Below are 56,481 nucleotides of genomic sequence, written 5' to 3' on the forward strand. Positions count from 1 at the left end.
GTGCCCGCGGAAAACGTGCTCGGCGCCGAGGGCAAGGGCGTGCGGGTGCTGATGTCGGGGCTGGATTACGAGCGCGTGGTGCTCTCGGGGATCGGGACGGGCATCCTGATGGCCTGTCTGGACGAGGTCGTGCCCTATGCGCAGACGCGCGAGCAATTCGGCCAGCCGATCGGGACTTTCCAGCTGATGCAGGCGAAGATCGCCGACATGTATGTCGCCGCGAACACCGCCCGCGCCTATACCTACGAGGTGGCGAAAGCCTGCGACCGCGGCGAGGTCACCCGGCAAGATGCCGCCGCGACGGTGCTTTATGCCTCCGAACAGGCGATGGTGCAGGCGCATCAGGCGGTGCAAGCGCTGGGCGGGGCCGGTTTCCTCAATGACTCGACCGTGTCGCGGCTTTTCCGCGACGCCAAGCTGATGGAAATCGGCGCTGGCACCAGCGAAATTCGGCGTATGCTGATCGGACGTGAACTGATGGAGAAATCATGATGCGTTCCGAACCGATTGTCTTTGCCCTTGCTTTTGCCCTTTCCGTTCCGCTTGGTCTCGCGCCCCATGGCGTGCGCGCGCAAGATCTGCCGACCGCTGCCACGGCAGACATTCCCGAGACGGTGAAAGAGTGTTTTGTCGATTACGACCCCCGCGCCGAGGGGCCAAGCTGCCTTGGTCAGGCCGCGCAGGGCTGCACCGCCGCCGCCACGGACTCGACGCGTGACATCATTGCTTGCATCGACGCCGAGACCGCCGCCTGGGACGGGCTTCTGAACGCCGAATATAAGGCCCGCCGGGCCGAGATGACCGCGCCGGGCCTGGCCGAGCGGTTGCAGACCGCCCAACGCGCCTGGATCGCCTATCGCGACGCCGAATGCGGGCTCGAGGTGGCGCGCTGGGGCGATGCCACGCTGTCGGGCGTGGTGGGGGCGAATTGCCGGATGGAGATGACTGCCACCCGCGCGTCGGAACTGCGTGACAAGAAGGCTGATCCATGAAGCTGACCTCTTCTGTGCTGTCCGGTTCGGACAGCTTTCGCGCCAATCGCGCCGCGCATCTGGCGCTTTTGGACACCGTGCGCGAGGCCGCCGCCCAGGCGGCCGCGGGCGGCGGGCCTGAGGCGACGAAGCGCCACACCGCGCGCGGCAAGATGGCGCCGCGGGAACGGGTGGCGGCGCTTCTGGACCCGGGCAGCCCGTTTCTGGAAATCGGCGCCACCGCGGCGCATGGGATGTATCACGGCGCGGCACCCTGCGCCGGGGTGATCGCGGGCATCGGTCGGGTGAGCGGGCAGGAGGTCATGGTGGTGGCGAACGACGCCACCGTGAAGGGCGGCACCTATTACCCGATGACGGTGAAGAAACACCTGCGCGCGCAGGAGATTGCGGAAGACTGCGCGCTGCCCTGCGTCTATCTGGTGGACTCGGGCGGCGCCAACCTGCCCAATCAGGACGAGGTTTTCCCCGACCGCGACCATTTCGGCCGCATCTTCTACAATCAGGCGCGGATGTCGGCCAAGGGCATTCCCCAGATCGCCGTCGTCATGGGCTCCTGCACGGCGGGGGGCGCCTATGTGCCCGCGATGTCGGATGTGACGATCATCGTCAAGGATCAGGGCACGATCTTTCTCGCCGGTCCGCCCCTGGTGAAAGCCGCCACCGGCGAGGTTGTCTCGGCCGAGGATCTGGGCGGCGGCGAGGTGCACACGCGGCTTTCCGGCGTGGCGGATTATCTGGCCGAGGATGACGCCCATGCGCTGGCGCTGGCGCGCCGTGCCGTGAGCCACCTCAACCGCGCCAAACCCGCGACGGTGCAATGGCAGGCGCCCGAAGACCCGGCCCATGACCCCGAAGAGATCCTCGGCGTCGTTCCCGCGGATCTGCGCACGCCCTATGACATCCGCGAGGTGATCGCGCGCGTGGTTGACGGCTCGCGCTTTGACGAATTCAAACCCCGCTTCGGCGAGACGATCGTGACCGGGTTTGCGCATGTGAAGGGCTGCCCGGTGGGGATCATCGCCAACAACGGGGTGATCTTTTCGGAAGCCGCGCAAAAGGCCGCGCATTTCGTCGAACTGTGCTCGATGCGAAACATCCCCTTGGTGTTCTTGCAAAATGTCACCGGCTTCATGGTCGGGCGCAAATATGAAAACGAGGGCATCGCCCGGCATGGGGCCAAGATGGTGACCGCCGTCGCCACGACGAACGTGCCGAAGATCACGATGCTGGTGGGCGGTTCCTTTGGCGCGGGCAATTACGGCATGGCGGGCCGGGCCTATTCGCCCCGGTTCCTCTGGAGCTGGCCGAATTCGCGCATCTCGGTGATGGGCGGCGAGCAGGCGGCGGGGGTCCTTGCCACGGTCAGGCGCGAGGGGATCGAGCGCAAGGGCGGGCATTGGTCGGCCGAGGAAGAGGCCGAATTCAAACGCCCGACGCTCGAGATGTTCGAGCGCCAGAGCCAGCCGCTTTACGCCTCGGCGCGGCTTTGGGATGACGGCATCGTCGATCCGCGCAAGACCCGCGAGGTGCTGGCGCTCTCGCTCTCCGCCAGCCTTTGCGCGCCGATCGAACTCCCCCGCTTCGGGATCTTCCGCATGTAACTTTCAATGCCTCCGGCGGAGGTATTTGCAGCAAGATGAAACCCCATACCTTTCATCTTGCGAAAAATACCTCGGGGGGCCCGGGGGGCAGCGCCCCCCGAACGCTCGAGACATGGGGCAGCGCCCCCCGCCGCAGACCAAGGAGACCGCCATGTTCGCCAAGATCCTGATCGCCAACAGGGCCGAGATCGCCTGCCGGGTGATCGACACCGCCCGCCGTCTGGGCGTCGCCACGGTCGCGGTCTATTCCGATGCCGATGCGGGGGCGCGCCATGTCGCGATGGCCGACGAGGCCGTGCCTATCGGCGGGCCGCGCCCGGCCGAGAGCTACCTGCGCGGCGCGGCGATCATCGACGCGGCGCTGAAAACCGGGGCCGAGGCGATCCATCCGGGCTACGGGTTCCTCTCGGAAAACCCCGATTTCGTCGATGCCGTTCAGGCGGCGGGGCTCGTTTTCATCGGCCCCTCGGGCGATGCGATCCGGGCGATGGGGCTCAAGGATGCTGCCAAGGCGCTGATGGCAGAGGCGGGCGTGCCCGTCGTGCCGGGCTATCATGGTGACAATCAGGACCCGGAGCATCTGGCGGGCGCGGCCGAGGCGCTGGGTTATCCCGTTCTGATCAAGGCGGTGGCGGGCGGCGGCGGCAAGGGGATGCGCCGCGTTGACCGCGCCGCGGATTTCGCCGCAGCCCTTCTCAGCGCGCAGGGCGAGGCGCAGACCGCCTTTGGCAACCCCGCCGTGCTGATCGAGAAATATGTCGAAAAGCCCCGCCATATCGAGGTGCAGGTCTTTGGCGACGGCACCCGCGCCGTGCATCTTTATGAGCGCGATTGTTCGCTGCAACGCCGCCATCAGAAGGTGATCGAGGAGGCCCCGGCGCCGGGCATGACGTCTGAGATGCGCGCCGCCATGGGCCAGGCCGCCGTCCGCGCCGCCGAGGCGATCGGCTACAGGGGCGCGGGCACGGTCGAATTCATCATCGATGCCTCGGACGGGCTGCGCCCGGATCGGTTCTGGTTCATGGAGATGAACACCCGCCTGCAGGTCGAGCATCCGGTCACCGAGGTGATCACCGGCGTCGATCTGGTGGAATGGCAGCTGCGCGTCGCCTCTGGCGAGCCCTTGCCCGCGCGGCAGGAAGACCTGACCATACGGGGCCATGCGTTTGAGGCCCGGCTTTACGCCGAGGATGTGCCCGCAGGCTTCCTGCCCGCGACGGGAACCTTGAAACATTTGCACTTCCCCCCCGGGGTGCGCGTCGAAACCGGGGTGCGGCCGGGCGATACGATCAGCCCCTGGTATGACCCGATGATCGCCAAGGTGATCACCCACGGCCCGACCCGCGCCGCCGCCTTGAATGCGCTGGCCCGGGCGCTGGAGGCCACGCAGGTGGCGGGCACGGTGACGAATCTCGGCTTCCTCGCCCGGCTTGCCCGCCATCCGGGCTTTGGCGCGGGCGATGTCGACACCGGGCTGATCGCCCGCGATCTTCAGACCCTGACCGACCCGTTGCCGGTGCCGCCCGCCGCGCGCGCGCTCGCGGTAATCGCCGCCGCCGGGCTGCATCAGACCCCCGGCAGCGGCTTCACCCTTTGGGCACCCTTGCGCCGCCCGGTGCCGTTCGAGGAGCCCGCGCATTTGCAAGTCACCGGCCCGAACCGGATCCGCGTCGAGATCGGCGGGCAGGCGCAGGACTGCGTGCTGCACCCCGATGGCTGGTGGGTCGATGGCGCCAAGACCGGGGCGCAGATCCATGTCGCGGAAGACGAGATCACCGTCTTCCTGCAGGGCGCGCATCGCTTCGCCCGGCCCGATCCGCTCGCCCGCGAAAGTGGCGCTGCCGCCTCGGGCCTCACGCTTGCGCCGATGCCCGGTCTGGTGAAAGCTGTCTTCGTCGCGCCCGGTGCGCAGGTGGTGGCGGGCGACCGGCTCGCCGTGCTCGAGGCGATGAAGATGGAACATACGCTTTGTGCCGCGCGGGCGGGCCTTGTGGCCGAGGTGCTGGCGGGCGCGGGCGATCAGGTGGAGGCCGGGGCGGCGCTGATCCGTCTGGCCGAGGAGGAAGCGGCATGACGATTCTGCATCACATCCCGGGCTCGCGCTCGCATCGGGTGCTGTGGTTTCTGGAGGAACTGGACGAAGAGGCCGAGATCCGGGTCTGGTCGCTGACCGATGGCAGCCTGCGCGGCCCGGAATTCCGCGCCCTGTCCCCGGCCGGGCGCATCCCGGCGCTGGAGATCGACGGCCGGGTGATCTTCGAATCCGGCGCCATCACGCAATATCTGACCGAGACCCGCGGGCGGCTTGCGCCGATGCCCGGCGACCCCGAGCGGGGGGCGTTCCTGGAATGGGTGCATTTCGCCGAAACCCAGGGCAACATCCTGCAAGCGCTCAACATTCATCACATCTTCCTGCGCCCCGAAAGCGCCCGCTCGCTGCCCTTGATGCGGCTCGATACGAAGCGGCTCGAAATCACCCTGCATGCGCTGGAAGCCCGGCTGAGCGGGCGGGACTGGATTTTGGGGCAATTCTCGGCTGCCGATTGCATGTTCGGCTTCAACATGGATGCGATGTTCCGCTTCGTCGCGCGCGAAAAATTCCCCGCCATCGTCGGCTGGATCGCCCGGGCGCAGGCGCGGCCCGCCCATGTCCGCGCCGTTGAACGCGGCGGGGCGACGATCTATGCCCGCGACTTCTACGAGTTGCCCGATGGCTGAGCGGGTCGAGATCGTCGAAATGGCGCCGCGTGACGGGCTGCAGAACGAGGCCCGTTTCATCGCCACCCCCGCCAAGATCGCGCTGGTCGATGCGCTCTCGCAGGTGGGCTTTCCGCGGATCGAGGTGGCGTCCTTCGTCAGCCCGAAATGGGTGCCGCAGATGGCCGATGGCGCCGCCGTGCTGGCGGGGATCGCGCGGCGTCCGGGCACGCGCTATGCGGCGCTGACGCCCAATCTGCAGGGCTTTCAGGCGGCGCTCGCGGCGGGGGTGGACGAGGTGGCGATCTTCGCCTCGGCCTCGGAGGGGTTTTCGCGCGCCAATCTGAATTGCACCATCGCCGAAAGTCTGGCCCGCTTCGCCCCGGTGCTGCAGGCGGCGCAGGCCGGGCTGGTGCCGGTGCGGGGCTATGTCTCGATGGTCACCGATTGTCCGTTTGAGGGGCCGATACCGCCCGACAGGGTGGCGCGGGTGGTGGCGGCGCTGCGCGATCTGGGCTGCTACGAGGTCAGTCTGGGCGACACGATCGGGCAGGGGCGGCCGGAGACGGTCACGGCGATGCTGCGCGCGGTCTTGAACGAGATGCCGCCCGCGCGGCTGGCCGGGCATTTCCACGACACCGCGGGGCGGGCGCTGGAGAATGTCGAGGCGAGCCTTGCGCTGGGTCTGCGGGTTTTCGATGCCGCGGCGGGGGGCTTGGGCGGCTGTCCCTATGCGCCCGGCGCGGCGGGGAATGTGGCAACGGAAAAGCTGGCGGCGCGGCTTTTCGCGCTCGGGTTCGAGACCGGGCTTGATCCGGCGGCGCTGACCCGGGCGGCGGCCTTGGCGCGCAAGCTGAAGGGGGAACAGGATGTTTGAGACGATCCGGATCGAGACCGATGCGCGCGGCGTGGCGTGGCTGTGGCTGGCGCGCGCGGCCAAGCACAATGCGCTGGATGCGCGGATGATTGCGGAAGTGAGCCGCGCCATCGGGCAGCTGGGCGCCGATCCCGCGGTGCGGGTCGTCGTGCTGGCGGCCGAGGGGGCGAGCTTTTGCGCGGGCGGCGATCTGCGCTGGATGCAGGCCAATATCACCGCCACGCCCGAAGACCGCGCCGCCAGTGCCCGCAGCCTGGCCGCGATGCTGGCCGCGCTGAACGACTGCCCCAAGCCGGTGATCGGGCGGGTGCAGGGCAATGCCTTTGGCGGCGGCATCGGCATGATCTCGGTCTGCGATGTCGCGCTCGCCGTGCCCGAAGCGCGGTTCGGCCTGACCGAGACGAAGCTTGGCCTGACGCCCGCGACGATTTCGCCCTATGTCATCGCCCGGATGAGCCCGGCCAAGGCGCGGGCGGTCTTCATGTCCTCGCGGCTGTTTTCGGCCACCGAAGCGGTGGGGCTGAACCTGCTCGCGCGCACCGTTCCGGCCGCCGATCTGGACGCCGCGATCGAGGCCGAAGTCACCCCCTATCTCGCCTGCGCGCCCGGCGCCGTGGCCGAGGCGAAGGCGCTGGTGCGCGCCTTGACGCCGGGGCTCGACTCGGAGGCGCAGGAGCGCACGATTGCCGCGCTTGTGGCGCGTTGGGAAAGCGCCGAGGCGCAGGAGGGTCTGGCGGCGTTCTTTGACCGGCGGGCGCCTCACTGGCTTGTGAACTGACAGATTCGCAATATTATTTCGCGCATTGGCCGATTCGGCCCGGTCCTTGCCCCCGCCTTGGGGCGAGACATGTTGCCGCATTGCGGCAACGCCTTGTCGCAGCGGCGAAACGTCTCAAATCCGGTGTGCATCGGTATACAAAATGCGACTCAAACCCAGAATCCGGGCCTCGCGATGTTGACCGGAGGGGGGGAGAGGGCTATTCCTCGCCTTGCCGCCCCCGCGCACGGGAAGGTGAGGTCGGGGGCAAAAGGGGTCAAAAGATGCAAGACGCGCTCACGCATGGAATGTTGCGGGAATATCTTCCCATACTCGTCCTTCTGGCCATGGCGATCGGGCTTGGACTGATCCTGATCGGGGCCGCGGCGATCATCGCCTATCGCAATCCCGACCCGGAAAAGGTCTCGGCCTATGAATGCGGCTTCAACGCCTTTGACGACGCGCGGATGAAATTCGACGTGCGCTTCTATCTGGTGTCGATCCTGTTCATCATCTTCGATCTGGAAGTGGCGTTCCTGTTTCCCTGGGCGGTGGCCTTTGGCGACCTGTCGATGACCGCCTTCTGGTCGATGATGGTGTTCCTTGGCGTGCTGACCGTGGGCTTTGCCTATGAATGGAAGAAGGGGGCGCTGGAATGGGCGTGATGACCGGCTCCAATACCGCCGCCGCCGACATGGACGTGGCCACAGCCGCGCTCAACCGCGACCTGCAGGACAAGGGTTTTCTGCTGACCACCGCCGAGGACATCATCAACTGGGCGCGCAATGGCTCGCTGCACTGGATGACCTTCGGTCTGGCCTGCTGCGCGGTCGAGATGATGCACACCGCGATGCCGCGCTATGACGTGGAACGCTACGGCTTCGCGCCGCGCGCCAGCCCCCGGCAATCCGACGTGATGATCGTTGCGGGCACGCTGACGAACAAGATGGCGCCCGCGCTGCGCAAGGTCTACGACCAGATGCCGGAACCGCGCTACGTGATCTCGATGGGCAGCTGCGCCAATGGCGGCGGCTATTATCACTACAGCTATTCGGTCGTGCGCGGCTGCGACCGCATCGTGCCGGTCGATATCTATGTGCCCGGCTGTCCGCCCTCGGCAGAGGCGCTGATGTATGGTATCTTGCAGTTGCAGCGCAAGATCCGCCGCACCGGCACGCTGGTGCGCTGAGGAGGATGAGCATGAGCGAAAAGCTGCAAGACCTCGCGGCGCATGTCGCGCAGAAGCGTCCGGCCGAGGTGATCTCGGCCGAAGTGGTGCAGGGTGAGCTGACGGTGATCGTCAGGCCCGAGGGGATCGTCGGTTTCGTGCAGTTCCTGCGCGATGATGCCGCCTGCCGCTTCACCACGCTGGTCGATCTGACCGCCGTCGACTGGCCCGAACGCGCCGAGCGCTTCGAGATGGTCTGGCATTTCCTCTCGATGTGGAAGAACCAGCGCATCCGCGTCAAGGCGGCCCTGCCCGAAGACGTGATGTGCCCCTCGATCGTGGACGTCTATCCGGCGGCGAACTGGTTCGAGCGCGAAGTCTTCGACATGTTCGGCATCCTGTTCTCGGGCCATCCGGACCTGCGCCGGCTGCTGACCGATTACGGCTTCCGCGGCCATCCTTTGCGCAAGGATTTCCCGACAACGGGCTATCTCGAGCTGCGCTACGACGAGGTGCAAAAGCGCGTCGTCTACGAGCCGGTGAAGCTGGCGCAGGAATACCGGCAATTCGATTTCCTCAGCCCGTGGGAAGGCGCGCAGAGCGTGCTTCCGGGCGACGAGAAGCGCAGCTGATCCGGCACCGGAACGGCTGAGGCAAGCAGCACAAGGGGAAGAGGCATGGACGGCGACATCCGGCACAACAGCTACGACGACGGCTCGGAAGACATGCTGGCCGGCGAGCAGAGCATCCGCAATTTCAACATCAACTTCGGCCCGCAACACCCTGCGGCGCACGGGGTTTTGCGGATGGTGCTGGAGCTGGACGGGGAGATCGTCGAACGCGCCGATCCGCATATCGGGCTTTTGCACCGCGGCACCGAAAAGCTGATGGAAAGCCGGACCTATCTGCAGAACACGCCCTATTTCGACCGGCTCGACTATGTGGCGCCGATGAACCAGGAACATGCCTGGTGTCTCGCCATCGAGAAGCTGACGGGCACGGCCGTGCCGCGCCGCGCCTCGCTGATCCGGGTGCTGTTTTCGGAAATCGGCCGCATCCTGAACCACCTGCTGAACGTCACCACGCAGGCGATGGACGTCGGCGCGCTGACGCCGCCGCTCTGGGGCTTCGAGGAACGCGAAAAGCTGATGATCTTCTACGAACGGGCCTGTGGCGCGCGTCTGCACGCGAACTACTTCCGTCCGGGCGGGGTGCATCAGGATCTGCCGCCCGATCTGATCGACGATATCGAGATCTGGGCCAAGGCCTTCCCGCAGGTGCTGGACGATATCGAGGGGCTGCTGACCGAAAACCGGATCTTCAAGCAGCGCAATGCCGATATCTGCATCATCACCGAAGCCGAGATCGAAAAATGGGGCTATTCCGGCGTGATGGTCCGCGGCTCGGGCCTTGCCTGGGATTTGCGCCGTGCGCAACCCTATGAATGCTATGACGAATTCGACTTCAAGATCGCCATCGGCAAGAATGGCGACTGCTATGACCGCTACCTTGTCCGCATGGCCGAGATGCGCGAGTCGACGAACATCATCCTGCAGGCCTGCGCGAAACTGCGCGCGCCGGACGGGCAGGGCGACATCCTTTCGCGCGGCAAGCTGGCGCCGCCGAAACGGGCCGAGATGAAGACCTCGATGGAGGCGCTCATCCACCATTTCAAACTGTATACCGAGGGCTTCAAGGTTCCCGCGGGCGAGGTTTACGCCGCGGTCGAAGCGCCGAAGGGCGAATTCGGCGTCTATCTGGTCGCCGATGGCACCAACAAACCCTATCGCGCGAAGATCCGCGCGCCGGGCTATGCGCATCTGCAATCGATCGATGCCGTCGCCAAGGGACACCAACTGGCCGATGTCTCGGCCATCATCGGCACGATGGACGTCGTGTTCGGGGAGATTGACCGCTGATGCTGCGCCGCTTGCACGCCACCCAACCCGAAAGCTTCGCCTTCACCCCCGCCAACCGCGCCTGGGCGGAGGCGCAGATCACCAAATACCCCGAGGGCCGTCAGGCCTCGGCGGTGATCCCGCTGCTGTTTCGCGCGCAGGAACAGGAAGGCTGGCTGACGAAGCCCGCGATCGAATACGTGGCCGACCTGCTCGACATGCCCTATATCCGCGTGCTGGAAGTGGCGTCTTTCTACTTCATGTTCCAGCTGCAGCCCACGGGCTCGGTCGCGCATATCCAGGTCTGCGGCACCACCAGCTGCATGATCATGGGCTCGGAAAACCTGATTTCGGTCTGCAAGCGCAAGATCTCGCATCACCCGCATGCGCTGTCGGCCGATGGCAAGTTCAGCTGGGAAGAGGTCGAATGCCTGGGCGCCTGCGCGAATGCGCCGATGGCGCAGATCGGCAAGGATTACTACGAGGACCTGACCGAGGCGGGGCTGGAGCGGCTGATCGACGATCTGGCCGCGGGCAAGACGCTGGTGCCGGGCTCGGAAATCGGGCGGTTCGGGGCGGAACCCGCGACCGGCCTGACCAGCTGCACGGCGACGCCCGGCGCGCGCGAGGTGCAGAACGGCTCGGTCGCGCGGGCGGTGGCGGTGGGCGATGGCACCCGCCGGATCGACGGGACCGAGGTGCGGCTTTCCGCCCCATGGCAGGTCTCGGGGCAGATGGGCGCGATCGGTCTGATGGCTGCGCGGCCGCGCTCGGCGGTGCAGCAGCAGGCGGCGGCCGAGGCGGCGAAAGCGGCGGCGACGGCGGATCTGGCCGGGGGGACGTCAACCCCGGCTGTGCAGGGCGCCGGGGCGGCGGCGAAAGCCGCTCAAACGGCTGAAACCGCTGCGCAGAAACCGCTTGCGCTGGCCGCGGCACGCGACGGCAAGGCCGATGACCTGCAGAAGATCGAGAGCATCGGACCGGCGCTCGAGGCGCTTCTGCACGATCTGGGCATCTTCCATTTCGACCAGATCGCCGCTTGGGGCGTGGCCGAAATTGCCTGGATGGACGGCAATCTGAAGGGCTTTCCGGGGCGCGCCAGTGGCGACCGCTGGGTGGTTCAGGCGAAGATCATCGTCGAGGAAGGGCTTGACCGTTTCCTCGAACGGGCGAAGACAAACAATTACTGAAGACGGACGACTGATCTGAAGACTTGAACGACAACCTACAGAGGCCGGGACGGCGTGACGTCCGCCCCCCGGCACGGAAAGAGGGAAAGGAAAGGCAAAATGTCGACGAACGACACAGACTGCCAGACGAAAGCCCGCAAGCTGGGTGGTTGGCTCGGAGCCGCGATTTTCTTTGCACTTTGGCTTCTGGGTTCGGTGGGGATCTGGATGGCGGCGATCGCCGGGGTGATCTCTGCGCTGATCCTTGCGCGGCTGATCTGCTGGGCGACCTGCGGTCTGCCCGAACCGAAGGCGCCGATGACGGCCGAAGAGGGCGCCGCGCTGCGCCGGGCGGTTCCGGCCGCGGCGCCTGCGGCGGCGGTGAAGACCGCCGAAGTGCCGAAAGCGCCTGAACCGGTGCAGGCCGCGCCGGTGAAAGCCGCGCCGGTCGCCGCGCCTGCGGTGGCTCCGCTCAAGGCCGCCGAACCGGCGCCCGCGCCGGTCGTTTCGGCGCCGAAACCGGCTGCCAAACCGGCGCCCGCGCCGAAAGGCAAGCAAAAGCCCCGTCGGGGCTGAGGAAAGACCCCGCCCGGCGCCTGGGGAGAGGCGCTGGTGCGGCAAGACAGGATCCCGAGCCCTGCGGGGCTCGGGATTTCCCGGACAGAGGTCCGGAAGCGCCGGGTTGCGGCCCGGACGAGGGAGACCGTGTGTATCGCAGCGCCGATGCCGCGCGGGCCGGGGACCGGCCCCCGCCGAAACCGAGGGAATGGACATGCTCAACGATCACGATCGCATCTTCACCAACATCTACGGGATGCACGACCGCTCGCTGAAGGGCGCGATGGCGCGTGGTCACTGGGATGGCACGGCGGCGATCCTGGGCAATGGCCGGGACTGGATCATCGAGCAGGTCAAGACCTCGGGGCTGCGCGGACGCGGCGGCGCGGGCTTTCCGACCGGGCTGAAATGGTCGTTCATGCCGAAGCAATCCGACGGGCGGCCCTCGTTTCTGGTGATCAACGCCGATGAATCCGAGCCGGGCACCTGCAAGGACCGCGAAATCATGCGCCACGATCCGCATACGCTGATCGAAGGCGCGCTGATCGCCGGTTTCGCCATGGGCGCACGGGCGGCCTATATCTATATCCGCGGCGAATATGTCCGCGAAAAGGAGGCCCTGCAGGCCGCCATCGACGAATGCTACGAAGCCGGGCTGATCGGGCGCAACGCCTGCCGCTCGGACTATGATTTCGACGTCTATCTGCACCACGGCGCGGGCGCCTATATCTGCGGCGAGGAAACCGCGCTGCTGGAAAGCCTTGAGGGCAAGAAGGGGATGCCGCGGATGAAACCGCCGTTCCCGGCGGGCTCGGGGCTTTATGGCTGCCCGACCACGGTGAACAACGTCGAATCCATCGCCGTCGTGCCGACGATCCTGCGCCGCGGCGGCGCCTGGTTCGCGGGCATCGGGCGGCCGAACAACACCGGCGTCAAGCTCTTCGCGATGTCGGGGCACGTCAACACGCCTTGCGTGGTGGAAGAGGCGATGTCGATCAGCATGAAAGAGCTGATCGAGAAACACGGCGGCGGCGTGCGTGGCGGCTGGAAGAACCTGAAAGCGGTGATCCCCGGCGGCGCGTCCTGCCCGGTCATTCCGGCGCATCTGTGCGAAGATGCGATCATGGATTACGACGGCATGCGCGAAAAGCAGTCGTCCTTCGGCACCGCCTGCCTGATCGTGATGGATCAGCAGACCGACATCATCAAGGCGATCGCGCGGCTGTCGCAGTTCTTCAAGCACGAAAGCTGCGGCCAGTGCACGCCCTGCCGCGAGGGCACCTCGTGGATGTGGCGGGTGATGGAGCGTCTGGTGACCGGCGAGGCCGAGGTCGAGGAAATCGACATGCTGTTTTCGGTGACGAAACAGGTCGAGGGCCACACGATCTGTGCCCTTGGCGATGCTGCCGCCTGGCCGATCCAGGGGCTGATCCGGCATTACCGCGAGGAGATCGAGGACCGGATCAAGGCGCGCAAGACCGGCCGCATGGGCGCGATGGCGGCGGAGTGATCTGAGATGGCCACCGGCTCGGGCAGCTTTCACAGGATCACGACGGGGGGGACGGCGACGGTTGCGGCGCTGGCCTGCGCCTGTCTGCCTGCGTTGGCCGAGGCGCCCGATTACAGCCTGCGCGCCTCGGGCTACATCCCCGATCTGTCGCGGCATCTGCGCCTCTCCGAAGGGGTGCGCGGGGCACGGGTGGAGTATTTCGGTCAGGTGATGACCGGCGGCCAGCATTGCGAAAAGAACGCCAAGGGGCTGGAAGAGTGCATTTCCTGGGACGGCTTCGCCTCGGCCTTCGAGGTCGAGTACGAGGGCGTCACCGAGACCGACGAGCGCGCGCTGAAAAAGGGCGTGCTGCTGGTGGTGGATGTGGTCTGCCCCTCGTCGCGGGCGATCTCGCGCGATCCGGCCGAGGTGCGGCGGCTGGCGGCGGGCGTCTATCGGCTGGATCTGGCCTGTCCGCGGGTCAACGAGAGGAAGGGCTACTGATGCGGGCGCTGCTTCTTCCCCTGCTGATGGCGGGCTGCGCCGGTGCGGCGCCGATGCCCGATGGCGGCGCCCGGGCGCCGCGCATGGCCGAGGTCGCGGGCTATACCGGAACCTTCCTGCCCACCGGCGAGCTGGCCGTGCACCGCACCGCCACGCCCTTCCGCATGGACGAGGGCGCCGAGGCGAAACGCGCCGCCAATGCGCTGTGCGGCGGCAAGGTCGCCTCGGGCGATCGTGACAACTTCATCGATGATTTTTGGGTCTTCCCCGGAGGCTGCGCATGACGACCGAGGCCAAGAAATCCGCCTGGAAATTCCGCTTCGAAGGCGAGGATGTCGCCGCCGACATCCGCACGAAATATGGTGCGGGCGGCGATCTGGTCGATATCTACGCCGCGGCGAACGGGCGCGAAGTGCACAAGTGGCACCATTACCTGCCGATCTATGAGCGCTATTTCGAGAAGTTCCGCGGCAAGCCGGTGCGGATGCTGGAAATCGGCACCTGGCGCGGCGGCTCGCTGGCGATGTGGCGCGATTATTTCGGCCCCGAGGCGGTGATCTACGGCATCGACATCAACCCCAAATGCAAGGCCTATGACGGCGAGGCGGCGCAGGTGCGCATCGGCTCGCAGGCCGATCCGAAGTTCCTGGCCGAGGTGATCGCGGAAATGGGCGGCGTCGACATCATTCTGGATGACGGCAGCCATGTGATGAAACATGTCCGCGCCAGCCTGCGCATGCTGTTTCCGCAGCTGGCCGAGGGCGGCGTCTACATGATCGAGGACATGCACACCGCCTATTGGAAGAAGTTCGGCGGCGGCATGGACACCTCGGACAACATCTTCAACTTCGTGCGCAAGCTGATCGACGACATGCACCGCTGGTATCACGGCGGCAAGCCGCGGGTGCCGCTGTTCGGGCCGATGATCTCGGGCATCCATGTGCATGATTCGATCATCGTTCTGGAAAAGGGCCCGGTGCATCCGCCGGTGGCCTCGATCCGTGGCGGACGTGCCGCCGAAACCGCCGAGACGGACGCCAGCGCCAGCTGACCGGCCAAGACCAACGACCCGGGCATCGCCCCGCCACCGACTGCAAGTGGAGAAGAAGCGTGAGCACCCTGCGCAAGATCATCATCGACGGCATCGAGGTCGAGGTCGATCCCAGCCTGACCCTGATCCAGGCCTGCGAACAGGCGGGCATCGAAGTGCCGCGGTTCTGCTATCATGAACGGCTGTCGATCGCGGGCAACTGCCGGATGTGTCTGGTCGAAGTGGTCGGCGGACCGCCCAAGCCCACCGCCAGCTGCGCCATGCAGATCAAGGACTTGCGCCCCGGCCCGAATGGCGAGCCCTCGGTGATCAAGACCAATTCGCCGATGGTGCGCAAGGCGCGCGAAGGCGTGATGGAATTCCTCTTGATCAACCATCCGCTCGATTGCCCGATCTGCGATCAGGGCGGCGAATGCGATCTGCAGGATCAGGCGATGGCCTATGGCGGCTCGGTCTCGCGCTTTCGCGAGGTCAAGCGCACCTCGGACAACCTGAACCTTGGCCCGCTGGTCAAGACCGAGATGACGCGCTGCATTTCCTGCACCCGCTGCGTGCGCTTCACCACCGAAGTCGCGGGCATCACCCAGATGGGCCAGACCGGGCGGGGCTGCGACAGCGAGATCACCAGCTATCTGAATTGCACGCTCGACAGCAACCTGCAGGGCAACATCATCGACCTCTGCCCGGTCGGCGCGCTGACCTCGAAACCCTATGCCTTCACCGCCCGGCCGTGGGAGCTGGTGAAGACCGAAAGCATCGACGTGATGGATGCGCTCGGCTCGAACATCCGCATCGACGCCAAGGGCCGCGAAGTGAAGCGCATCGTGCCGCGCAACCATGACGGCGTGAACGAGGAATGGCTGAGCGACAAGGGCCGCTTCATCTGGGACGGTCTGCGCCGCCAACGCCTTGACACGCCTTACATTCGCGAAGGGGCCAAGCTGCGCAAGGCGAGCTGGTCCGAGGCGCTGGCGGCTGCGGCCGCCGCGATGAAGGGACGCAAGGTTCTGGGTCTCGTCGGCGATCTTTGCTCGACCGAGGCCGCTTTCAGCTTGAAAAATCTGATCGAAGGGCAGGGCGGTTCGGTCGAATGCCGCACCGATGGCGCGCGTCTGCCGATCGGCAACCGCTCGGCCTATGTCGGCAATGTCGCGATCGCGGACATCGACGACGCACAGGAAATCATCCTGATCGGCACCGATCCGCGGACCGAGGCGCCGGTGCTGAACGCCCGCATCCGCAAGGCCTGGGCCAAGGGCGCCGTGGTCCGGCTCATCGGCCCGGCGGTCGATCTGACCTATGAGTATGAGCATGTCGGCACCGACCGCGCGGCCTTGGCCGGGTTGAAGGCGGGCAAGGACGCGATTGTCATCGTCGGTCAGGGCGCGATTTCCGAGGCCGATGGCGATGCGGTCATTGCCAATGCGATGGCGCTCTCGGGCCGGATGCTGATGCTGCACACTGCGGCGTCGCGTGTCGGCGCGATGGATGTGGGGGCGGTCACGAATGGCGGTCTGATCGCCGCGCTCGAGGGCGTGCAGGTGATCTACAACATGGGTGCCGACGAGGTGGAGATTGCGCCGGCCTCCGAAGGCGGGCCGTTCGTCATCTATCAGGGCAGCCACGGCGACCGCGGTGCTTCGCGTGCCGACATCATCCTGCCGGGCGCGGCCTATACCGAAGAACACGGGCTTTTCGTCAACACCGAGGGGCGTCCGCAGCTGGCCTTCCGCGCCACGTTCGCGCCGGGCGAGGCCAAGGAAAACTGGGCGATCCTGCGCGCGCTTTCGGCGGAACTGGGCGCGGTGCAGCCCTGGGACAGCCTGGGCGGGCTGCGCCAGTCGATGCTGGCTGCACATCCGCATCTGGGCGACATCGACGATCTGGCCGAGAACGGCTGGACCCCGCCCGAGCGGCGCGACATGGGCAAGGCGAGCTTCCGTCTGGCGCTTGGCGACTATTACTTCACCAACCCGATCGCGCGCGCTTCGGTGGTGATGGCGGAGTGTTCGGCGCAGGCCAAGGGGCGCAAATCCCCGGCCGTGGCGGCGGAGTGAGCGCATGACCCCGTCCCCGATCCTTCCCGTGGCGCTTCTGACCGGCCTTGCCGCCGGGCTGAGCGGCTGCGCCGAAGCCGGGGGCGGGGCGGTCTCGGGCGCGACGATCACCTATGAGGGGGTCGAGACGCATCTGCTCGATGACGATCTGGTGGGATTTCAGGTGGCGCTGTCGGGCACCACCAGCAAGGCGGCGGTGACGGCTTATGCCGCCTGCGCCGCCGCACAATATGCGCAGATCCGCGGCTTCGGCTTTGCCCGGCATGTGCGCACCAACGTGACACGCTCGGGCGGCAGCCTGCAGGCGGATGCGGTTTACCTCATCTCGCCGGCGCTGCCGCGGGGCTTGCGCACGATCGATGCGGAAGTGACCGTCGCCGATTGCCACGAGCGCGGCATTCCGACGGTTTGAAACGAATGATGCAGGACGGATCCGAGGGACAACATGGCTGACTTCTGGGCAACATCACTTGGACAGACCCTCATCCTGCTGGCGCAGGGTCTGGGCATCATCGCTTTCGTGATGATCGGCCTTTTGCTGCTGGTCTGGGGCGACCGCAAGATCTGGGCGGCGGTGCAGATGCGCCGGGGCCCGAACGTGGTGGGCGCCTTTGGCCTTTTGCAATCGGTGGCGGATGCCGCCAAATATGTCTTCAAGGAAATCGTCGTCCCCGCGGGCGTCGACAAGCCGGTCTATTTCCTTGCGCCCATGCTCAGCCTGGTGCTGGCTCTTCTGGCCTGGGTCGTCGTGCCCTTCAACGAAGGCTGGGTGATGGCCGACATCAACGTCGCCGTCCTTTTCGTCTTCGCGGTCTCCTCGCTCGAGGTTTACGGCGTGATCATGGGTGGCTGGGCCTCGAACTCGAAATACCCCTTCCTCGGCTCGCTGCGCTCGGCGGCGCAGATGATTTCCTATGAAGTGTCGATGGGTCTGATCATCGTCGGCGTGATCATCTCGACCGGCTCGATGAACCTTTCGGCCATCGTCGAGGCGCAGCGCGGTGATTTCGGCCTTCTGAACTGGTACTGGCTGCCGCATCTGCCGATGGTGGCGCTGTTCTTCATCTCGGCGCTCGCCGAAACCAACCGTCCGCCCTTCGACCTGCCGGAGGCGGAATCCGAACTCGTGGCCGGGTTCATGGTCGAATATTCCTCGACGCCCTATCTGCTGTTCATGGCGGGCGAATATATCGCCGTCTGGCTGATGTGCGCGCTGACCTCGGTGCTGTTCTTCGGCGGCTGGCTTTCGCCGATCCCGGGCGTGCCCGATGGCGTGCTCTGGATGGTGGCCAAGATGGCCGCGGTGTTCTTCGTCTTCGCGATGGTGAAGGCCATCGTGCCGCGCTACCGCTATGACCAGCTGATGCGGATCGGCTGGAAGGTGTTCCTGCCGCTCTCGCTCGGCTGGGTCGTCGTCGTGGCTTTCCTTGCGAAATTCGAAGTGCTGGGCGGCTTCTGGGCCCGTTGGGGGATTGGCGCATGAACGTGAAGGATCCGAACCGCGAAACGCTGAGCCTGACCCTTGACGGGCGTGTGGTGAAGCTCGTGCCGGTGATCGTCGAGGGCTACCGGCTGGAAGTGGATGGCAAGAACGTGACTTCGTTCCTGTCGAAGACGCCGCCGATCATGCGGGCGGTGGGGGCGCTGGAAGGGCGCGGAGATTTTGGCGTGGGCGACCTCGAGGTTGCCTCCGACAGCCGGAAATGGACCGTTTCCGGCCCAGTCAAGCAAGACACCGGCAAGACCGATCCGGCGGAGAAGAACTGATGGCTTTCGATTATGTTCGCGCAGCGAAATACTTCGTCCTGTGGGACTTCATCAAAGGCTTCGCGCTGGGGATGAAATATTTCGTGGCGCCCAAGCCCACGCTGAACTACCCGCATGAAAAGGGGCCGCTGTCGCCGCGCTTCCGCGGCGAACATGCGCTGCGCCGCTACCCCTCGGGCGAGGAACGCTGCATCGCCTGCAAGCTCTGCGAGGCGATCTGTCCGGCGCAGGCGATCACCATCGACGCCGAACCGCGCGACGATGGCTCGCGCCGCACCACCCGTTACGACATCGACATGACCAAGTGCATCTATTGCGGCTACTGCCAGGAGGCCTGCCCGGTCGATGCCATCGTCGAGGGGCCGAACTTCGAATACGCCACCGAGACGCGTGAGGAACTGTTCTACACCAAGGAAAAACTGCTGGAGAACGGCGCCCGTTGGGAGGCCGAAATCGCCCGCAACATCGAGATGGATGCACCCTACAGATGAACGCGGATTTTCAGAAGCTTTTCATGGCGATGATGGAGCAGGGCACGGAAATGGCCCGGATGTTCAACCCGGCTCTGGAGAGCTTCAACCCCAAGGCCTTCGAGAAGATGTTTCCGACCATGCCGGCCGACATGCTGGAAATGTGGTTCGGCAAGACCTTCAACCGCGACGGGCTGGATGCGCGCACCCGGCTTCTGGTGACGCTGGCGGGGCAGGTGACCCTGGGCGCGCAGGCCGAGGCGCCGGTCCGGCTGACCATCCGCCATGCGCTTGAAGCCGGGGCAACCGAGCGGGAGATCGCCGAGGTGATCTTTCAGATGAGCATGTTCGGCGGCGTGCCCGCCATGACCAAGGCGCTGGAACTGGCGCGCGAGGTCTTCGACGAGAAATCGGGGGAAAACACATGACGGTGTTCGTATTCGCCTTTTACCTTTTCGCCGTCGTGGCGGTGGTTGCGGGCCTCATGGTGGTTTTGTCCAAGAACCCGGTGCATGCGGTTTTGTGGCTGATCCTGACCTTCCTCTCGGCGGCGGGGCTTTTCGTGCTGATGGGGGCGGAATTCGTCGCCATGCTGCTGATCATCGTCTATGTCGGCGCGGTGGCGGTGCTGTTCCTTTTCGTCGTGATGATGCTCGACATCGACTTTGCGGCGCTGCGCGGGCAGCTGGTGCGCTATGCGCCGGTGGGCGGGCTCATTGCGCTCGTGATGCTGGCGCAGCTCGCCACCGGGCTGATGGTCTGGAACACGGCCGATGCGGCCAATGGCCTGCGTGCCTCGCCCGCGCCCGAGGGGGTGGAGAACACCGCCGCTCTGGGCATGATCCTTTATGACAAATACCTCTACCTCTTCCAGGGCGCGGGGCTCGTGCTGCTCGTCGCGATGATCGGGGCGATCCTGCTGACGCTGCGCCACCGCACCGACATCAAGCGGCAGAACGTGATCGCGCAGATGCACCGCGACCCGGCCAAGGCGCTGGAGATGGTCGACGTGAAACCGGGGCAGGGGCTGTGATGCGAAAGAACAAGAAAACGGGGTCGGGCCCGGAGGGGAAGCGATGACGATCGGATTGGAACATTATCTTGCTGTGGCGGCGATCCTGTTCGTCACCGGCATCTTCGGCATCTTCGTCAACCGCAAGAACGTCATCGTCATCCTGATGTCGATCGAACTGATGCTTCTGGCCGTCAACATCAACATGGTCGCGTTTTCGACGCATCTTGGCGACCTTGTCGGACAGGTCTTCACCATGTTCGTGCTGACCGTCGCCGCCGCCGAGGCCGCGATCGGGCTGGCGATCCTGGTGGTCTTCTTCCGCAACCGCGGCACCATCGCCGTCGAAGACGTCAACGTGATGAAGGGGTAAGGCCATGACCACGATCATCCTGCTTGCGCCGCTTCTTGGCGCGCTGATCGGCGGCTTCGGCTGGCGGCTGATCACGGAAAAGGGGGCGCTTGTCGTCACCACCGGCCTTTTGTTCCTGTCCTGCATCCTGTCCTGGGTGGTCTTCCTGACGCTTCCGGCCGAGACGAGCCACATCCATCTGCTCGACTGGATCCGCTCGGGCACGCTCGATACCTCCTGGGGGATCCGGCTCGACCGGCTGACCGCGATCATGCTGATCGTCGTCACCACGGTCTCGGCGCTCGTGCATCTTTATTCCTGGGGCTACATGGCCCATGACGAGAACTGGACCCATCACGAGAGCTACAAGGCGCGGTTCTTCGCGTACCTCTCGTTCTTCACCTTTGCCATGCTGATGCTCGTCACCTCGGACAACCTGGTGCAGATGTTCTTCGGCTGGGAAGGGGTGGGGGTCGCCTCCTATCTGCTGATCGGTTTTTATTACAAGAAACCCACGGCCAATGCCGCGGCGATCAAGGCCTTCGTGGTCAACCGGGTCGGCGATTTCGGCTTCCTTCTGGGCATTCTGGGGCTCTTTTTCCTGACCGACAGCATCGACATGGATGTGATCTTTGCTTCGGCCCCCGAACTGGCGAAGACCGAGCTGCACTTCCTGGCGTGGGAGTTCAACGCCGCCAACCTGATCGCCGTGCTTCTGTTCATCGGCGCGATGGGGAAATCGGCGCAGCTCTTCCTGCACACCTGGCTGCCCGATGCGATGGAAGGCCCGACGCCGGTTTCGGCGCTGATCCACGCCGCGACGATGGTGACCGCGGGGGTGTTCCTGGTCTGCCGGATGTCGCCCTTGTTTGAATATGCGCCGGAAGCCAAGATGATGGTCGTCTATGTCGGTGCCGCGACCGCGTTCTTTGCCGCGACCGTCGGCCTTGTGCAGAACGACATCAAGCGCGTGATCGCCTATTCGACCTGTTCGCAGCTGGGCTACATGTTCGTCGCTGCCGGTTCGGGCGTCTATTCGGTCGCGATGTTCCACCTGCTGACGCATGCTTTCTTCAAGGCGATGCTGTTCCTCGGCGCGGGTTCGGTGATCCATGCGATGCACCACGAACAGGACATGCGCAATTACGGTGGCCTGCGCAAAAAGATCCCCTTCACCTTCGCGATCATGATGATCGGCACCCTCGCCATCACCGGCGTCGGCATCCCGTTCCTCTCGATCGGCGGCGTGCCGGTGGGCTTTGCGGGTTACCTGTCGAAAGACGCGATCATCGAAAGCGCCTTTGCTTCGGGGAACGGTTTCGCCTTCTACGTGCTGGTGGCGGCGGCGGGGATGACCTCGTTCTATTCCTGGCGGCTGATCTTCCTCACCTTCTACGGCGAGGCGCGGGGCGATCATCACAAGCATGACCATGCCCATGAAAGCCCGACGGTGATGCTCGCGCCGCTCGCGGTGCTGGCGGTGGGCTCGGTGCTGGCCGGGATGGTCTGGTATCACAGCTTCTTCGGCGACAAGGTGGCCAGCTTCTTCAACCTGCCCGCCGCGGCGCATGGCGAAGCCCATGGCACCGAACACGCGACCGAAGCTCATGTCCCCGAAGCCGCGATGACGGCCGAGGCGGCGCATGAAGCCGCGATGGCGGGCACGATGGCGATGGCGGAACCGGCCGCGGATCATGCGGTGGCCAAGGCTCCGCAAGGCGCGATCTTCATGGCCGAGACGAACCATGTGATCCACGATGCCCATGGCGTGCCCGACTGGGTGAAGCTTTCGCCCTTCGTCGCGATGGTCACCGGCTTCTTCTTCGCCTGGCTTTACTACATCGGCGACAAGCCGCTGCCGGGCCGGACGGCACGGGCGCTGCCGGGGCTTTACCGCTTCCTGCTCAACAAGTGGTATTTCGACGAGCTGTTTGACCTGCTCTTCGTGAACCCGGCGAAATCGCTTGGTCGCAAACTGTGGAAGGGCGGCGATGGCGCCGTCATCGACGGGGCGATCAACGGGCTCGCGCTTGGCTGGATCCCGTTCTTCACCCGCGTCGCGGGCCGGATCCAGTCGGGCTATCTCTTCCACTATGCGTTTGCGATGGTGCTGGGCATCGTTGCACTGATGTTCTGGGTCGTGCGGACCGGGGGAATGAACTGATGCAAAACCTCCTCTCCATCATCACCTTCCTGCCGCTGGCCGCGGCGGCGGTGCTTGCCGTGGTCAGCCGCGGGTCAGGCCCGGCGGCCGATCGCAATGCGAAATGGGTGGCCTTGACCGCGACCGTTGTGACCTTCCTTGTCTCGCTCCTGCTGCTGGCGGGCTTCGATCCGGCCAATCCCGGCATGCAGTTCGTCGAGGACCGCGCCTGGATCATGGGCCTGCACTACAAGCTCGGCGTGGACGGCATCTCGATCCTGTTCGTGATGCTGACCACCTTCCTGATGCCGCTCACCATCGCCAGCGCCTGGCATGTGGAAGCGCGGGTCAAGGAATACATGATCGCCTTCCTTGTCCTTGAAACGCTGATGATCGGCGTCTTCGTGGCGCTCGACCTCGTGCTGTTCTACCTCTTCTTCGAGGCGGGTCTGATCCCGATGTTCCTGATCATCGGGATCTGGGGCGGCAAGGAGCGCATCTACGCGACGTTCAAGTTCTTCCTTTATACCTTCCTCGGCTCGGTGCTGATGCTGGTGGCGATGGTGGCGATGTATATGATGTCGGGCACCACCGACATCGTGACGCTGATGAGCTTCGACTTCCCGCATGCGGATCTGCCGTTCCTCGGCTGGTGGAGCCTGACGGGCGGGGTGCAGACGCTGCTGTTCCTGGCCTTCTTCGCGTCCTTCGCGGTGAAGATGCCGATGTGGCCGGTGCATACCTGGTTGCCCGACGCGCACGTGCAGGCGCCCACCGCGGGCTCGGTCGTGCTGGCGGCAGTGCTTCTGAAAATGGGCGGTTACGGCTTCCTGCGCTTCTCGCTGCCGATGTTCCCGGTGGGGGCAGAGACGATGACCACCTTCGTCTTCATCCTGTCCGCGGTCGCCATCGTCTACACCTCGCTCGTCGCTCTGGCGCAGGAGGACATGAAGAAGCTGATCGCTTATTCCTCGGTCGCCCACATGGGCTATGTGACGATGGGGATTTTCGCGGCGAACCAGCAGGGGGTGGACGGCGCGATCTTCCAGATGCTCAGCCACGGCTTCATCTCGGGGGCGCTGTTCCTCTGCGTCGGCGTGATCTATGACCGCATGCACACAAGGGACATCGCCGCCTATGGCGGTCTGGTGAACCGGATGCCCGCTTACGCGCTGATCTTCATGTTCTTCACCATGGCCAATGTCGGCCTGCCGGGCACCTCTGGCTTCGTTGGCGAATTTCTGACGCTGATGGGGATTTTCCAGGTCAACACCTGGGTGGCGCTGTTTGCCACCTCGGGGGTGATCCTCTCGGCGGCCTATGCTTTGTGGCTTTACCGCCGCGTCGTCTTTGGCGAGCTGGTCAAGGAAAGCCTGAGGACGATCACCGACATGACCAGCCGCGAAAAGGCGATCTTCGCGCCGCTTGTCGCGATGACGCTGATCCTGGGCGTCTATCCCAGCCTTGTGACCGATCTGATCGGGCCGTCCGTGGCCCATCTTGTGCAGAATTACCACGCCGACCTCGGCACCGTCGCACATGCGACCGCGGGCAACTGAGGAGAAAGACCCATGACAAAAGCGGAATTCTCTCTCGTCCTGCCCGAGGTGTTGCTGGCCATCTATGCGATGGGCGTGCTGCTCTTCGGCGTCTGGACCGGCAAGGACAGGGTGGCGAAACCCATTCTCTGGGCCTCGGCCGTCACCATGCTGGCGCTGGCGGGGATCATCGGGCTTGGCTCGGGCATGCAAACGGCCTTTGGCGGGCTTTTCATCGCCGATGATTTCGCGCGTTTCGCGAAAGTGGTGATCCTTGTCTCGGCCGCCGCGGTGCTGGCGATGAGTTCGGATTATCTGGGCCGTCGCGGTCTGCTGCGGTTCGAATATCCGATCCTGATCGTGCTCGCCGTCGTCGGCATGATGATGATGGTCTCGGCGGGCGATCTGATGTCGCTTTACATCGGGCTCGAGCTGCAATCTCTGGCGCTTTACGTCGTCGCGGCGCTGCACCGGGACTCGGCGATTTCGTCAGAGGCCGGTCTGAAATACTTCGTGCTGGGTTCGCTGTCGTCCGGTCTGCTGCTCTACGGCGCCTCGCTGGTGTACGGTTTCGCGGGCACCACGACTTTCTCGGGCATCATCACCGTGGTCGAGCAAGGCCACCTGCCGATCGGTCTGCTGTTCGGTCTGGTGTTCCTGCTGGCGGGCCTTGCTTTCAAGGTCTCGGCCGTGCCCTTCCACATGTGGACGCCGGACGTCTATCAGGGCTCGCCCACGCCGGTCACCGCCTTCTTTGCCACCGCGCCGAAACTGGCCGCGATGGCGCTGATCGCGCGGGTCGTGCATGATGCCTTCGGGCAGGTGCCGGGCGAATGGGGGCAGATCCTCGCCGCGCTGGCGCTGGCCTCGATGTATCTGGGCGCCATCGCCGGGATCGGCCAGCGCGACATCAAGCGGCTGATGGCCTATTCCTCGATCTCGCATATGGGCTTTGGCCTGCTGGGTCTGGCGGCGGGCACCGCGGCGGGCGTGGAATCGATGCTGATCTACATGACGATCTACACCGTGATGAACGTCGGCACCTTCGCCTTCATCCTGTCGATGGAGCGTGACGGCAAGCCCGTCACCGAGATCGCCGCGCTGAACATGCTGTCGAAAACCGATCCGGTGAAGGCCTTTGCGCTTCTGGTGCTGCTCTTCTCGCTGGCGGGCGTGCCGCCGATGCTGGGCTTCTTCGCCAAATTCGCGGTGATCAAGGCGGCGATCGGGGCCGGGTTCCTCTGGGTGCCGGTGGCGGCGGTCGTGGCCTCGGTGATCGGCGCCTTCTACTACCTGCGCATCGTCTATTTCATGTATTTCGGCGAAAAATCCGCACCGCTCGACGGCCGGATGCCCGCGCTGCAATTCGCCTTCCTGGTGCTGGCGGCGGGGGCGATGCTGGGCGGCGCGATCAACATGGCGGGCGTCGAGGGCGCGGCGCAGGCGGCGGCGGCCTCCCTTGTCAACTGAGGCAAGCTGGCCGAGAGACTGGCCGGGGGGCGTGGCCCGCCACGTCCTTGCGCAGACCGACACGACGATGGCTGAAGCGGCCCGGCTGGCCCCGCATCTTGCGGGGCCTGCTTGGGTTTTCGCGCATCGCCAAACCGCGGGCCGGGGCAGGCGGGGCCGCGACTGGCTGATGCCTGCGGGCAATTTCGCCGCCACGCTCGTGTTTCGCCCCGCCGTCACCCCCGCCACCGCGGCGCTTTATTCCTTTGTCGCGGCGCTTGCGCTTGAGGCCGCGCTGACCGAGGTCATGGGCCCCGGGCCCGTCACCGCGATCAAATGGCCCAATGACGTGCTGCTGAACGGCGGCAAGATCGCCGGGATCTTGCTGGAAAGCGTCGGCACCGGCGGGCAGATCAGCCATCTTGCCGTCGGCATCGGCGTCAATCTGGCCCAGGCGCCGCCCGCCGCGGCGCTGGAGCCGGGCGCCGTCGCCCCGGTGTCGCTGGTGGGCGAGACCGGGCTGAAAATCGACCCGCTCGACTTCCTGCCGCCGCTGGCGCGCGGCTTCGCGCATTATGCCGCAACCTTCGAGCGTTACGGTTTCGCCCCCATTCGCGCGGCATGGCTTGCCCGCGCCGCCAGGATCGGGCAAAGGATCACCGCCCGCACCGGCACGGAAACCTTGACGGGCACCTTCGAGACGATCGACGACACCGGCGCGCTGATCCTTGCGACCGGCTCGGAACGGCGGGCGATCTCGGCGGCGGATATCTTCTTTTAGGGGCGCCTATGCTTTTGTGCATCGACTGCGGCAACACCAACACCGTGTTTTCGGTCTGGGACGGGGCGGATTTCGCCGCCACTTGGCGCATCGCCACCGACCATCGCCGCACCGCCGACGAATATTTCGTCTGGCTCAATACGCTGATGCAGCTCAAGGGCCTGCAGGGGCGGATTTCCGCGGCGATCATCTCCTCGACCGCGCCGCGGGTGGTGTTCAACCTGCGCGTGCTTTGCGGCCGCTATTTCGACTGCCGCCCGCTGGTCGTCGGCAAACCGGGCTGCGAGCTGCCCGTCGCGCCGCGGGTCGATCCGGGCACCACGGTCGGGCCGGACCGGCTGGTGAACACGGTGGCGGGCTATGACCGCCATGGCGGCGATCTGATCGTCGTCGATTTCGGCACCGCCACCACCTTTGACGTCGTGGCCGCCGATGGCGCCTATATCGGCGGGGTGATCGCGCCCGGGGTGAACCTGAGCCTCGAGGCGCTGCACATGGCGGCGGCCGCGCTGCCGCATGTCGATGTCACGAAACCGCAAGGCGTGATCGGCACGAATACGGTGGCCTGCATCCAATCCGGGGTGTATTGGGGCTATATCGGCCTTGTCGAAGGCATCGTGCGGCAGATCCGGATGGAACGTGACCGTCCGATGAAGGTGATTGCCACCGGGGGTCTTGCCTCGCTCTTCGATCTGGGCTTCGATCTGTTCGACAAGGTCGAGGATGACCTGACCATGCATGGTCTGCGTCTGATCTTCGATTACAACAAGGGACTTGGGGCGTGAGCGAGCGACTGATCTACCTTCCTTTGGGCGGTGCCGGCGAAGTCGGGATGAATGCCTATGTCTATGGCTACGGACCCGAGGGCAAGGAACGGCTGATCGTCGTCGATCTGGGCGTGACCTTCCCCGACATGGACGGCTCGCCCGGGGTCGATCTGATCATGGCCGACACGGCCTGGCTCGAGGCGAACGTCAACCGCATCGACGCGATCTTCCTGACCCACGGCCATGAAGATCACATCGGCGCCATGCCGCATCTGTGGCCGAAGCTGCGCGCGCCGGTCTTTGCGCGCCGCTTCACCGCCGCGCTTGTCGCGATCAAGATGGAAGAGGCCGGTCTTGCCTCGGACATGATCCGCGTCGTCGAGCCGCGCCCGAAGGCGATCGATATCGGCCCGTTCCGGGTGCAATTCGTCCCCGTCAGCCATTCGATCCCGGAAAGCTCGGCGCTCATCATCGACACGCCCGCGGGCCGCGTCGTGCATACGGGCGATTTCAAGCTCGACGGCAATCCGGTGGTGGGCGAGCCCTTCGACCCGCTCGAATGGCACGAGATCGCCAATGAGGGCGCGGGCATCAAGGTGCTGTGCTGCGATTCGACGAACGTCTTCACCCATAATCCGGGCCGGTCGGAATCGACGCTGGTGGCGCCGCTGCGCGACTTCATCGCCGCGCAAAAGGGGATGGTGGTCACGACCACCTTCGCCTCGAACGTGGCGCGGCTGAAAACGCTGGCCGAGGCCGGTCGGGCTGCCGGGCGCTCGGTCTGTCTTTTGGGCCGGGCCATGCGCAAGATGGTGCAGGTGGCCGAGGAAGCCAATGTTCTCAAGGGCTTTCCGGGCACGATCCAGCCCGAGGAAGCGGTCGATGTGCCGCGCCAGAATCTGATGCTGATCGTCACCGGCTCGCAAGGCGAACGCCGCGCGGCGACGGCGCAGCTGAGCCGCGGCAAATATCTGGGCCTGTCGATGAAGGAAGGCGACACGTTCCTGTTTTCCTCGAAGATCATCCCCGGCAATGAACGCGGCGTGTTCAGGATCATCAACGCCTTTTCCGAAATGGGCGTCGATGTGGTCGATGACCGGGGCGGGCTTTACCACGTCTCGGGCCATGCCAACCGCCCCGATCTGGATGCGGTGCATGACCTTTTGCGGCCGCAGATCCTGATCCCGATGCATGGCGAGCATCGCCACCTGCGCGAACACGCCAAGATCGCGCAATCGAAGGGCATCGCCACCGAGGTCGCGACGAATGGCACGATGCTGGATCTGACCGGCCCGGCGCCGAAAGTGGTGGAATATATCGAGACCGGGCGGCTTTATCTGGATGGCACCGTGCTGATCGGCGCGCTCGATGGCGTCGTGCGTGAACGCATCCGCATGGCGCTGAACGGCCATGTGCTGATCACCGTGATCATCGACGAGGACGACGTGCCGCTCGGTGATGCCTGGGTCGAACTGATGGGCCTGCCCGAGCGCGGCAAGTCGGGCGGCGACATGATGAAGATCATCGAGGACGAGCTCTCGGCCTTCCTTGAATCCGCGCCGGAAAAGGTCGTGCGCGACGATGACAAGCTGGACGAGGCGCTGCGCCGGATCGCCCGGCAAGTCGCGATGGAAGAGATCGGCAAGAAACCCGAGGTGACGGTGGTGGTGTCGCGACTGATGGCCGACTGACCCCCCCCGCGGTGACGGACCGGACCCCGGCGCAAGCCGGGGTTTTGCCGTTTTCGGGGCCTTCGCTGTTGCAGCAATGCCCGTATGCGCCGGTATGCCGCAAAGCTTCTTGAATTCCGCCTCTTCCGTTCTTGTGTCGACCCCGTGCAGGATTATCTCGACGCGAGAGCACCAAGAAACCAGCCAAAGGCTTTGCCATGACGCCCATCGACGACCATCCCCTGCGCTACGCGCTGGTGAACGAGCTGCACGCCCGCCCCTTTCCCTCGGTCGGTGCGCCTGCCCATGTCGTCTATCTTGCGATCAAGGAACCCTTCGACGCCGCCAACCGCGACCGCACCAAGGATCACACCCATCTGTGCGATCTTCTGACCCGCTACGGCGCCGCGATCCCGCCCGGCGATGTCACGCATTACTCGGGCGAGATCGGGCGGCACACGCTGAAATGGGACAGCCATACCGAATTCACCACCTTTCTGGCCTATGCGCCGGGGGTGTCATCGCGGCCCTTCGATCCGGCCGAGGCCGAGGTCTTCCCCTCCGACTGGATCCAGTCGGCGCCGGGGCGGCGTCTGGCGGCGGTCTCGATCCGCATCGAGGATCTGCCCGAGGACAGCGAAACGATCCTGCCGCTGATCGACGCCTGGTTCGTGCCCGAAAGCCTGGTCTGCACCTGGGTGCTGGAGGAAACCGCGGTGATCGCCACCGATTTCCGCATCGATCCGGCGGGGCAGATGCGCTTTGCGGTCTTTGCCAAGCCCGGCACGGGGCAGGGGCGGATTGGCCGGATCGTGCAGCGGATCTGCGAACTCGAGACTTATCGGGCGATGTCGATGCTGGGTCTGGGCCGGGCGCGGGCGCTGACGCAAACGCTGAATGCGCTGGATCCCGAGCTGACCAATCTGGTCGCGCTGATGAACGACGACGCCCATCCGGCCGAGGACACGCTGCATCGGCTGCTCGAGGTGTCGACGGAACTCGAAAGCCTGGCGGTGACGAACACGTTCCGGTTTTCCGCCACCGCGGCTTACGAGGCGATCGTGAACGAACGGGTCGAGGTCCTGCGCGAAAGCCGGTTTCATGGGCGTCAGAAGTTTTCGGAATTCATGAACCGTCGTTATGATCCGGCGATGCGGACGGTGAAATCGGCCGAGGCGCGGCTGAATGCGATGGTCGAACGCGCGGCGCGGGCGGGCGAGCTTCTGCGCACGCGCGTCGATGTGGCGCGGCAGGCGCAGAACCAGAAGCTTTTGGAAAGCATGGACCGGCGCTCGGATCTGCAGCTGCGGCTGCAACGCACGGTCGAGGGGCTTTCGGTGGTGGCGATCAGCTATTACGCGGTCAGCCTTGCGGCCTATGCCGTCTATCCGATCGCGCAGGAAATCGGCATCAGCAAGGAAATGGCGGTGGCGGGTCTGACGCCCCTGGTCGTCGCGGTGGTCTGGCTGGCGCTGCGCCGGATCAGGAACGGCGTCGGGCATTGATCCGGTTCCGGCCGCACCCGTTCCGGTCGCAACGGCGCGGATGAACCGAAAAGGGGGCCCGATGGCCCCCTGAGTCTTCGCAAGATCGCGTTTTCAGACGCCCCGCGCCAGCGCGGCCACGCCGGTGCGCGCCACATCGACCAGACCGAGCGGCCGCATCAATTCGGCAAAGGCATCGATCTTTTCCGAGGTGCCGGTGATCTCGAAAATGAAGCTTTCCAGCGTGCTGTCCACCACCGAGGCGCGGAAGATATCGGCCAGACGCAAAGATTCCACCCGCTTTTCCCCCGTCGCCGTGACCTTGAACAAGGCCAGTTCCCGCTCCACCGCCTTCGCCTCGGTGGTCAGGTCGTGGACCTCGTGCACCGGCACGATCCGGCCCAGCTGCGCGCGGATCTGTTCGATCACCGCTTCGGTGCCGCGGGTGACGATGGTGATGCGGCTCCGGTGCCCCTTGTGGTCGATTTCCGCCACGGTCAGGCTGTCGATGTTGTAGCCGCGCCCGGAAAACAGCCCGATCACCCGGGCCAGAACCCCCGGTTCGTTCTCGACGATCACGGCGAGCGTGTGGCTGCGTTCGATATCCGAATGGAAGTCGCGCAGGTCATAGGCGGAGTGGCTCGTGGAGCCTTTCTTGATGTTCAGAGCGGCCATTGCCCTCTCCCTTCCGAATGTCTTTCATCTTGCCCGAAATACCTCGGGGGGCTCCGGGGGACAGCGCCCCCCGGCCTTGTCACACCAGCGCCGCGCCGCCCGCAAAGGCCGCCGCATCGGCCGAGAGCAGCATTTCGTTATGCGGCTTGCCGGACGGGATCATCGGGAAGCAGTTCTCGTGCTTCTCGACCAGACAATCAAAAAGCACCGGACCATCGTAGTCGATCATCTCCATGATCGCATCGTCCAGCTCCTTCGGATCGCGGCAGATGATCCCCTTCCAGCCGAAGCTTTCCGCCAGCTTCACGAAATCGGGCAGGCTTTCCGACCAGCTTTGCGAATAGCGCCCGCCATGCAGCAGATCCTGCCACTGCCGCACCATGCCCAGCCGCTCGTTGTTCAGGATGAACTGCTTCACCGGGGTGCGGAACTGCGTCGCCGTGCCCATTTCCTGCATGTTCATCAGCCAGCTGGCCTCGCCCGCGATGTTGATGACGAGCGCGTCCGGATGCGCGATCTGCACCCCGATCGAGGCCGGGAAACCATAGCCCATCGTCCCCAAACCGCCCGAGGTCATCCAGCGATTGGGCGCCTCGAAGCCCAGATATTGCGCCGCCCACATCTGATGCTGGCCGACTTCGGTGGTGATGTAGCGGTTGCGCCCCCTGGTCAGGGCGTCCAGCCGCTCCAGCGCATATTGCGGTTTGATGATCGCGTCGGAGTTGGTGTAGGCAAGGCAGCGCACCTTCTTCCACTCGTCGATCCGGCCCCACCAGTTCGCCAGGCCTTCCTTGTTGACCTTGCGCCCGCGCGCTTTCCAGACCTTGAGCAGGTCTTCCAGCACATGGCCGATATCGCCGACGATCGGCAGATCGACAGTGATGATCTTGTTGATGGACGAGGCGTCGATATCGACATGCGCCTTGGTCGAATGGGGGCTGAAATCGGCGACGCGCCCGGTGATGCGGTCATCGAACCGCGCCCCGAGGTTGATCATCAGATCGCAGCCGTGCATCGCCAGATTGGCCTCGTAAAGCCCGTGCATGCCGAGCATGCCGAGCCAGCCCTTGCCCGAGGCCGGATAGGCGCCCAGCCCCATCAGCGTCGAGGTGATCGGGAAGCCCGTCGCATCGACCAGCTCGCGCAAGAGTTGCGACGCCCCGGGGCCTGAGTTGATCACCCCGCCGCCGGTGTAAAAGATCGGCCGTTCCGCCTTTTCGATCAGCTCGACGAGCTTGGTGATCGCCTCGATGTCGCCCTTGACCTTGGGCTGATAGTGATCGACGCGGGCGAGCTTCGGCCCGGTGTATTGGCCGGTGGCGAATTGCACGTCCTTGGGCAGGTCGATCAAGACCGGGCCGGGCCGCCCCGAGGTGGCGACATGGAAGGCCTGATGGATGGTTTCCGACAGTTTCGCCGGGTCCTTCACCAGCCAGTTGTGCTTGGTGCAGGGGCGGGTGATGCCGATCGTGTCGGCTTCCTGAAAACCGTCGGTGCCGATCATGAAGGTGGGCACCTGACCCGAGAAGACGACCAGCGGAATGCTGTCCATCAAGGCATCGGTCAGCCCGGTCACCGCATTCGTCGCCCCCGGGCCCGAGGTCACCAGCACCACGCCCGGCTTGCCGGTCGAGCGGGCATAGCCCTCGGCCATGTGCACCGCGGCCTGTTCATGCCGCACCAGGATGTGGCGGATGTCGTTTTGCTGAAAGATCGCGTCATAGATCGGAAGCACGGCGCCGCCCGGGTATCCGAAGATCGTGTCGACCCCCTGATCCTTCAGCGCCTGCACCACCATTTCCGCGCCGGTCATCTGCCGCGACATCTTTTCCGTCCTTTCCGGGGGCATCCCACCCCGCCCGTTTCTCAACAAAAAGCCCCCGCTGGTCTGGCGAGGGCGCATGGGAACCATCATGGTCGACCGTCACCGGCCCATGCGTCCATCCTTCCCTACGACAAGAAGCGAGAGCATCGCTGATCCTTTCCCAATACTCGGGGCGGACATTAGGGGGCGATCGGAACAGCGTCAACGGCAAATCCGTGAATATAATGTCGCGGTCTGGCCAAAAAGTGTTCCGAAAGTTGCGCAAAGCGGCAAGTCGGGCGACATTTCCGGAAAATTGCCCCCGGGTCTGGCCTGGGTCTGGCCCGGGTCTGGCGGCGCAAGGGCGTATTTGGACCAAGAAGAAACCCCGTGCCGAGTCGGTTCAGGTGCCGTTTCGCGTGCCGGTTGCAAAGGCCGGGGGCGGCGCCTTTTCGCTTTTCTTCATTTGGTCAAATCTCTATCCTTTGCTCCATTCGGACCATCGCCTCGCCGAACTTCCGCGGGATTGGTAAGATAATCGGACCGGAAGGGGCCGTTTTTCTTGATTTCCGCCCCGCAACCCGGCAAGGAAGGCCGCAGCCCCTTCGAGGGCCAAGGGAAATACGGGAAGGGGAGGAGACGATGGGCGCTTTGCTTGCCCTCGCACGGGTCATAGACCGCATCAACGAATTCATCGGCAAATCGGTGTCCTGGCTCATTCTGGTGGCGGTTCTGGTCTCGGCGACCAATGCCGCCATCCGCAAGATCTTCGACATCTCGTCGAACGCCTGGCTCGAGGCGCAATGGTATCTGTTCGGCGCCGCCTTCCTGCTGGCCGCGGCCTATACGCTGAAACAGAACGAACATATCCGCATCGACATCGTCTATGGCGCCTTCTCGCGGCGGGTGCAGCACTGGATCGACCTTTTCGGCCATGTCTTCTTCCTGATGCCCTTCCTTGTGCTGATGCTGTGGCTGATGTTTCCCTGGCTGATGATGTCCATGCGCTCGGGCGAGGTCTCGACCAACTCGGGCGGGCTGATCATCTGGCCGGCGAAATCGCTGTTGCTGATCGGCTTCTCGCTGCTCTTCGCGCAGGGGATTTCCGAAATCATCAAGAAGATCGCCGTGATGATGGGGCTGATCCCGGATCCGCACACCTTTGCCGGCCACCATGGCACGGCCGAAGCCTTCGTTGAAAAGGACGGCATGTGATGCTGATGGAACTCATCGCGCAGAACATGGCGCCGATCATGTTCGTCTCGCTGATCGTCTTTCTGCTGCTGGGCTATCCGGTGGCGTTCTCGCTGGCGGCGAACGGGCTTGTCTTCTTCATCATCGGGGTCGAGCTGGCGCCGCTCTCGGGCGGCTCGATCAACCTGGACTGGCCGCTGCTCAATGCGATGCCGGAACGGTTCTGGGGGGTCTTGTCGAACGAGACATTGCTGGCCATTCCCTTCTTCACCTTCATGGGGATCTTGCTTGAAAAATCCGGCATGGCCGAGGATCTGCTCGACACGATCGGCCAGCTCTTCGGGCCGATCCGCGGCGGGCTGGCCTATGCGGTGATCCTGGTCGGCGCGCTTCTGGCGGCCACCACCGGCGTCGTCGCCGCCTCGGTGATCGCGATGGGGCTGATCTCTTTGCCGATCATGCTGCGCTACGGCTATGACCGGCGCATCGCGAGCGGTGTCATCGCCGCCTCGGGCACCTTGGCGCAGATCATTCCGCCGTCGCTCGTGCTGATCGTTCTGGCCGACCAATTGGGCCGGTCGGTGGGCGACATGTACAAGGGCGCGCTGATCCCCGGCATGGTGCTGACCGGGCTTTACATGGCCTATGTGCTGGTGATGTCGATCCTCCGGCCGAATTCTATGCCCGCGCTGCCGAAAGAGGCGCGCACGCTGGGGCAGGGGGTGATGTCGTTCTTCGTCGCCCTAGGGCTTGGCATCGCCGTTTTCATCGCGGCGAAATACTGGCTGGCGGGCACCGGCGCGGCGAAGAATGCAGGCATTCTCGCGGCCTCGATCGCGGTGATCTTCGTCTATGTCATGGCGCTGATCGACAAGGCGACGGGCCTGAACCGGATGAGCCATCTGGCGCAGCAGGTGATCATCGTGCTGATCCCGCCGCTGGCGCTGATTTTCCTGGTGCTGGGCACGATCTTCCTTGGCATCGCCACGCCCACCGAGGGCGGCGCGATGGGCGCGGTCGGCGCGCTGATCCTTTCGGCGGTGAAGAAGCGGCTGTCGATGGGGGTCGTGCGCGAGGCGCTGGCCGCCACGACGCGGCTTTCGGCCTTCGTGATGTTCATCCTTTTGGGCGCGCGGGTGTTCTCGCTCACCTTCTACGACGTGAACGGCCATATCTGGGTCGAGCATCTGCTGGTGTCGCTGCCGGGCGGCGAGACCGGGTTCCTGATCTTCGTCTCGCTGCTGGTGTTCTTCCTCGCCTTCTTCCTCGATTTCTTCGAGCTGGCCTTCATCATCGTGCCGCTGCTGGTGGCGCCCGCCGAGGCGCTTGGCATCGACCTGATCTGGTTCGGGGTGATCCTGGGGGTGAACATGCAGACCTCGTTCATGCATCCGCCCTTCGGCTTTGCGCTGTTCTTCCTGCGCTCGGTGGCGCCGAAGGTGCCCTTCCTCGACAAGGTGACGGGCAAGCTGACCGATCCAGTGAAGACCTCGCAGATCTATTGGGGGGCGGTGCCGTTTGTCTGCATCCAGATCGTGATGATCGCGGTGGTGATCGCCTTCCCGCAGCTGGTGATGCACTACAAGGGCAAGCCGGTCGATGTCTCGCATGTGACGGTCACCGTGCCGGGCGGCATCGGTGGTGGTCTGGGCGGCGGCTTGGGCCTGCCCCCGATCGGGGCGCAGCCGGGGGCGGTTCCCGCGCCGGGCGGTCTGGGCGGTCTGCCGCCGGGTCTTGGCGCGCCTTCGGGGCAGCCGGTCACGCCGCCTGCCGGGGGCGCAAGCCTTGGCATCCCGGCGCCGCTTGGCCTTGGCGGGGCGCCGATCACCGGCAACTGAGGCGGATGGAAAGAAAAAAGACGGCGGTCCCCCGGGGCCGCCGTTTTCGTTTGGCCGAGGCCATCGCCGAGGCCTTGTGCGACATCGGCTCCGTGACGGCCGGGGGCCCAAAGGCCCTCGGCCAGCGCCCGCCCCGCCCCCGGCGGGCGCTTCTCGCCCACCGGGACGGGCGCTGGCCTCTGTTGTGCATGCCGAAAGGGTCGTGTCGCGCCGTGGCGCTTGCGGGCGGGGAAACGCGATGCGTTTCCTTTTCCGCCCGACCCCGCCGCGCTGCGGCAAATGCCGTAACGTCAATTCTGCGCTGCGGCCTTTCGCCCGTGCGACCGCTTGACACGAGGCCCCGGCAAAGTCGCAATGCACGCGAGGAGTGAAAGACCCGCGCGCGGCCCGGAGGGAGACCGCCGCAGGGTCCGTATCGAGGGAGGAACCGATGCAGAATTCGATGATGCACCTGCCGCTGGTGATCGGCTCGCTGGCCGATCATGTCGAGCGGTTTCACACCGCGACCGAGGTGGTCTCGGTCGAGACCACGGGCGAGGTGACCCACACCAGCTGGGGCGCGGTGATCGGCAATGCCCGCCGTCTGGCCTCGGCGCTGGAGATGCATGGGGTGATGCAGGGGGACCGCTGCGGCACCATCGCCTGGAACACGCGCCGCCATCTGGAGATCTATTTCGGCGTCTCGGGCGGCGGCATGGTCTGCCACACGCTGAACCCGCGCCTTGCGGCCGAGCAGCTGGTCTATATCGTCAATGACGCCCGCGACCGGGTGCTGTTCATCGACCGCGGTTTCGTGCCGACCATCGCCGGGCTGATCGAGCAGATGCCCACCGTGAAGATGGTGGTGATGATGGGCGCGCGCGACGAGGCGCTCGCTGCGCAGCTCGATGGCATGCTGTTTTACGACGAGCTGATCGCGCAGGGCGATACCGCCTTCCAATGGCCGCAGATCGCGGAAACCGAGCCCTCGTCGCTGTGCTACACCTCGGGCACGACCGGCCACCCCAAGGGCGTGCTTTACACCCACCGCTCGACGCTTCTGCACACGCTGGCGGGCAATTCGCCCGATTGTCTGGCGCTGTCGGCGCGCGACACGGTGATGCCCGCGGTGCCGATGTTCCATGTCAACGCCTGGGGCGTGCCCTATATCGCCGCCTCGGTGGGGGCGAAGCTGGTGCTGCCCGGCCCGAAACTGGATGGCGAGAGCCTGGCGCGGCTGATCGCGGCCGAGAAGGTCAGCCTTGCGCTTGGCGTGCCGACGGTCTGGCTGGGTCTGCTGCAGGGGCTGGAGGCCACCGGGGCGGATGTGTCCTGCCTCAAGCGCGCGATGGTGGGGGGCACCGCCCTGCCGCCCTCGATGATCGCGGAATTCCGCGACCGGTACGGCGTCGATCTGGTGCATCTGTGGGGGATGACGGAAACCAGCCCCTTGGGCACGGTGAACCAGCTTTTGCAAAAACACCTCGACCTGCCGCCCGAGGACCAGGCCGAACGCCGTCTGGCGCAGGGGCGTCCGCCCTATGGCGTGCAGCTGCGGCTGGTCGACAGCGCCGGTCACGTCTTGCCGCATGATGGCGTGACGCAGGGGGAATTGCAGGTTCGCGGCCACTGGATCGTCGACACCTATTACAACAAGGACCGCTCGGCGCTGACCTTTGACGGCTGGTTCGACACCGGCGACATCGCCACGATCGACGCCGATGGCTACATGGTGATCCGGGACCGCTCGAAGGACATCATCAAGTCGGGCGGCGAATGGATTTCCACGGTCGAGCTGGAAAACATCGCGATTGCCCATCCGGCGGTGGCCAATGCGGCCGCCATCGCGGCGCGGCATCCGAAATGGGATGAACGCCCGGTGGTGATCGTGCAGCGCCATCTGCGCATGGAGGTGACGGAAGACGAGATCCTCGCCTGCTACAGGGGCAAGGTGCCGAACTGGCAGATCCCGGACCGGGTGCTCTTCATCGACAACCTGCCTTTGGGCGCCACCGGCAAGGTGGTCAAGGCGCGGCTGCGCGAGCTTTACGGCGAGGTGCTGATGCCCGAGCTGGCGGAAGCCGAGCCGGTCTGAGCGAAGCGGGCGGGTCTGCGCACCCGCCCCCCTTGCCCGGGACGCGCGGGGATTGTATGACCCGGCCAACCCCGCGAAAGGACAGTGCCATGCGCGCCGAAATGCTCAACATCGTGGAAGCCGTCCGCAAGACGCTCAAGCTGCTTGCGCAGCGCATGGACCTTGAGACCGCGCCGCACCGGCTGGAAGAATTCAACGCCATGATCGAGCATGGCGATCTGTGGTCCGATCCGGCCCGCGCGCAAAAGCTGATGCGCGAGCGGCAGATGCTGATGGACAAGCTCGAAACCTATCGCCGCATCGACCGCGATCTGACCGACAACATCGAGCTGATCGAGCTGGGCGAGATCGAGGAAGACCCGGAAATCGTCGAAGAGGCGGAGAAATCCCTGCGCGCGCTGAAGGAACTGGCCGCGGCGAAGGAGCTCGAGGCGCTGCTCGATGGCGAGGCCGACGGCAACGACACCTTCCTTGAGATCAACGCCGGGGCGGGCGGCACGGAAAGCTGCGACTGGGCCTCGATGCTGGCGCGGATGTATACCCGCTGGGCCGAGAAAAAGGGCTACACGGTCGAGCTGCAATCGGAAACCGCGGGCGACGAGGCGGGGATCCGCTCGGTCGCCTACAAGATTTCCGGGCAGAACGCCTATGGCTGGCTGAAATCGGAATCGGGCGTGCACCGGCTGGTGCGGATCTCGCCCTATGACTCGGCGGCGCGGCGGCATACCTCGTTCAGCTCGGTCTGGGTCTATCCGGTCGTTGACGACAATATCGAGATCGATATTCCGGCCAATGACATCCGCATCGACACCTATCGGTCGTCGGGGGCGGGCGGGCAGCACGTCAACACCACCGACTCGGCGGTGCGGATCACCCACTTGCCGACGAATATCGTGGTGACCAGCTCGATGAAATCGCAGCACCAGAACCGCGAAGCCGCGATGAACGCGCTGCGGGCGCGGCTTTATCAGCTCGAACTCGACAAGCGCAACGCCGCGATCAACGCCCAGCACGAGGCCAAGGGCGAGGCGGGCTGGGGCAACCAGATCCGCTCTTACGTGCTGCAGCCCTACCAGATGGTCAAGGATCTGCGCACCGGCCACGAGACCTCGGACACCCAGGGCGTGCTTGACGGCGATCTGGATGCCTTCATGGCGGCGACGCTGGCGATGGATGTGGCGGGCAAGTCGCGCGCCGACGCGAATTCGGACGATTGAGCCGGTGGCGGCGCGGGTCTATATCACCGGCGCCGCCGGGTCCGGCACCTCTACCCTTGGCCGCGCGCTGGCGGCCGAACTCGATCTGCCCTTTCTGGACACCGACGATTTCTACTGGGCGCCGACCGCGCAGCCCTTCACGCAAAAGCGCCCGGTGGCCGAGCGGCTGGCGCTGATCTCGGCGGCGCAGCTGGGGCAGGGAGGTGATGGCGGCTGGGTGCTGGCGGGCTCTTGCGACGGCTGGGGCGACACGGCGATTGCCGGGGCCGGGCTGATCGTCTTTCTCACCGCCCCCGCGCCGGTGCGGCTGGCCCGGATCCGCCGCCGCGAGAGCGAGAAATTCGGCGACCGCATCCGTCCGGGCGGCGACATGGATCATGCCCATGCGCAATTCCTGAAATGGGCGGCCAGCTATGACGACCCCTATTTCTCGGGCCGCTCGCTGACGCGGCACCGCAACTGGCTCTCGGGCCGCCCCGAGCCGGTGCTGGAGCTGTCGGGTTCGATGCCGCTTGCGGATCTGCTGGCCAAGACCCTTGCCCGTCTCGAGGCGCTCTGATCGCGTCGCTTCATCTTGCCACAAATATCCCGGGGTGAGACGGGATCGAAAAGCCTTCCGGTGGAAGGCTTTCCCGTCGAACGGGCTGCCCGTGGCAGCCCTGCGGGCAGAGCCCCGGCCTTGTTCTGTCAATCGTCGCAACGCCAAAAGAAAAGGGCGGCCGAAGCCGCCCCCTCACATCCTGTCCGGCCGCTTACTTGCCGGCAAAGGGCATGTCCGGCGTCGGCGCCATCAGCTTGGGCGCATTCGCGCCTTGCAGCGGATCGTCCTGCCGCTGCACCGAGCCCTCGAAATGCGCGCCCGATTCAATCGCGATCGTCTTGTGGATGATGTCGCCTTCGACCCGCGCGGTCGAGGTCAGGCGCACCTTCAGCCCGCGCACCCGGCCGACGACGCGGCCATGCACGACGACATCATCGGCGACGATCTCGCCCTTGATCGTGGCGCTTTCGCCCACCGTCAGCAGATGCGCGCGGATGTCGCCCTCGACGATCCCTTCGACCTGAACGTCGCCCGTGGTCTTGATGTTGCCCGTCACCGTCAGATCCGCCGAGAGCACCGAGGCCGCTGCCTTGGGCCGCGTCGTGGCGGGGACGAATTCGCCCAAGGAGCGCGGCGGCACCGCGCTTGCCTCGGGTTTCTTCTCGGGTTCGGAGGCCGTTTTCGGGCCGGGTTCGTGGATCTTGCTTTTAGAAAACATCCTGAGCCGCCTTGATGAAGGTCATCGGGTTGATGGGGGCGCCACCGACCCGGATTTCATAGTGCAGATGCGGTCCCGTGGACCGTCCGGTATTGCCTGTATCACCAATTATCTCCCCGCGCGACACCTTTTGCCCGACCTTCACGCGGATTTTGGACAGATGGCCATAGACCGTCGAGACGCCGAATTTGTGCCGCAGCTTGATCACCTGACCATAGCCGTTTTCCCAGCCCGCATCGGTCACGACGCCATCGGCGGGGGCATGCACATCCATCCCCACCGGCCCGGCAAGGTCGATGCCCGCATGCAGCCGACCCCAGCGCCAGCCGAAGGGCGAGGTGAAACGGTAGCCGCCCTTGATCGGGATGGCGAAGGGCAGCTGATCGACGGCGATGCGATACATGTTCATCTCGTCGAGCTGTTTCAGGATGCCCTTGGCGCGGCCAAGATCGGCGCTGTCGTCGACGACGCCCTTGGTCGAGATCGCCGCCGACAGAAGCGGCCCGCCGGTGCCGGAATAGCCGCGCCGGATCTCGCGCAGGATCGCATCCGGGTCCATGCCCGACTTGCGGAACATCCGGTCGAGCGGCTCCATCGAGATCGTCACCGCGCCTTCCAGCGTGTCGAAGATCTCGGCGTTGCGTTCCTCGATCAGGCGGCGGTCCTGCAGCGCCTGATCCGCCTCGGCGCGGGCATTTTCGGCATCGCGCGCGGCGCGGTCGCGCTGATGCGCGGTCTGATCCAGCGCCGAGGCGAGCAGATCGACGGTGCCGTCCATCTCGCCCACGCGCTGGCGCAGCGCCGCCGCCGAGCCGCTGCCGCGGCTTTTGTCCAGCTCTGCCCGCGCGCTGTCGCGTTCGGTCATCGTGCGCTTCAGCGTCGCCTGAATCACGTTGATCCCGGTTTCCAGCTCGCGGCGGCGTTCCTCGGATTGCAGCAGCTGCGACTGCATCCGCGACACCTGATCCAGCGCCAGCTGAAAGCGTTTTTGCGCCGCCAGCGCCTCGGCCGCGCGGGCATCGCGTTCCTGCGAGAGACTGTCCAGACGCGCCTCGAACTGCGCCCGAGCGATCGCCGATTGCTCGCGCGCGCCGCCCGAGGAAATCTGGTCGATGAACAGAAGCGAGGTGGCGATGACCGACCACAGGAACAGCACCGAAACTGCCGCCAGCGTCATCGCCTGGGTCAGCGGGCGCATCCGCACGAAGCGCGTGGCGTCTTCAGATTTCAGGAACAGCCGTTGTTCCGGCAGCCATCGGTCGAGCACCGCATTGGTGCGGTCGAGTATCCGTCTGGGCAAAGCGGTTTTCCTGTCTTGCGGGCAGGGCCCGGTCTTTACGCCCCGGGGGGGGCCGGGTCCTTGCCGGACTTAGCAAGCGTCCTGCCCGCGGCGCAACCGCTTTCCCCCCCGGCGGGCCGGAGCCCGGCGCCGGAGGGCGGTTTTGGGCGAAAATCTGCCGAAACTCGCCCATCGGGTCAGTTGCGGGGGCGGGCTCAGGTCAACGCCTGCACCGCGGCCAGAACCGCCTCGGCATGGCCCTTGACCGAGACCTTGGGCCAGACCTGCGCCACCGTGCCCGTCGCGTCGATCAGGAAGGTGGCGCGCTGGATCCCCATCGAGGTGCGGCCATACATGTTTTTCTCGACCCAGGTGCCAAAGGCGTCGCAGACCGTGCCCGCCTCGTCCGAGACCAGCGCCACACCCAGCGCATGTTTGGCGCAGAATTTCGCATGCGATTTCGCGCTGTCCTTTGAGATCCCCACGACGATCGCCCCGGCGGCGTCGAAATCCGGGCCGAGCCGGGTGAAATCCAGCGCCTCGGTGGTGCAGCCGGGGGTGTCGTCCTTGGGATAGAAATAAAGCACCACCTTGCGCGGGGCGAGGGCGGAGAGGGTCAGCTCCTCCGGTTCGGCGCCCGTGCGGGTCACGGGCAGGGTGAAATCGGGCGCCTTTTCGCCGATAGCGATCATTTGCGTTCCTCCTTGTCGGATGCGACATTAGAAGTAGGGCAGAAATCCGCGCGGTCAAAGGGCCGGACGCGGGGCAGAACCGGGACAGAGCAGGGCAGGATGACCGAGCCGGGGGAAAACCAGACACCGCGCCAGCGGCAGGCGGAGCGGACGCGCCGCAGGCTGGGGATCTGGCTGATCCTCGGGCTCGCGCTGTGCAGCCTGGGGCTGGGGGTTACGGGGCTGGCGCTGACGCATCTGCCGGTGCCGGTGCCCCAGGCGCTGCTGGGCCGGATCGAGGCGCGGGCGAATGCGGCGCTGGCCGGGCGGATGCGGGTGCATCTGGGCTCGGCCGCGCTGGTGATCGAGGAGGGCTTCGCCCCCGAGGTGCGGCTGGCGATGGTGCAGATCGCCCAGCCCTCGGGCCTGCCGCTGGCGGTCTTCCCCGAGGTGCGGACCCGGCTGCGCCCCGAGGGGCTGCTGCAGGGGCGGCTTTTGCCGCAAAGGCTGCAGATCGGCGGCGCCTCGGTGGCGCTGTACCGGGCCGCCGACGGGCGGATCGATCTGGATCTGGGCGATGCCGGGGCGGGGGCGATCAAGCTCGATCTGACCGATCCGCTGAAGGTGAGCGACAGTATCGAGGCGCTGTTCGCCACGCCCGCGCTGCGCGGCGTGACCGAGGTTTCGGCCGAGGATCTGCATATCCGCATCGTCGATGAACGGGCCGAGCGGGTCTGGGAGGTCTCCGAGGGCCGGTTCCGCCTGAGCCAGAACGCCGAGGCGATCGCGCTGACGCTGGGCTTCGATGTCGGCCAGCAGGACGCGCTGCCCGCACAGGTGGCGCTGACCGCCTCGACCTCGAAACACGGCCCGGCGGCGGAATTCGGCGCCGCCGTCACCGGCATGCCCGCCGCCGATCTGGCGGTGCAATCGCCCGCGCTGGCGGTGTTGCGCGCGCTGGATGCGCCGATCTCGGGCACGCTGCGCTCGGGCATCACCGAGGCGGGCACGCTGCGGCGTCTGGATGCCAGCCTGCATATCGGGCCGGGGGCGCTGCGCCCCTCCGAGGCGGTGAAGCCCGTCGCCTTTGACGCCGCCGATCTGAAGCTGGCCTATCGGCCGCACAGCGGCGAGGTCGAGATCACCCGGCTCGATCTGCAAAGCCGGGCCTTGCGGCTGGCGGCCACCGGACAGGTGCGGCTGCGCGATTTCGAAAAGGGCCTGCCGCGCGAGGCGCTGGCGCAGGTGCAGCTTTCCGACATCGCCTCGGACCCGGAGGGGCTGTTTGAAAAACCGGCGCGGTTTTCGCAAGGGGCGCTGGATCTGCGTCTGCGGCTGGATCCGTTCCGCGTCGATCTGGGGCAGGTGCAGCTGGTCGAGGGCAAGCGGCGGATTTCCGCCGCCGGGCAGGTCCTGGCCGGTCCGGCGGGCTGGCGGGTGGCGATGGATGCGGCGGTGGGAGAGATCAACAGTGCCGATCTGCTGGCGCTCTGGCCGAAATCGCTGGTGCCGCCGACCCGCGAATGGCTGGCCGAAAACGTCGCCACCGGCGAATTGCGCAATGTGCGCGCGGCCTTGCGGCTGGTTCCTGCGACGCCGCCGCGGGTCGAGCTGGGCTATGAATTCCGCGGCGCCGAGGTCAAGGTGCTGCGCACGCTGCCGCCGGTGCGCGAAGGCCGCGGCTTTGCCGGCATCACCGAGAACAAGCATACGCTGATGGTCGAGGAGGGCACCTTGCGCGCCCCCTCGGGCGGGCAGATCGAGGTGGCGGATTCGGTGATGACCGTGCCCGACATCCGCGAAAAACCAGCCCGCGCCGAGGTCAAGCTGGTCACCCGCGCGCCGATCCCGGCAGCGCTGGCGCTGCTGGACGAGGAGCCGTTCCGCTTCATGTCGAAGGCCGGGCAGGGCACCGACATCGCGACCGGCTGGGCGGAGGCGCGGACCCGGCTGCGCTTTCAGATGAAGAAGCAGATCCTGACCGAGGATGTCGATTTCGAGGTGGCGGCGCGGCTGACCGATGTCATGTCCGACAAGATCGTGCCCGGCCACAAGATCACCGCGCCGCGGCTGACGCTGACCGCGGACCGGGCGGGGATGGTGATTTCGGGGGCGGGGCTTTTTGACATCGTGCCGTTTCAGGGCCGCTGGGCGCAGCGCTTCGGGCCGGAGGCGCGCGGCCTCTCGCGCGTCGACGGCTTTGTCGAGGTGACGCCCGCGGCGCTCGATCATTTCCGCATCGCGCTGCCGAAAGGGGCCGTGCAGGGCGAAGGCTGGGGCTCTCTGGTGATCGATCTGCACAAGGGGCAGCCGCCCGCCTATCGCTTTGCCTCCGATCTCAAGGGGTTGCGGCTTTCGGTGCCGGAAATCGGCTGGTCGAAGGCGGCGCCGACCCTGGGCCGGATCGAGCTGGCGGGCCATCTGGGGCCGGTGGCCACCGTCGACAGCCTGAAGGCCACGGCCCCGGGGCTGAGCGCCGAGGGGCGGTTGCAGCTCTCCGACAAGGGCTTCGAGAAGGCGATCTTCGGCAAGCTTGCGATCGGCAGCTGGTTTGACGGCGCCGTCGATCTTGTGGGGCGCGGCAAGGGGCGGGGGCCCGATGTGGTGGTGCGTTCCGGGCGGCTGGATCTGCGCAAGGCGCCGTTTGGCGGCGCGTCGGGGGCAGGTGGTGGCGGCGCGGGCAGTGGCGGGGCGGCCAAGGGCGGCGGCAACCGGATCGAGGCGCGGCTTGATCGGCTGACGGTCTCGGGCGGGATCGCGCTGGCGCCGATGGCGGGGCAGTTCACCACGCGGGGCGGCTTTTCGGGCGATTTCCGCGGCAGGATCAACGGCGGCCCAGAGGTGACGGGCGCGGTCGTGCCCGCGCAGAACGGCCGCGCGGCGGTGCGGATCACCGGGCCCGATGCGGGCGCGGCGCTGGCGGCGGCGGGGGTGTTTTCCAAGGCCCGTGGCGGCACGCTCGATCTGACGCTGATGCCGGTCGAAACGAAAAGCTATGACGGGCGGCTGGCGATTTCGAACCTGCGGGTGCAGGATGCGCCGGTGCTGGCCTCGATGCTCTCGGCCGCCTCGGTGATCGGGCTTCTGGAGCAGCTCAATGGCGACGGGCTCTTGTTCACCGATGTCGCGGGGCGGTTCCATCTGTCGCCGCAGGGGGTTTCCGTCACCTCGGGGCAGGCGGTCGGCGCCTCGATGGGGGTGACGATGTCGGGCAACTACTACCCCGACAGCAAGGCCATCGACATGCAGGGCGTGGTGACGCCGTTCTATCTGGTCAATGCGATCGGGCAGATCTTCGCGCGCAAGGGCGAGGGGCTCTTTGGTTTCAACTACCGGATGCGCGGCACCTCGGAGGCGCCGCGCATCACCATCAACCCGCTTTCCATCTTTACCCCCGGCATGTTCCGCGAGATCTTCCGCCGCGCGCCGCCGAAACTGGTCACAGAATGAACCTTTCCGATTTCGATTTCGACCTGCCCGAGGGGCGGATCGCCACCCGGCCCGCCCGTCCGCGCACGGCGGCGAAACTGCTGGTGGCCACGCCCGACACGATCCGCGATCTGAGCGTGGCCGATCTGCCGGATCTTCTGGGGCCGGGCGACCGGCTGGTGCTGAACACGACCAAGGTCATTCCGGCCCGGCTCTCGGGGACGCGCGCCCGCCAAAGCGCGCAAGGGGAGGTGGTGGCAAGGGTCGAGGTGACGCTGCTCGAACCCGCGCCGGGGGGCGACTGGATGGCGCTGGCGAAACCCCTGCGCAAGCTGAAGGAGGGCGAGGAGATCGTCTTTTCCGATGCGCTTTCCGCCCGGGTCGAGGCGATCGCCGAGGGGCAGTTGCGCATCCGCTTCAACCTGAGCGGCCCGGATTTCGACGCGGCTTTGACGCAAGCCGGGGCGATGCCGCTGCCGCCCTATATCGCCGCCTTGCGCGCGCCGGATGAACAGGACAAGGCCGATTACCAGACCGTCTTCGCGCAAAAGCCGGGGGCCGTCGCCGCGCCTACGGCCAGCCTGCATTTCACCCCGGAACTTCTTGAAAAGCTGCGCGAAAACGGCGTTCAATTCACCGAGGTCACGCTGCATGTCGGCGCCGGAACCTTCCTGCCCGTCAAGGTCGAGGATGTGACGACGCACAGGATGCATGCCGAATGGGGCGAGGTGACGGCACAGGCGGCGGCCGAGATCAACGCGACGAAGCTTGCTGGCGGGCGGGTGATCCCGGTCGGCACCACGGCGCTGCGGCTGATCGAATCTGCCGCCACCGGTCCGGGGGTGATCGCGCCCTTTGCCGCCACCACCGACATCTTCATCTATCCGGGCTACCGTTTCCGCATCGCCGACGCGCTGATGACGAATTTCCATCTGCCGAAATCGACGCTTCTGATGCTGGTCTCGGCCCTGATGGGGCAGGACCGGATCCGGGCGATCTACGATCACGCGCTCACGAAGAATTATCGCTTCTTCTCTTATGGTGACGCCTCGCTTCTGCTACCCGGGTAAGGGTCCCCAACTGCGAGTATTGCGATGCTGTCCGTCCTGCGCACCACCTGGCCTTTGCTTTTGGGCGTGATGCTGCTCATGGTCGGCAACGGCATGCAGGGCACGTTGCTTGGCATCCGCGGCGCCCTGGAGGGCATCGGCACCTACAAGATGTCAGTGGTGATGTCGGCCTATTTCGGCGGCTTTCTGCTGGGCTCGCATTTCACCCCGCAGCTGATCGCGCGGGTGGGCCATGTGCGGGTCTTCGCGGCGCTCGGCTCGATGATTTCCGCGGTGCTGATCCTTTACCCGGCGGTGCCCGACTGGATCGCCTGGTCGGCGATGCGGGTGCTGATCGGCTTTTCCTTCTCGGGCGTCTATATCACCGCGGAAAGCTGGCTCAATGCCTCGGTCGGCAACCGGATGCGCGGGCAGGCGCTCTCGGCCTATATGATCGTGCAGATGATCGGCATCATCTCGGGGCAAGCGCTGATGAATGTCGGCGATCCGGGCGGCTATCTGCTCTTCGTCATCCCCTCGGTGCTGGTGTCGCTGGCCTTCACGCCGATCCTTTTGTCGGTCGCCCCCGCCCCCGAATTCGCCGAGGTGCGGCGGCTCGATTTCCGCAAGCTTTTCGCCGTCTCGCCGCTGGGCGTCGTCGCCATGTTCCTGATGGGCGGGGTGTTTTCGGCGCTGTTTGGCATGGTCTCGGTCTGGGGCACCAGCGCGGGGCTGACGGTGCGGGAAATCTCGATCTTCGTCGGCGCGATTTATCTGGGCGGGCTGGTGGCACAATATCCGATCGGCTGGATCTCGGACCGGATGGACCGGCGCAAGCTGATCCTGCAGGTCGCGGTGATCGGCGCGGCGGCGATGTTCGCGGCGGCGCTGCTCGCGCCCGGCTTCTGGACGCTGGTCGGGCTTGGCGCGGTGATCGGCGGCGTGGCGAACCCGCTTTACGGCCTGCTCATCGCCTATACGAACGACTATCTCGACAAGACCGACATGGCCGGGGCCTCGGGCGGGCTGTTGTTCGTCAACGGCGTCGGCGCGATCACCGGCCCGCCGGTCACCGGCTGGCTGATGGAGCGCACGGGCTCTTCGGGCTTCTTTCTCTATGTCGCGATCCTGATGACGCTGATCGCGCTTTACGCGGGCTGGCGCATCCTGCGCGCGCCCGGACGGGCAGGGGCCTTCCCCGCCTCTTTCGCCGTCGTCTCGCCCTCGGCCACGGCGCTGGCGGTCGAGGCCGTGCTCGACTCGGGCGAGGGCGGCAAGGCTTCGCGGTCTGCCTGAAGCTTGGGCGGGGCGCCCATCCTTTGGGCAAAATGGGGCAGAGTTGCAGACCGATCCCGCGCGGGGGCGGGTAGCGCTTGCAATTCGCGGGCCAGTTGGCACGCTAACAGGGCTGCTCCTAACCCAAGGGGGGACCATGGACGAGATCACCGAAGTGATCGCCTTCTGGCACGACGAGGTCGGACCGGATCGCTGGTACAATGCAACGCCCGAGCTCGATGCGCAGATCCGCGCCCGCTATCAGGGGCTGTGGGACCGCGCCCGCGCGGGTGCCTGCGACGACTGGGCGCAATCGGCCGTCGGCGCGCTGGCTTTGTGCATCCTGTTCGATCAGATGCCGCGCAACATGTTCCGCGGCGAGAAACTGGCCTTTGCGACCGATGCGCAGGCCCGCAAGGTTGCCGATGCCGCGATCGAGCGCGGCTTCGATCTGGAAATCGTCGATCCGCTGCGGCAGTTCTTTTACGTGCCCTTCATGCATTCCGAGAGCCTGGCCGATCAGGAACGCGGCGTGCGTCTGGCGGCGGAACGGATGCCGGACGAGCATCTGCTGCATGCCAAAGCCCATCGCGCGGTGATCGCGCGCTTCGGCCGCTTCCCTTGGCGCAACGAACTTGTCGGCCGCTATTCCTCGGACGAGGAGGCGGCGTTCCTGTGGCAGGGCGGCTATGAACGGATGCTGGCCCACGTCGCGCGCTGAGCGCGCCGACCGATCCCGCAACGCGCCCTTTCGGGGGCGCGTTTTCATTTCGGGGTGCGGCTTCTTGAAGCGGGCGCGAAAATAGTTTAATGCCAAACCATCTTGAGATGGAGGGACGGATGGCCGCCAAGAGCTTCGACATGATCGTGATCGGTGCGGGACCGGGGGGCTATGTCGCGGCGATCCGCGGCGCGCAGCTGGGGCTGTCGGTGGCCGTGGTCGAACGCGAGCATCTGGGCGGCATCTGCCTGAACTGGGGCTGCATCCCGACGAAGGCGCTGCTGCGCTCGGCCGAGGTGTTCCACCTGATGCACCGCGCCAAGGAGTTCGGGCTGAAGGCCGAGGGGCTGGGCTATGATCTGGATGCCGTGGTGGCGCGAAGCCGCGCGGTGGCGAAGCAGCTTTCGGGCGGCATCGGGCATCTGTTGAAGAAGAACAAGGTCACCGTGCTGATGGGCGAGGCGAGCCTGCCGCGCCCGGGCGTGGTGGCGGTGAAAACCGGCGCGGGGGTCGAGGAGATCACCGGAAAGGCGATCGTTCTGGCCACCGGCGCGCGGGCGCGGACCCTTCCGGGGCTCGAGGCCGATGGCGATCTGGTCTGGACCTACAAACATGCGCTGGTGCCCAAACGCATGCCGAAAAAGCTTCTGGTCATCGGCTCGGGTGCGATCGGGATCGAATTTGCGTCCTTCTTCAATACTTTGGGCGCCGAGACGACGGTGGTCGAGGTGATGGACCGGGTGCTGCCCGTGGAAGATGCCGAAATCTCGGCTTTCGCCAAGAAGCAATTCGTCAAGCAGGGGATGAAGATCCTCGAAAAGACGACGGTGGTGAAGCTTGACCGCAGCCCGGGCAAGGTGGTGGCGCATCTGCAGGACGCGAAGGGCACGACAACGGCCGAATTCGACACGGTGATTTCCGCCGTGGGCATCGTCGGCAATGTCGAGGGGCTGGGGCTGGAAGCGCTTGGGGTGAAGATCGACCGGACGCATGTGGTGGTGGATGAGTTCTGCCGCACCGGCGTGCCGGGGCTTTACGCCATCGGCGACATCGCCGGGGCGCCGTGGCTGGCGCACAAGGCGAGCCACGAGGGCGTGATGGTGGCCGAGCTGATCGCGGGCAAACATGCCCATCCGATCAAGCCGGGCACGATCGCCGGATGCACCTATTGCACGCCGCAGGTGGCCTCGGTCGGGCTGACCGAGGAAAAGGCGAAAGCCGCGGGATATGAGGTCAAGGTCGGCCGCTTCCCCTTCATCGGCAACGGCAAGGCGATTGCGCTTGGCGAGCCCGAGGGGATGGTGAAGACCGTCTTCGACGCCAAGACCGGAGAGTTGCTCGGCGCCCATATGGTCGGGGCCGAGGTGACCGAGATGATCCAGGGCTATGTGATCGGCCGCACGCTGGAAACGACCGAGGAAGATCTGATGCACACTGTCTTCCCGCATCCGACGCTGAGCGAGATGATGCACGAAGCGGTGCTCGACGCTTACGGGCGCGCGCTGCACATGTGACAGAGCGGGGGCGCCGCCCCCGCACCCCCGAGGTATTTATCGCAAGATGAAAAGCAAAGAGGGCTCCGCGAAGGGCGCCCTTTCATCTTGCCGCAAATACCTCGGGGGTGCAGGGGGCGGCGCCCCCTGCCGTTCAGACCCGAACGACCGCGCCGCCGCCCGCGACCCAGTCGTTGAAGCCACCAAGATTGTAAACCTCCTTGTAGCCCATTTCGACCAGCATCTGCGCCGCCCCGGCGCTGCGCCCGCCCATCGCGCAGAACAGAACCACGGGTTTTTCCACCGACAGTTCCTTCAGGCATTCCGGGCTCGACGGGTCGCATTTCATCTTCACCGCGGCCAGCGGCACATGCAGCGCCCCCTTGGCCGTGCCCGAGGCGCGCAGCTCCATCCCGTCGCGCACGTCGATCAGAATGATCTCGCCCTTGGCCGCCTTCGCCACCGCCTCGCGCGGGGCGATCTTTTGCACGCGGGCCGCGCCCGACGCGGCGGAGCGCAGAAAGTTGAACATCGATACCTCCCTCTCCAGGCGCCCCGACCGGCGCTTTCCCCTGTCATGCCGCCAAAGCCGGGCGCGTTTCAAGCGTTTTCACATCATATATGCGAAGATTTGAATGATGGCGCCGCCGGTGCCGCGCCACCGGGCAGCCTTTGGCAAAAGTTCCCGTTACGTTCGCAATTTCTCGTTGGAGACTCGCGCCGATCCCCCTATCTATGGGGCCTGACATCTGGGGGCGGGCATGGCCGAGCAAAAGTTCATCGAAGTGCGCGGGGCGCGCGAGCATAATCTCAAGGGCGTCGATCTCGACATTCCCCGCGATGCGCTGACGGTGATCACCGGGCTCTCGGGCTCGGGCAAGTCCTCGCTGGCCTTCGACACGATCTATGCCGAGGGGCAGCGGCGCTATGTCGAAAGCCTCTCGGCCTATGCGCGGCAGTTTCTGGACCAGATGGGCAAGCCCGATGTCGATCACATCTCCGGGCTGTCGCCCGCGATTTCGATCGAGCAGAAGACCACGTCGAAGAATCCGCGCTCGACCGTCGGCACGGTGACCGAGATCTACGACTATCTGCGGCTGCTGTTTGCCCGCGCGGGCACGCCCTATTCGCCCGCCACCGGCCTGCCGATCGAGGCGATGCAGGTGCAGGACATGGTCGATCGCGTCGTGGCGATGGAGGAGGGGGCGCGGGGCTATCTGCTGGCCCCGGTCATCCGCGACCGCAAGGGCGAATATCGCAAGGAATTCGCCGAATGGCGCAAGGCGGGCTTTCAGCGGGTGAAGGTGAACGGGGCGTTTTACGACCTGGAAGAACCGCCCGTGCTGGACAAGAAATTCCGTCACAACATCGACGTGGTGGTGGATCGGATCGTCGTGCGGCCCGGGTTGGAAACCCGGCTGGCGGACAGTTTCCGCACTGCGCTGGATCTGGCCGATGGCATCGCGCTGTGGGAAGAGGCGTTGAGTTCCGAGGAGACCGAGGCGGGCAAGGAGGCGCAGCGCATCACGTTTTCGGAGAAATTCGCCTGTCCGGTCAGCGGCTTCACCATTGCGGAGATCGAGCCGCGGCTGTTCTCCTTCAACGCGCCCTTTGGCGCCTGTCCGGTTTGCGACGGGCTGGGGATGGAGCTGTTCTTCGATGATCGGCTGGTGGTGCCCGATACCTCGTTGACCCTCGCCGCGGGGGCGCTCGCCCCCTGGGCGAAGTCGAAAAGCCCCTATTTCATCCAGACCATCGACGCGTTGTCGAAGCACTACGGTTTTGACAAGAAGAAGCCGTGGAAAGCGCTGCCGCCCGAGGTGCAGCGGCTGTTCCTTTATGGCTCCGGCAAGGACGAGATCAAGTTCCGCTTCGACGAGGGCGGCCGGGTCTATGAGGTCACGCGCAGTTTCGAAGGCGTGATCCCGAACATGGAACGGCGCTATCGCGAGACCGATTCTGCCTGGGTGCGCGAGGAATTCGAGCGCTATCAGAACAACCGCCCCTGTGGCGCCTGCGGCGGCTACCGGCTCAAACCCGAGGCGCTGGCGGTGAAGATCGGCGGGCTGCACATCGGCCAGATCGTCGAAATGTCGATCAGGGAGGCCTTTGCGAAGATCGAGGAAATCCCCGGCCAGTTGAGCCATCAGAAGAACGAGATCGCCCGCCCGATCCTGAAGGAAATCCGCGAGCGGCTGGGCTTCCTGATCAATGTGGGGCTGGATTATCTGACGCTGAGCCGGGCGGCGGGGACGCTTTCGGGCGGCGAAAGCCAGCGCATCCGGCTGGCCAGCCAGATCGGCTCGGGCCTGACCGGGGTGCTTTATGTGCTCGATGAACCCTCGATCGGGCTGCATCAGCGCGACAACGACCGGCTGCTGCAAACGCTGAAAAACTTGCGCGATCAGGGCAATACGGTGCTGGTGGTCGAACATGACGAGGATGCGATCCGCCATGCCGATTACGTCTTCGACATCGGCCCCGGCGCGGGGGTGCATGGCGGGCAGGTGGTGGCGCAGGGCACGCCCGCGCAGATCGCCGCCGATCCGGCGAGCCTGACCGGGCAATATCTGGCGGGCACGCGGAGCATCGAAGTGCCCGTGAAACGGCGCGAAGGGAACGGCAAGAAGCTTGTGATTTCAAAGGCCTGCGGCAACAACCTGAAGGATGTGACGGCCGCGTTCCCGCTTGGCAAATTCGTCTGCGTGACGGGCGTTTCGGGCGGCGGCAAATCCACGCTGACGATCGAGACGCTGTATAAAACCGCGGCGATGCGGCTCAACGGCGCGCGGGAAACGCCCGCGCCTTGCGACAGCATCAAGGGGTTCGAGCATCTCGACAAGGTGATCGACATCGACCAGCGGCCGATCGGGCGCACGCCGCGCTCGAACCCCGCGACCTATACCGGCGCCTTCACCCCCATTCGCGACTGGTTCGCGGGCTTGCCCGAGGCGCAGGCGCGCGGCTACAAGCCCGGGCGGTTCAGCTTCAACGTCAAGGGCGGGCGCTGCGAGGCCTGTCAGGGCGATGGCGTCATCAAGATCGAGATGCACTTCCTGCCCGATGTTTACGTCACCTGCGAGACCTGCAAGGGCCACCGCTACAACCGCGAGACTTTGGAGATCCGCTTCAAGGACAAGAGCATCGCCGATGTCCTTGAAATGACGGTCGAAGATGCGCAGGAGTTCTTCAAGGCCGTGCCCTCGATCCGGGAAAAGATGGATGCGCTGGTCGAGGTGGGGCTGGGCTATATCAAGGTCGGTCAGCAGGCGACGACGCTGTCGGGCGGCGAGGCGCAGCGGGTGAAGCTGTCGAAGGAACTGGCGCGCCGCGCCACCGGGCGGACGCTTTACATCCTCGATGAACCGACGACGGGGCTGCATTTCGAGGATGTTCGCAAACTTCTGGAAGTTCTGCATTCCCTGGTCGATCAAGGCAATACGGTGGTGGTGATCGAGCACAACCTTGACGTGATCAAGACCGCCGACTGGATCATCGACATCGGGCCCGAGGGCGGCGACGGCGGCGGCCGGATCGTCGCCGAGGGCACGCCGGAGAAGGTGGCGGCCAATCCCGCCAGCCATACCGGGCGCTATCTGGCGCCGATGCTGGGGCAGAAGGCGGCGGCGGAATGAGCGCGGATCAGATCGGTTTCTGGGATCGGGTGGCGGAGCGTTATGCGGCGCGGCCGGTCCGCGACGTGGCGGCCTATGAGGAGATGCTGGCCGAGGTGGCGGCGCGGCTGCGCCCCGGTGACAAGGTGCTGGAAATCGGCTGCGGCACGGGGTCTACCGCGCTGCGGCTGGGGCCGCAGGTCGGGCTGTGGCTGGCCACCGATCTTTCGCCGGAAATGCACCGCATCGCCTGTGCCAGGCCCGGCTGCGCGCAGGTGCAGTTTCGCCAGACCGCGGCCGAGGCCCGCCAGGCCGAAGCGCCTTTCGACGTGATCTGCGCCTTTCACATCCTGCATCTTGTGCCCGATGCCGAGGCCACGCTGGCGGCGCTTTTCGAGCAGCTGAGCCCCGGCGGGCTCTTCTTGTCCAAAACCTGGTGTCTGGCCGATCTGCCGTTCTGGATGAAGGCGCTTTTGCCGCTTCTGCGGCTGCGCGGCTGGATGCCGCCCGCCCGCGCGCTGCGGGCGGCCGAGCTGCGGGCGATGATCCTTGCCGCGGGCTTTGCCATCGAGGAGGAGCGGACGTTCGGCAAGGGCAAGCACAGCCGCTACATCGTCGCGCGCAAGCCGGGCTGATCGGGCCGGGCTGAGCGGGGGGCGCCGCAAGGAAAACCCGCCGCAACCGGGGCTGCGGCGGGCAAGCAGATGCGCTCAGAGCTGCGGGCTCAGCTCTTGCAGGTGTTGATGCCCAGCAGGTTGTAAAGCGGGCAGGTGTTCAGAAGCCCGGTCGCCAGCGGCACGATGCCGATCAGGAAAATCCAGTTGTAGCTTGCTTCGCCGCGGGTCAGGATCCCGGCGACAAGCAGCAGCACGCCCGCCGCGATGCGCAGTTTCTTGTCCATGCCGCCCACATTGGTCTTGAACATCTCTTGCTCCCATGATGCCAGAAGGCCGGGTTTCCGGCCGATGATGAAGCCTAGCATGGGGCCGCGGGCCTGTCGGTGATCTCGTCACAAAGCCTCGGTCGCGGCGAGCCGGGCCAGCGCGGGCGCATCGCGCAGCTCGACCGCGCCGCGTTCCGTGCGCACCCAGCCGCGCCGCGCAAAGGCGTCAAGCCGACGCGACACCACCTCGCGCGCGGAGCCGATCTGCACCGCGATCTCGGCATGGGTGGCATGAACCCGCCCGGCCTCGGCCCGCGCCACCAGCCAGCCCGCCAGACGGCTTTCGACCGACTGGAACGAGACCCGCTCCATCAGCCGGATCACCTCTTCCATCCGCAGCGCCATGGCGGCAAAGACAAGGCCGCGGAAGGCGGGGGAATTTTCCATCAGTTTCAGGAAGATGGCGCGCGGCACAAGGACAAGGCGGCTGGTCTGGGTGGTGATCGCCTCGCCGCTGTAGGCGGCCTCGCCCAAAAGGCCGAGCGTCGTCTGCACGCAGGTCTGCCCGGGTTCGACCGCGTAAAGCAAGAGTTCGCGGCCATTCGCCCCGGTCAGGAAGACCTCGATCCTGCCATCGAGCATCAGAACGAAGCCCTGCACCGCATCGCCGGGGCGAAACAGCACGGTACCCTTCGGCACCTCGCCGGGCACGAGCGGCGCCAGCGCGGCACGGGCGGGGGCGTCAAGGCAGGCGAGCGCGGGGGAAGTGTCGATCCAGTCCATGCGTCTTATCTAATCACCCCCCCGCCCCGTGCAAGCGCCCCGGGGTGAGGCGCTCAGCCGCGGCTGCGCTTTTCAAACCGCGGCAGCATCGCGGAAAAGTCCAGGCCGCGGCCGTCCTCCTCCTCGACGAAGCGGGCGTAAAGCGCCGCGGCCAGTTCGCCCATCGGCGTGTCGGCATCCGCGCCCGTCGCCGCCTGCTGGCTCAGCCGCAGATCCTTCAGCATCAGCTCCGCCGCGAAACCGGGCTTGTAACCGTTGTCCGCCGGACTTTTCGGCCCGATCCCGGGCGCGGGGCAATAGGCGTTCATCACCCAGCTGTAGCCGGACGAGGTCGAGACCACGTCGAACATCTTGCCCCGGTCGAGCCCGAGCTTGTCGGCCAGCGCAAAGGCCTCGCAGGTGGCGATCATGGTGACGCCCAGGATCATGTTATTGCAGATCTTCGCGGCTTGGCCCGCGCCGGAGGCGCCGCAATGCACGGCCTTCTGCCCCATCACCTCGAAGAGCGGCTGCACCGTGGCAAAGGCCGCGTCGGAGCCCCCGACCATGAAGGTGAGCGTGCCCGCGCTCGCCCCGCCGACGCCGCCCGAAACCGGCGCATCGAGCGCCCCCATCCCCGCCGATGCCGCCTTGGCCGCCACGGCGCGGGCGCTTTCGACATCGACGGTCGAGCAATCGCAGAGCACCGCGCCTTGCGTCATCGCCGCCAGCGCCTCGTCGGCCACCGCGCGCAGGATCGCGCCATTGGGCAGCATGGTGATCACCACTTCGGCGCCCTGCACCGCCTCGGCGATGCTTTTGGCCGGGTCGACGCCTTCGGGCGCGGGGGCGGCAAGGTCGAAGCCCGTCACCGCATGGCCCGCCCTGGCCAGATTGGCCGCCATCGGCGCGCCCATGTTCCCAAGTCCGATGAAACCGATTTTCATGTTTTCTCCCAAGGATTTGTGACGCGATCTTCAGGCGTCGAAAGGA

At 65.7% G+C, this 56,481-nt stretch carries 54 protein-coding genes (2 of these 54 cut by a window edge); 44 read left to right on the plus strand and 10 right to left on the minus strand.

Translation table 11 applies throughout. The annotated features are described in order from the left end of the window. The 32 genes from LY44_RS02670 to LY44_RS02825 all read left to right on the plus strand — a co-directional run. A protein-coding gene (locus LY44_RS02670; RefSeq protein WP_055208842.1) for an acyl-CoA dehydrogenase family protein crosses the window boundary here: on the plus strand, positions 1-492 show its end. The gene continues 669 nt to the left of window position 1, outside the view; only the last 492 of its 1,161 coding nucleotides appear in the window; its start codon lies off the left edge, out of view; the stop codon is at positions 490-492. Continuing rightward, on the plus strand, positions 489-992 hold the full coding sequence (locus LY44_RS02675) for a lysozyme inhibitor LprI family protein (RefSeq protein WP_055208840.1): 504 nt from the start codon (positions 489-491) through the stop codon (positions 990-992). The genes LY44_RS02670 and LY44_RS02675 overlap by 4 nt, the downstream gene beginning before the upstream one ends. Next, positions 989-2,593: a carboxyl transferase domain-containing protein gene (locus tag LY44_RS02680; RefSeq protein ID WP_055208837.1), complete on the plus strand. Its 1,605-nt coding sequence runs from the start codon at positions 989-991 to the stop codon at positions 2,591-2,593. The genes LY44_RS02675 and LY44_RS02680 overlap by 4 nt, the downstream gene beginning before the upstream one ends. Positions 2,594-2,744: 151 nt before the next feature. Continuing rightward, positions 2,745-4,667, plus strand: coding sequence for an acetyl-CoA carboxylase biotin carboxylase subunit (locus LY44_RS02685; RefSeq protein WP_055208835.1), 1,923 nt, complete (start codon positions 2,745-2,747; stop codon positions 4,665-4,667). Continuing rightward, on the plus strand, positions 4,664-5,311 hold the full coding sequence (locus LY44_RS02690; protein WP_055208833.1) for a glutathione S-transferase family protein: 648 nt from the start codon (positions 4,664-4,666) through the stop codon (positions 5,309-5,311). Before LY44_RS02685 ends, LY44_RS02690 begins: the two co-directional genes overlap by 4 nt. Continuing rightward, positions 5,304-6,167 (plus strand): hydroxymethylglutaryl-CoA lyase, encoded by an 864-nt coding sequence (locus tag LY44_RS02695; RefSeq protein ID WP_055208831.1) that lies wholly within the window; start codon positions 5,304-5,306, stop codon positions 6,165-6,167. Before LY44_RS02690 ends, LY44_RS02695 begins: the two co-directional genes overlap by 8 nt. Then, positions 6,160-6,945 carry a crotonase/enoyl-CoA hydratase family protein gene (locus LY44_RS02700; RefSeq protein WP_055208829.1) on the plus strand — a complete coding sequence of 262 codons (786 nt, stop codon included), beginning with the start codon at positions 6,160-6,162 and terminating at the stop codon, positions 6,943-6,945. The genes LY44_RS02695 and LY44_RS02700 overlap by 8 nt, the downstream gene beginning before the upstream one ends. A gap of 263 nt (positions 6,946-7,208) precedes the next feature. Next, a complete protein-coding gene (locus tag LY44_RS02705) occupies positions 7,209-7,589 on the plus strand; it encodes an NADH-quinone oxidoreductase subunit A (RefSeq protein WP_173644527.1) in 381 nt (126 codons plus the stop codon). After that, positions 7,580-8,113 (plus strand): NuoB/complex I 20 kDa subunit family protein, encoded by a 534-nt coding sequence (locus LY44_RS02710; protein ID WP_055208825.1) that lies wholly within the window; start codon positions 7,580-7,582, stop codon positions 8,111-8,113. Before LY44_RS02705 ends, LY44_RS02710 begins: the two co-directional genes overlap by 10 nt. A gap of 11 nt (positions 8,114-8,124) precedes the next feature. Then, positions 8,125-8,724 carry an NADH-quinone oxidoreductase subunit C gene (locus tag LY44_RS02715; RefSeq protein WP_055208975.1) on the plus strand — a complete coding sequence of 200 codons (600 nt, stop codon included), beginning with the start codon at positions 8,125-8,127 and terminating at the stop codon, positions 8,722-8,724. 45 nt (positions 8,725-8,769) lie between these two features. Continuing rightward, positions 8,770-10,011: an NADH-quinone oxidoreductase subunit D gene (locus LY44_RS02720; protein ID WP_055208823.1), complete on the plus strand. Its 1,242-nt coding sequence runs from the start codon at positions 8,770-8,772 to the stop codon at positions 10,009-10,011. Further along, positions 10,011-11,180 (plus strand): NADH-quinone oxidoreductase subunit E, encoded by a 1,170-nt coding sequence (locus LY44_RS02725; protein WP_055208821.1) that lies wholly within the window; start codon positions 10,011-10,013, stop codon positions 11,178-11,180. Before LY44_RS02720 ends, LY44_RS02725 begins: the two co-directional genes overlap by 1 nt. A 99-nt stretch (positions 11,181-11,279) precedes the next feature. After that, a complete protein-coding gene (locus LY44_RS02730) occupies positions 11,280-11,735 on the plus strand; it encodes a hypothetical protein (protein WP_055256373.1) in 456 nt (151 codons plus the stop codon). A gap of 196 nt (positions 11,736-11,931) precedes the next feature. Next, on the plus strand, positions 11,932-13,227 hold the full coding sequence (nuoF, locus tag LY44_RS02735; protein ID WP_055208817.1) for an NADH-quinone oxidoreductase subunit NuoF: 1,296 nt from the start codon (positions 11,932-11,934) through the stop codon (positions 13,225-13,227). A 6-nt stretch (positions 13,228-13,233) separates the two neighbouring features. Beyond that, positions 13,234-13,710, plus strand: a complete 477-nt coding sequence (locus LY44_RS02740) for a hypothetical protein (protein WP_055208816.1) — start codon at positions 13,234-13,236, stop codon at positions 13,708-13,710. Beyond that, positions 13,710-13,994: a hypothetical protein gene (locus tag LY44_RS02745; RefSeq protein WP_055208814.1), complete on the plus strand. Its 285-nt coding sequence runs from the start codon at positions 13,710-13,712 to the stop codon at positions 13,992-13,994. Before LY44_RS02740 ends, LY44_RS02745 begins: the two co-directional genes overlap by 1 nt. After that, a complete protein-coding gene (locus LY44_RS02750; RefSeq protein WP_055208812.1) occupies positions 13,991-14,761 on the plus strand; it encodes a class I SAM-dependent methyltransferase in 771 nt (256 codons plus the stop codon). Before LY44_RS02745 ends, LY44_RS02750 begins: the two co-directional genes overlap by 4 nt. Before the next feature lie 59 nt (positions 14,762-14,820). Beyond that, entirely contained in the window at positions 14,821-16,818 is a 1,998-nt protein-coding gene (nuoG, locus tag LY44_RS02755) for an NADH-quinone oxidoreductase subunit NuoG (RefSeq protein WP_055208810.1), read from the plus strand. 4 nt (positions 16,819-16,822) lie between these two features. Then, a complete protein-coding gene (locus LY44_RS02760; protein WP_055208808.1) occupies positions 16,823-17,230 on the plus strand; it encodes a hypothetical protein in 408 nt (135 codons plus the stop codon). Positions 17,231-17,263: 33 nt separating this feature from the next. Further along, positions 17,264-18,301, plus strand: a complete 1,038-nt coding sequence (nuoH, locus tag LY44_RS02765; RefSeq protein WP_055208806.1) for an NADH-quinone oxidoreductase subunit NuoH — start codon at positions 17,264-17,266, stop codon at positions 18,299-18,301. Next, positions 18,298-18,585, plus strand: a complete 288-nt coding sequence (locus tag LY44_RS02770; protein ID WP_055208804.1) for a hypothetical protein — start codon at positions 18,298-18,300, stop codon at positions 18,583-18,585. Before nuoH ends, LY44_RS02770 begins: the two co-directional genes overlap by 4 nt. Then, positions 18,585-19,076: an NADH-quinone oxidoreductase subunit NuoI gene (gene nuoI / locus LY44_RS02775; protein ID WP_013067255.1), complete on the plus strand. Its 492-nt coding sequence runs from the start codon at positions 18,585-18,587 to the stop codon at positions 19,074-19,076. Before LY44_RS02770 ends, nuoI begins: the two co-directional genes overlap by 1 nt. Beyond that, positions 19,073-19,483 (plus strand): carboxymuconolactone decarboxylase family protein, encoded by a 411-nt coding sequence (locus LY44_RS02780; protein ID WP_055208802.1) that lies wholly within the window; start codon positions 19,073-19,075, stop codon positions 19,481-19,483. The genes nuoI and LY44_RS02780 overlap by 4 nt, the downstream gene beginning before the upstream one ends. Then, on the plus strand, positions 19,480-20,088 hold the full coding sequence (locus tag LY44_RS02785; protein ID WP_055208800.1) for an NADH-quinone oxidoreductase subunit J: 609 nt from the start codon (positions 19,480-19,482) through the stop codon (positions 20,086-20,088). The genes LY44_RS02780 and LY44_RS02785 overlap by 4 nt, the downstream gene beginning before the upstream one ends. Before the next feature lie 43 nt (positions 20,089-20,131). Then, positions 20,132-20,440: an NADH-quinone oxidoreductase subunit NuoK gene (gene nuoK, locus LY44_RS02790; RefSeq protein WP_013067258.1), complete on the plus strand. Its 309-nt coding sequence runs from the start codon at positions 20,132-20,134 to the stop codon at positions 20,438-20,440. A 4-nt stretch (positions 20,441-20,444) separates the two neighbouring features. Further along, a complete protein-coding gene (nuoL, locus tag LY44_RS02795; RefSeq protein WP_055208798.1) occupies positions 20,445-22,583 on the plus strand; it encodes an NADH-quinone oxidoreductase subunit L in 2,139 nt (712 codons plus the stop codon). Further along, on the plus strand, positions 22,583-24,121 hold the full coding sequence (locus LY44_RS02800; protein WP_055208796.1) for an NADH-quinone oxidoreductase subunit M: 1,539 nt from the start codon (positions 22,583-22,585) through the stop codon (positions 24,119-24,121). The genes nuoL and LY44_RS02800 overlap by 1 nt, the downstream gene beginning before the upstream one ends. 12 nt (positions 24,122-24,133) lie before the next feature. Continuing rightward, entirely contained in the window at positions 24,134-25,570 is a 1,437-nt protein-coding gene (gene nuoN, locus LY44_RS02805) for an NADH-quinone oxidoreductase subunit NuoN (RefSeq protein WP_055208794.1), read from the plus strand. Between the two features lie 31 nt (positions 25,571-25,601). Then, positions 25,602-26,330, plus strand: a complete 729-nt coding sequence (locus tag LY44_RS02810; RefSeq protein WP_081024335.1) for a biotin--[acetyl-CoA-carboxylase] ligase — start codon at positions 25,602-25,604, stop codon at positions 26,328-26,330. An 8-nt stretch (positions 26,331-26,338) separates the two neighbouring features. Continuing rightward, complete coding sequence (locus LY44_RS02815; RefSeq protein WP_055208790.1) at positions 26,339-27,115, plus strand: type III pantothenate kinase; 777 nt, start codon at positions 26,339-26,341, stop codon at positions 27,113-27,115. 47 nt (positions 27,116-27,162) lie between these two features. Beyond that, on the plus strand, positions 27,163-28,788 hold the full coding sequence (locus LY44_RS02820; RefSeq protein WP_173644528.1) for a ribonuclease J: 1,626 nt from the start codon (positions 27,163-27,165) through the stop codon (positions 28,786-28,788). Between the two features lie 197 nt (positions 28,789-28,985). After that, a complete protein-coding gene (locus LY44_RS02825; RefSeq protein ID WP_055208786.1) occupies positions 28,986-30,272 on the plus strand; it encodes a DUF3422 family protein in 1,287 nt (428 codons plus the stop codon). Positions 30,273-30,365: 93 nt separating this feature from the next. On the opposite strand, the gene ilvN is transcribed toward LY44_RS02825, so the two are convergent. Both ilvN and LY44_RS02835 read right to left on the minus strand, forming a co-directional pair. Continuing rightward, positions 30,366-30,926, minus strand: a complete 561-nt coding sequence (ilvN, locus tag LY44_RS02830) for an acetolactate synthase small subunit (protein WP_055208784.1) — start codon at positions 30,924-30,926, stop codon at positions 30,366-30,368. Positions 30,927-31,005: 79 nt separating this feature from the next. Continuing rightward, entirely contained in the window at positions 31,006-32,751 is a 1,746-nt protein-coding gene (locus LY44_RS02835; protein WP_055208974.1) for an acetolactate synthase 3 large subunit, read from the minus strand. 621 nt (positions 32,752-33,372) lie between these two features. On the opposite strand from LY44_RS02835, the gene LY44_RS02840 reads away from it, so the two are divergent. The 5 genes from LY44_RS02840 to LY44_RS02860 all read left to right on the plus strand — a co-directional run bounded on the left by LY44_RS02840 (position 33,373) and on the right by LY44_RS02860 (position 39,612). After that, positions 33,373-33,945, plus strand: coding sequence for a TRAP transporter small permease subunit (locus tag LY44_RS02840; protein WP_055208782.1), 573 nt, complete (start codon positions 33,373-33,375; stop codon positions 33,943-33,945). Continuing rightward, complete coding sequence (locus tag LY44_RS02845; RefSeq protein WP_394325847.1) at positions 33,945-35,762, plus strand: TRAP transporter large permease; 1,818 nt, start codon at positions 33,945-33,947, stop codon at positions 35,760-35,762. The genes LY44_RS02840 and LY44_RS02845 overlap by 1 nt, the downstream gene beginning before the upstream one ends. 430 nt (positions 35,763-36,192) lie before the next feature. Continuing rightward, positions 36,193-37,836: a long-chain fatty acid--CoA ligase gene (locus tag LY44_RS02850; RefSeq protein ID WP_055208780.1), complete on the plus strand. Its 1,644-nt coding sequence runs from the start codon at positions 36,193-36,195 to the stop codon at positions 37,834-37,836. 89 nt (positions 37,837-37,925) lie between these two features. Beyond that, entirely contained in the window at positions 37,926-39,053 is a 1,128-nt protein-coding gene (gene prfB / locus LY44_RS02855; protein WP_055208778.1) for a peptide chain release factor 2, read from the plus strand. Positions 39,054-39,057: 4 nt separating this feature from the next. After that, entirely contained in the window at positions 39,058-39,612 is a 555-nt protein-coding gene (locus LY44_RS02860; RefSeq protein WP_081024334.1) for an AAA family ATPase, read from the plus strand. 193 nt (positions 39,613-39,805) lie between these two features. Here the strand turns inward: LY44_RS02860 and LY44_RS02865 are convergent, their stop codons facing one another. The 3 genes from LY44_RS02865 to LY44_RS02875 all read right to left on the minus strand — a co-directional run bounded on the left by LY44_RS02865 (position 39,806) and on the right by LY44_RS02875 (position 42,283). Further along, positions 39,806-40,312, minus strand: a complete 507-nt coding sequence (locus LY44_RS02865; RefSeq protein ID WP_055208775.1) for a bactofilin family protein — start codon at positions 40,310-40,312, stop codon at positions 39,806-39,808. Then, the gene (locus LY44_RS02870; protein WP_055208772.1) at positions 40,302-41,612 is read right to left on the minus strand and encodes a M23 family metallopeptidase; all 1,311 of its coding nucleotides are present in this window, start codon (positions 41,610-41,612) and stop codon (positions 40,302-40,304) included. The genes LY44_RS02865 and LY44_RS02870 overlap by 11 nt, the downstream gene beginning before the upstream one ends. 194 nt (positions 41,613-41,806) lie before the next feature. Continuing rightward, on the minus strand, positions 41,807-42,283 hold the full coding sequence (locus LY44_RS02875; RefSeq protein ID WP_055208771.1) for a peroxiredoxin: 477 nt from the start codon (positions 42,281-42,283) through the stop codon (positions 41,807-41,809). A gap of 99 nt (positions 42,284-42,382) precedes the next feature. Between LY44_RS02875 and LY44_RS02880 the strand changes: the two genes are divergently transcribed. The 5 genes from LY44_RS02880 to lpdA all read left to right on the plus strand — a co-directional run bounded on the left by LY44_RS02880 (position 42,383) and on the right by lpdA (position 50,250). Continuing rightward, complete coding sequence (locus LY44_RS02880; protein ID WP_055208769.1) at positions 42,383-45,712, plus strand: AsmA-like C-terminal region-containing protein; 3,330 nt, start codon at positions 42,383-42,385, stop codon at positions 45,710-45,712. Further along, a complete protein-coding gene (gene queA, locus LY44_RS02885; protein ID WP_055208767.1) occupies positions 45,709-46,761 on the plus strand; it encodes a tRNA preQ1(34) S-adenosylmethionine ribosyltransferase-isomerase QueA in 1,053 nt (350 codons plus the stop codon). Before LY44_RS02880 ends, queA begins: the two co-directional genes overlap by 4 nt. A 24-nt stretch (positions 46,762-46,785) precedes the next feature. Then, positions 46,786-48,036, plus strand: a complete 1,251-nt coding sequence (locus tag LY44_RS02890) for an MFS transporter (RefSeq protein ID WP_055208765.1) — start codon at positions 46,786-46,788, stop codon at positions 48,034-48,036. 136 nt (positions 48,037-48,172) lie between these two features. Continuing rightward, entirely contained in the window at positions 48,173-48,736 is a 564-nt protein-coding gene (locus tag LY44_RS02895) for a DUF924 family protein (protein ID WP_055208763.1), read from the plus strand. A gap of 119 nt (positions 48,737-48,855) precedes the next feature. Next, positions 48,856-50,250 carry a dihydrolipoyl dehydrogenase gene (gene lpdA, locus LY44_RS02900; protein ID WP_055208761.1) on the plus strand — a complete coding sequence of 465 codons (1,395 nt, stop codon included), beginning with the start codon at positions 48,856-48,858 and terminating at the stop codon, positions 50,248-50,250. 133 nt (positions 50,251-50,383) lie between these two features. Here the strand turns inward: lpdA and LY44_RS02905 are convergent, their stop codons facing one another. After that, positions 50,384-50,761 (minus strand): rhodanese-like domain-containing protein, encoded by a 378-nt coding sequence (locus tag LY44_RS02905; protein WP_055208759.1) that lies wholly within the window; start codon positions 50,759-50,761, stop codon positions 50,384-50,386. 229 nt (positions 50,762-50,990) lie between these two features. Here LY44_RS02905 and uvrA point away from each other — a divergent pair, with 229 nt between their 5' ends. Further along, entirely contained in the window at positions 50,991-53,864 is a 2,874-nt protein-coding gene (gene uvrA, locus LY44_RS02910; protein ID WP_055208757.1) for an excinuclease ABC subunit UvrA, read from the plus strand. After that, on the plus strand, positions 53,861-54,478 hold the full coding sequence (locus LY44_RS02915; protein WP_055208755.1) for a class I SAM-dependent methyltransferase: 618 nt from the start codon (positions 53,861-53,863) through the stop codon (positions 54,476-54,478). Before uvrA ends, LY44_RS02915 begins: the two co-directional genes overlap by 4 nt. Positions 54,479-54,567: 89 nt before the next feature. Here the strand turns inward: LY44_RS02915 and LY44_RS02920 are convergent, their stop codons facing one another. The 4 genes from LY44_RS02920 to LY44_RS02935 form a co-directional block, all read right to left on the minus strand. Next, positions 54,568-54,768: a YgaP family membrane protein gene (locus tag LY44_RS02920; RefSeq protein ID WP_055208753.1), complete on the minus strand. Its 201-nt coding sequence runs from the start codon at positions 54,766-54,768 to the stop codon at positions 54,568-54,570. An 84-nt stretch (positions 54,769-54,852) separates the two neighbouring features. Beyond that, positions 54,853-55,509, minus strand: a complete 657-nt coding sequence (locus tag LY44_RS02925) for a Crp/Fnr family transcriptional regulator (RefSeq protein WP_055208751.1) — start codon at positions 55,507-55,509, stop codon at positions 54,853-54,855. A gap of 53 nt (positions 55,510-55,562) precedes the next feature. After that, positions 55,563-56,435, minus strand: a complete 873-nt coding sequence (mmsB, locus tag LY44_RS02930; protein WP_055208749.1) for a 3-hydroxyisobutyrate dehydrogenase — start codon at positions 56,433-56,435, stop codon at positions 55,563-55,565. Between the two features lie 30 nt (positions 56,436-56,465). Further along, positions 56,466-56,481: the 3' end of an enoyl-CoA hydratase/isomerase family protein gene (locus LY44_RS02935; RefSeq protein WP_055208746.1), read on the minus strand. 1,025 nt of this gene lie beyond the right edge of the window; 16 of the gene's 1,041 nt are visible here — the last part of the coding sequence; the start codon falls outside the window, past its right edge — the gene reads right to left on this strand; the stop codon is at positions 56,466-56,468.

The sequence above is a fragment of the Rhodobacter capsulatus genome, from assembly GCF_003254295.1.
Lineage (GTDB): Bacteria > Pseudomonadota > Alphaproteobacteria > Rhodobacterales > Rhodobacteraceae > Rhodobacter > Rhodobacter capsulatus.

What these genes read in the sequence shown, in the direction of transcription:
- nuoH (WP_055208806.1), top strand. Translation starts at nt 17,264, where the DNA reads ATGGCTGACTTCTGGGCAACATCACTTGGACAGACCCTCATCCTGCTG.
- nuoL (WP_055208798.1), top strand. Translation starts at nt 20,445, where the DNA reads ATGACCACGATCATCCTGCTTGCGCCGCTTCTTGGCGCGCTGATCGGC.
- LY44_RS02905 (WP_055208759.1), bottom strand. Translation starts at nt 50,761, where the DNA reads ATGTTCAACTTTCTGCGCTCCGCCGCGTCGGGCGCGGCCCGCGTGCAA.
- LY44_RS02875 (WP_055208771.1), bottom strand. Translation starts at nt 42,283, where the DNA reads ATGATCGCTATCGGCGAAAAGGCGCCCGATTTCACCCTGCCCGTGACC.
- LY44_RS02825 (WP_055208786.1), top strand. Translation starts at nt 28,986, where the DNA reads ATGACGCCCATCGACGACCATCCCCTGCGCTACGCGCTGGTGAACGAG.
- LY44_RS02865 (WP_055208775.1), bottom strand. Translation starts at nt 40,312, where the DNA reads ATGTTTTCTAAAAGCAAGATCCACGAACCCGGCCCGAAAACGGCCTCC.
- LY44_RS02710 (WP_055208825.1), top strand. Translation starts at nt 7,580, where the DNA reads ATGGGCGTGATGACCGGCTCCAATACCGCCGCCGCCGACATGGACGTG.
- nuoK (WP_013067258.1), top strand. Translation starts at nt 20,132, where the DNA reads ATGACGATCGGATTGGAACATTATCTTGCTGTGGCGGCGATCCTGTTC.
- LY44_RS02705 (WP_173644527.1), top strand. Translation starts at nt 7,209, where the DNA reads ATGCAAGACGCGCTCACGCATGGAATGTTGCGGGAATATCTTCCCATA.
- LY44_RS02895 (WP_055208763.1), top strand. Translation starts at nt 48,173, where the DNA reads ATGGACGAGATCACCGAAGTGATCGCCTTCTGGCACGACGAGGTCGGA.
- LY44_RS02760 (WP_055208808.1), top strand. Translation starts at nt 16,823, where the DNA reads ATGACCCCGTCCCCGATCCTTCCCGTGGCGCTTCTGACCGGCCTTGCC.
- LY44_RS02770 (WP_055208804.1), top strand. Translation starts at nt 18,298, where the DNA reads ATGAACGTGAAGGATCCGAACCGCGAAACGCTGAGCCTGACCCTTGAC.
- LY44_RS02880 (WP_055208769.1), top strand. Translation starts at nt 42,383, where the DNA reads ATGACCGAGCCGGGGGAAAACCAGACACCGCGCCAGCGGCAGGCGGAG.
- queA (WP_055208767.1), top strand. Translation starts at nt 45,709, where the DNA reads ATGAACCTTTCCGATTTCGATTTCGACCTGCCCGAGGGGCGGATCGCC.
- nuoN (WP_055208794.1), top strand. Translation starts at nt 24,134, where the DNA reads ATGACAAAAGCGGAATTCTCTCTCGTCCTGCCCGAGGTGTTGCTGGCC.
- LY44_RS02840 (WP_055208782.1), top strand. Translation starts at nt 33,373, where the DNA reads ATGGGCGCTTTGCTTGCCCTCGCACGGGTCATAGACCGCATCAACGAA.
- mmsB (WP_055208749.1), bottom strand. Translation starts at nt 56,435, where the DNA reads ATGAAAATCGGTTTCATCGGACTTGGGAACATGGGCGCGCCGATGGCG.
- LY44_RS02890 (WP_055208765.1), top strand. Translation starts at nt 46,786, where the DNA reads ATGCTGTCCGTCCTGCGCACCACCTGGCCTTTGCTTTTGGGCGTGATG.
- LY44_RS02690 (WP_055208833.1), top strand. Translation starts at nt 4,664, where the DNA reads ATGACGATTCTGCATCACATCCCGGGCTCGCGCTCGCATCGGGTGCTG.
- LY44_RS02725 (WP_055208821.1), top strand. Translation starts at nt 10,011, where the DNA reads ATGCTGCGCCGCTTGCACGCCACCCAACCCGAAAGCTTCGCCTTCACC.
- LY44_RS02720 (WP_055208823.1), top strand. Translation starts at nt 8,770, where the DNA reads ATGGACGGCGACATCCGGCACAACAGCTACGACGACGGCTCGGAAGAC.
- uvrA (WP_055208757.1), top strand. Translation starts at nt 50,991, where the DNA reads ATGGCCGAGCAAAAGTTCATCGAAGTGCGCGGGGCGCGCGAGCATAAT.
- LY44_RS02850 (WP_055208780.1), top strand. Translation starts at nt 36,193, where the DNA reads ATGCAGAATTCGATGATGCACCTGCCGCTGGTGATCGGCTCGCTGGCC.
- LY44_RS02780 (WP_055208802.1), top strand. Translation starts at nt 19,073, where the DNA reads ATGAACGCGGATTTTCAGAAGCTTTTCATGGCGATGATGGAGCAGGGC.
- LY44_RS02695 (WP_055208831.1), top strand. Translation starts at nt 5,304, where the DNA reads ATGGCTGAGCGGGTCGAGATCGTCGAAATGGCGCCGCGTGACGGGCTG.
- LY44_RS02920 (WP_055208753.1), bottom strand. Translation starts at nt 54,768, where the DNA reads ATGTTCAAGACCAATGTGGGCGGCATGGACAAGAAACTGCGCATCGCG.
- ilvN (WP_055208784.1), bottom strand. Translation starts at nt 30,926, where the DNA reads ATGGCCGCTCTGAACATCAAGAAAGGCTCCACGAGCCACTCCGCCTAT.
- LY44_RS02685 (WP_055208835.1), top strand. Translation starts at nt 2,745, where the DNA reads ATGTTCGCCAAGATCCTGATCGCCAACAGGGCCGAGATCGCCTGCCGG.
- LY44_RS02815 (WP_055208790.1), top strand. Translation starts at nt 26,339, where the DNA reads ATGCTTTTGTGCATCGACTGCGGCAACACCAACACCGTGTTTTCGGTC.
- LY44_RS02835 (WP_055208974.1), bottom strand. Translation starts at nt 32,751, where the DNA reads ATGTCGCGGCAGATGACCGGCGCGGAAATGGTGGTGCAGGCGCTGAAG.
- LY44_RS02745 (WP_055208814.1), top strand. Translation starts at nt 13,710, where the DNA reads ATGCGGGCGCTGCTTCTTCCCCTGCTGATGGCGGGCTGCGCCGGTGCG.
- prfB (WP_055208778.1), top strand. Translation starts at nt 37,926, where the DNA reads ATGCGCGCCGAAATGCTCAACATCGTGGAAGCCGTCCGCAAGACGCTC.
- LY44_RS02845 (WP_394325847.1), top strand. Translation starts at nt 33,945, where the DNA reads ATGCTGATGGAACTCATCGCGCAGAACATGGCGCCGATCATGTTCGTC.
- LY44_RS02715 (WP_055208975.1), top strand. Translation starts at nt 8,125, where the DNA reads ATGAGCGAAAAGCTGCAAGACCTCGCGGCGCATGTCGCGCAGAAGCGT.
- LY44_RS02700 (WP_055208829.1), top strand. Translation starts at nt 6,160, where the DNA reads ATGTTTGAGACGATCCGGATCGAGACCGATGCGCGCGGCGTGGCGTGG.
- LY44_RS02925 (WP_055208751.1), bottom strand. Translation starts at nt 55,509, where the DNA reads ATGGACTGGATCGACACTTCCCCCGCGCTCGCCTGCCTTGACGCCCCC.
- nuoI (WP_013067255.1), top strand. Translation starts at nt 18,585, where the DNA reads ATGGCTTTCGATTATGTTCGCGCAGCGAAATACTTCGTCCTGTGGGAC.
- LY44_RS02740 (WP_055208816.1), top strand. Translation starts at nt 13,234, where the DNA reads ATGGCCACCGGCTCGGGCAGCTTTCACAGGATCACGACGGGGGGGACG.
- LY44_RS02785 (WP_055208800.1), top strand. Translation starts at nt 19,480, where the DNA reads ATGACGGTGTTCGTATTCGCCTTTTACCTTTTCGCCGTCGTGGCGGTG.
- LY44_RS02730 (WP_055256373.1), top strand. Translation starts at nt 11,280, where the DNA reads ATGTCGACGAACGACACAGACTGCCAGACGAAAGCCCGCAAGCTGGGT.
- LY44_RS02820 (WP_173644528.1), top strand. Translation starts at nt 27,163, where the DNA reads ATGAATGCCTATGTCTATGGCTACGGACCCGAGGGCAAGGAACGGCTG.
- LY44_RS02800 (WP_055208796.1), top strand. Translation starts at nt 22,583, where the DNA reads ATGCAAAACCTCCTCTCCATCATCACCTTCCTGCCGCTGGCCGCGGCG.
- nuoF (WP_055208817.1), top strand. Translation starts at nt 11,932, where the DNA reads ATGCTCAACGATCACGATCGCATCTTCACCAACATCTACGGGATGCAC.
- LY44_RS02915 (WP_055208755.1), top strand. Translation starts at nt 53,861, where the DNA reads ATGAGCGCGGATCAGATCGGTTTCTGGGATCGGGTGGCGGAGCGTTAT.
- LY44_RS02750 (WP_055208812.1), top strand. Translation starts at nt 13,991, where the DNA reads ATGACGACCGAGGCCAAGAAATCCGCCTGGAAATTCCGCTTCGAAGGC.
- lpdA (WP_055208761.1), top strand. Translation starts at nt 48,856, where the DNA reads ATGGCCGCCAAGAGCTTCGACATGATCGTGATCGGTGCGGGACCGGGG.
- LY44_RS02675 (WP_055208840.1), top strand. Translation starts at nt 489, where the DNA reads ATGATGCGTTCCGAACCGATTGTCTTTGCCCTTGCTTTTGCCCTTTCC.
- LY44_RS02680 (WP_055208837.1), top strand. Translation starts at nt 989, where the DNA reads ATGAAGCTGACCTCTTCTGTGCTGTCCGGTTCGGACAGCTTTCGCGCC.